Raw genomic sequence first — 45,318 nt, forward strand, 5'->3', positions numbered from 1 at the left:
GCTGACATCAACTAAATACTTTTTTCTTTTACCTGTTTTTTTCTTGAAAACACCAGGGTTTATTAAAGTTACCCCTTTCTCAATCTTTTGTTTCTGTCATTAAAAAATAACCGCTTGACATATTACCAGATTGCTCTTCATATAAAAATAATTCTTCAACAGTCGTTCCAAAAACTCTGGCAATTTTTAGAGCTAAAATTACAGACGGAGAATAATCCCCCCGTTCAATCAAACTGATGGTTTGCCGGGACGCACCGACCAGCTTTCCCAGATCAGACTGATTCAAATTGTTTCGGGCACGATATTCCTTTAAGCGGTTTTCCAATCCCATACGTGTACCTCCTAAGCCTAAACTACAGCTGACATCTAAAATTGTCATACTGACAAATAAAGTTGTCAATACTAGTATAGCTCTGACAATGATTGTTGTCAATATCAGCTTTTAAATTTATTCAATGTTCAATCTGGGTTACTTTTGATATAATAGTTATATTTATTTAATTGAGTAGAATAAAGAAGAGAAAGAGAGCACAAATGAAAAGTATCTTAATCGACGGAAACAGTCTTTTTTACCGAACCTTTTATGCCATCCGGGAAATGTCAAATTCAAAGGGCGTACCAACAAATGCCTTATATGGCTTTGTTAACATATTAGTTAAAATTCAAGAGGAATACCAACCAAATTATTTGGGGGTTGCCTTTGACTTAAAAGGACCAACCTTTAGACATCTCGCCTATGATGACTATAAGGGCGGGCGTCAAAATATGCCCGAGCTGCTAGCAGAACAGTTTGCTATTTTAAAAGAGCTGCTCAGAAAGATGGATATTGCCATCGTCGAGCTGGAAGGTTTTGAGGCGGATGATCTCATTGGCACCCTAGCTAGCATCGGATCTGAAAAAGGGATTGAAACAGAAATTATCACCGGTGATCGGGATGCCTTTCAGTTAGTTGGGCCGAGAACGAAGGTATTGTATACAAAAAAAGGCATCTCCCAATTGGAAGAGGTGGATGAAGCCTGGGTCAAAGACCAGTACGGACTTACTCCCAAAGAGCTGATTGATTTAAAAGCTCTGATGGGGGATAAATCTGACAATATTCCAGGAATAGCAGGAATCGGCGAAAAGACGGCGATTAAGCTGGTTCAGCAGTATGGAAACCTGGAAACCATTTATGAATTGATCGACGAGCAAAAAGGCAAACAAAAGGAAAAAATAGTAGCAGGAAAAGAAGATGCCTTCATGAGCCGAATGCTAGGAACCATCAAATTGGATGTCCCCTGGCAAGGTGACTTTGAAGAACTAGCCTTTCATAATATCTTTACTCCTGAGAGTATTGCCTTACTTAAAGAATTGGAATTCAATACCCTGTTGTCAAAAATAGATGCTGCTGAAGCAGTGGAAACCATCCAAAAATCAGTCGACTTCGATTGGATCAAAACAGCCGCAGATATGGAACGTTTATTTAGTGATTTGAGAAACACCAAAGAAGTGATCATCTATTATCATCAAGAAACGACACAGATTTACTTGGCACTGGGAATCGACGACCGCTATTATTATCTAAACCCTGAGGCCGTTGACGGTTTGAAATTCTTTGAAAGATTTAAAAATCTGCCCAATATTTGCTCATTGGCAATTACCAGTCAGGACCTAAAGAACTTGATTCATATCTTTCATAAAAATGATATCAAAGAAGTCAAAGAAGCCTTTGATACCTATATTGCTACCTATCTTTTGAGCCCCGGAGATCAGCGCTATGATTTGAAATCGGCTGCCTATCAGTATCTTAATCGGGCCATTCGGGATGATGAGGAGATGTTCGGAAAAGGCAAAAAATTGGTGACGGCGAAAGGCCTTGATGAACAGCTGTTGGCCGATTATATGATCAAAAACTGCGAAACCATCAAAGACTTAAAAACCGTTCTGGAAGAAGAGCTCAATCAAACAAAAATGATGACCTTATTTAAAAACATGGAGATGCCTTTACTGGAAGTGATGGTGTCGATGGAGGAGCTGGGTTTTAAAATTGACTTAGAGCAGCTGGAAGTTTTATCCAGTGAATTTGAAAACAAGCTTGCCAGCCTCACCAATGACATCTATGAACTGGCTGAAACAGAAAGCTTTAACATTAATTCACCCAAACAACTAGGTGCTGTCCTTTTCGAACAATTAAAACTGCCGGTGGTGAAAAAGACTAAAACTGGCTATTCGACCAATATCGAAGTGCTCGAACAGCTCATTCATTTTCATCCAATTATTGAAAAAATTATTGAGTATCGGATGCTGTCTAAATTGGATTCAACCTATGGCCGGGGTCTGATGGCCTTTGTTGATCCCAAAACCCATAAAATATATTCGACCTTTAATCAGACTGTAGCAGCAACCGGACGACTTAGCAGTTCCAATCCCAATTTACAGAATATTCCGGTAAAAACAGAAATGGGACGAGAAATCAGACGGGTATTTGTGCCATCGGCGACCGATCGAATGTTGGTCGATGCCGATTATTCTCAGATTGAACTTCGGGTTTTAGCCCATCTTTCTGGAGACGAGAATCTGATTGACGCCTTCAAAAAAGAACAGGATATCCATACCCGAACCGCCTCTGAGATTTTTAACGTTTCCTTAGATGCGGTCACCAGAACCCAGCGGGGCCAGGCCAAAGCGATCAATTTTGGATTAATCTACGGCAAGCAGGCCTTTAGTCTGGGAAAAGATCTGGGGATCTCCAGAAACGAAGCTCAGGACTATATTAATCGGTACTTTGCCCGTTATCCGAAGGTTCAGGACTATATGGAAAATGTCAAAAGGCAAGCCAAAGATGAGGGCTATGTCACCACCATCTGGGGAAGAAGACGTTATATTCCGGAAATGAACTCCAGAAACGCGATGTTAGTTCAGGCCGGCGAAAGAATGGCCTTGAATACGCCTATCCAGGGGAGTGCGGCGGATATTATTAAACTCGCGATGATCAAGGTGTATAATCGTTTAAGGACGGAAAATCTGGAAGCTAAACTGATCTTGCAAGTCCACGATGAATTGATCATCGATACCCCGAAAAATGAACAAGAGCAGGTCGTGAGACTGATTAAAGAAGAAATGGAAGCGGCGGCTAAGCTTTGTGTGCCACTGACTGTTGATGTGAATACCGGGATGTCCTGGTATGATGTGAAATAGCAGGAGCAGGTTATGAGAGTAATAGGCTTAACCGGTGGGATTGCTTCAGGTAAGTCGACCGTCACAGATATCTTAAAAAAACGTTTCAATTATATTGTCATTGACGCTGATCAATTAGCCCGACAGGCAGTCGAGCTGGGAAGTCCTGGTTTAGATAAAGTTGCAGCAGTTTTTGGACAGAAAGTTCTTAACGAAAATGGTGAACTAAACCGCAGCTTAATGGGCGAGCTAATCGCTAACGATCAACAGACCAGAAAGATACTTAACAGCATCGTTCACCCGGAAATAAAAAAACTGTATGATCAGCAGATTCAGTATTATGAATCGGTTGGTGTGCCCGCGGTTTTTTTTGACTGCCCGCTGCTTTTTGAAAGCAACCTTCAAAATACAGTGGATGAGACCATTCTGGTGGTAGCCGATAAGGAGATTCGGATTAGACGGATAATGGAAAGAGATCAGCTGTCCCGAGAACAGGCTATAAAGCGTATCGAGATGCAAATGTCAGATGAGGAAAAAATCGCACTGGCAGATACGATCATTGAGAATAATGGCAGTCTTGATGATCTGTTGATTATGATAAATATCTATTTTTCAAATCGAAAGCTCTGGACAGACTAAATACCAACAGCAGAGTGGACAAGCAAATAAAGTTTTGCAAAACAAAAAAAATAGTTGATATTTTTACTTCATTCCATTATAATAAGAAACAGGGTCAAAACACCTGTTTCTTATGCGAGGATGGTGGAACGGCAGACACGCAGGTTTGAGGGATCTGTTGCAGCAATGCAGTGAGGGTTCAAATCCCTTTTCTCGCACCAATATTAAATAAAAAAGTCGATTGCACAAGCAATCGGCTTTTCTTATTTATAAGGCAGAAGCAGCTAAAATGGCCAAAAACTGTGTTTAATTCTAGAAATTAAGTTAAAAATTAGGATTAATTGTTATGATTATCAAGTTAATATAACAGATTTTTAAAAGACAGAAATTAATCGAGGTGAAGAATGAAAAGGAAAATAATATCAGGAATTTTAGCGATTGTATTATCGATGGTAATGATGAGTCCCGTACTGGCCGATTCAAAAAGTGCTAGTGTTGCCATTGGAGCCGATAATACCGAAGCACAACTCAAAACAGTTTATGGTTATTTCAATATCAAAAGAGGTGATGTTGAAGAAATCGTTGTAACCAATGCGGATGAGCGAGAATATTTAGAAGGTTTGGTTTCCCTTGATAAAATTGGAACCCTGGCCCTATCGAGTGTGTATGTTCAGGAAAAATCATCGGGAGGAATTGATCTGGAATCCCACAACATTGATTGGGTAACCGACAAGATGTATGAATCCGCATTGGGAACTGCCGGCATCAAAAATGCGAAGGTCATTGTAGCGGCTTACACACCAGTGTCGGGAACAGGCGCATTAACCGGTATTTACAAAGCCTATGAGGCGGCAACCGACACCAGTCTTGATGAAGCTGCAAAAACAACCGCGGTTGAAGAGGTCGTTGTTGTTGGTGAACTTCAAGATGCCATTGGTGATGATGCCGTCAATATCATCAATAGTTTAAAAGGTGAGATTGCCCAAACAAAAACCATGAGTGATGATGAAATTCGGGAATTGATTATTGTGACAGCCGAAAAATATGATACGGTTTTGGATGATCAGCAAATTGAAGAGATATTGAGCCTTGTTAACAAATTTAATGAGCTGAATATGGATCCGGATACATTCCTTAAGCTAGTTGAAGCTGGCCAGAGCACCCAGGGATTTTTTCAGAAAGTATCGACTTTTTTCGAGGAAATCGGAAATTTTTTCAGTAATCTTTTCTAGGCATATTTAGATAGAGATCAAAAGATGTATAATGTTCAAATGTTTCAAAAAATATGACGCCATGATAGTCCAACCGACTATGATGGCGTTTTATTTTGGTTTAAGCATCAAACGTTTGCAAAAATTTTATTGACAAAAATTGAGTAAAAAGATATCATCGTATTTAAGGAAACAAACTTTAATCCAGATAAAACTAACTTTTTAGTTTATAATTATAAATAAATCAACTATTTGACCATTTTGCCATTCAAAGAAGAGTGGTTTTCTAATGGTTACTGTGGAAGGACTATCATGAGATTTGTGCCAATATTTTGCTTGCGAGAAGGAATGATCAGTGCCTCAGATTTATTTGGGGAACTAGGAGAGCTGATTCTTGCGAGAAAAACTGTTTTAGATGAAATAATAATTAAAAAAATCCGTCAGTATAAATGTAATGGTCTTTATATCGAAGAGGAACAGGGAATTAACATACCGATCGTCAATACGATTAACAGCAGCTTGAGAACGAAGACAGTCAACGGAATCAAAGAGATATTTATTTGCAAAGAAAATAACCTGCCGGTTCCACAAGAGCAGTTTGCGGAAATGGAAAATCAGGTTGAGACCATTGTAGACGTGATTTTAAAAAACAAAGAAATGATGCTGAATATGGTCGATTTGAAAGTCTTTGATGACTATACCTATTTTCATTCGGTGAATGTTGCCGTATTATCGATCGGTCTGGGGACGGCGATGGGTCTTGATAAAACGGATTTATGCAATCTTGGGTTTGGAGCCTTGCTTCATGATATTGGAAAGGTTTTTGTACCTAAAGAGATTTTGCATAAACAGGGACCTTTGACGGACATTGAGTTTTCAGAAATGAAAAAGCACTCTTACCTCGGCTTTGAATACCTAACTAAGGAATATGTTGGCAGTGTCGGTGCCCAGGCGGGAATACTAGATCATCATGAAAAATTCTCGGGTGGTGGTTACCCCAATAATGCCAAGGGAGATAAGATTTCCTTATATGGCAGAATTATATCGATTGCCGATGTTTATGATGCCCTAACATCCGATCGACCTTATCGCAAGGGGTTGCTACCTTCAGAAGCCGTTGAATACATCATGGGAGGTTCTGGAAACCTGTTTGATCCGGATCTGGTTAATCTGCTTGTCAGGAAAATCGCACCATATCCGATCGGAACCCCGGTTAAATTAAGTAATGGCTTAGCTGGTGTGGTGACTGACAATTTTGAAAGTTTTTGCATGCGTCCCAATATTCGGATTTTTAAAAATGGCGACTATGAAGTCAAACCCTTTGATATCTGCCTGGCCGATCGGAGAGCCCTTAATATTACGATTGTTGATTATACCAGGCCGTGAGATTAATTTCTGGAGGTAATTTGTTTTGAGAATTATTTTATTAGGAACACCCGGAGGCGGAAAGGGAACCCAAGCAAAACTAATTTGTGATCATTTTGCGATACCCCATATTTCCACAGGAGCTATTTTCCGAGAAAAAGTTAAAGAAGGCACCGCGTTAAGTCGCGAAATCAGCAGCTATACCGGTACCGGTCAGCTTGTCCCTGACCCGATAACAATTTCGCTTGTGGAAGAACGATTAACAAAAGATGATTGCAAAAATGGGTTTTTACTGGATGGATTTCCCCGTGATAAAAAGCAAGCGGAAGCCCTCGACCGAATCATGAATAAAAAAAACAAACAAATCGATTTCGTTTTTCTAATCGATGTTCCCAAAGAAATGATCGTCGATCGTATTTTAGGTAGACGGGTCTGCCCTAAGTGCGCTGAAAGTTATCATATTAAATACAATCCACCTAAGGCGCCGGGACACTGTGATGTTTGCGGAACCGCATTGATTCACCGGGCTGATGATCAGGAACAAATAATCCTAGACCGATTGGCTATATATAATCAAACAACACAGCCGATCCTGGAGTTCTATGAAACAAAAGGAATTCTTCATAAAATAAAGGGTGATGGCGGGATCCAGGAAATATTTTCCCAGCTCAACGAGATAATCGAAAAAGTGCAAAAAAAGCTTAATAGGAAATAAGCCCTCAGGAGCATTGATTTTCGGATCAGATTAAGTAGCGCGTTTGATAAACAGATCTAAAAGTGTCATAAACGGCTTGTTTAAAAATTTAAAATATGATAAAAAAGAGCGCTCCTAAGTTTTAGAGACGCTCTTTTTTAATTTGTTGGAGACAGGAGGGGCGGAATAACCAATTAGTTAATTATTTACCTTCCCAAAATGCTTCGGCTTCTTTTTCCATTTTTTCAAGACGGGTATAATAATCAGGAAACTCATTTAAATGAGCCAGGGCAATTTTGCCGGTGATGAAAGGGTCATCGCCGGTTACGTTTGTGCGGGAATTGTCAGTGCCATGCTCAAGCTCAACATCCATTCCCATTCGAAACTGCTCTATATCAAATTTACTCCAACTTATTCCAAGCATTCTACCCGTTTCTTTTGCCTGTTCGGCTGTAAATACTTTTTTTGCTGACATAAAATCACCTCTTCTACAAATTTTTTAATATGACGATTTTGGTTTGATTCTTAATGACATAATACCCAATGACTTAATACCCATTATAATAAATAAACAACCCATAATAGGCAAGAATAAAAAATTTGTCAATTAAATGAGGAAGGCGTTTCGTTTCGAAGTTTACTAAAAGGGTAAATAGATAACAATAAAGCTAAACAATAATTCAAAAAATGGAGGAGAAAAATGGGATTTCAAAAAGTTGCTGAAATAAAGGAGTTTGAAAAAACTGAGAAAAAACTGGTCGAAGTAGGAGACAAAAAGATTTTACTGACAAAGGTGGATGGCGCTTATTATGCAGTATCCAATAAATGTCCGCATATGGGCGGATCGCTATTTAAAGGCAGCTTAGAGGATGGGGTCATCACCTGTCCAAGGCATGGCGCAAAATATGATGCCAAGACAGGTAAGGGTTTAGGAAAACCGAAGATCTTATTTATCGAATTCAAAATGGAAAATAATCGTAGCTATCCGGTTAAGGTTGAAGACGGAAAGATACTAATTGATATTGATAGTTGAATAAACACAAAAATAAAAAATCCCAGATGCACAGAAGACATTAGCAGCACCTGGGATTTTTTTGAGCTGAGGTTCGTTTTTATTGGTAGGACTTTGAATTATTCATTTACTTGCTTGGATTCCAGTAGCGGAAGGGCTGCATCCAGATCTTCTTCGACGTGGTTTTCAACCAACTTTTCAAGAATGATCTGAGGATCCATTTCCAGAATCGTTCGTTCAGAGCCGTCAGTTAAACAAATAATACCGGTGATTGCCGAAGAGATTTCAACCGGTTGAATGTCATTAGTATTAATTTCAAGTACGCTTACCAGTTTTTCAACCTGTATCGCAATCATTTCTTCTTCAGATAGCTGAAGCATCAATAGGTGGAAGGCGTTGAGGCTGGGTTGGTCTTTATCAAAAAGTGCCAGGGCATCGACAACCGCATAATAGTGATCGTTAAATTCTACAGCCCCCCGGATTACCGCGTTGGTTCCTGGGACGGAAATCATTTTGCTCGCTTCTAATGCTTCAACAACGTAGGATTGCTCCAAACCATAGACCTGTCCATTGATGACAAAGGTCGCCAGTTTTTTATGTTCATTCGTCATAGAAAAAGCAAAATCGGACTGTTCGATCTCTTTATCATTATTCTTATTGATCGTAATTTCGGCATAGTCGGCCATTTTTTCAAAAACAAAGGCAAGGACATCATTATGATATCCGTCTGAGTTTTTATACTCCCGATAACAGGATGAGCAGGCACAGCCAATTGAATAATAACTATTTTCATAAACTAAGATTTCGGAACGGGTTTTGGCGTTTGGTACGGTAAACAGGTCATCTGGTAAATCTAGAATTGTACCAACTTGATAGGCATCATTGGTCGATGACAGGATCGTTTTTTTACGGTCGGTAAATACCGCAAAGGTGCTGTTGTCTGAATGAAGCGACTCTTCCAGGATGGTCTTAAATTGATCTTCACTGTCAAATACGATCCCAATTCCGCCGACGGTTCGGTTGTGATTGTGATAATCAGTAATTGAGGCACCATAGATGTAGGTATGGCGATGATCGTATAGCTCGGTCTTATCAAATGGCGAAACAAAGTATTTTTCTGGTTTCGTGTTTGCTAATATTTCATTGATATAGGAGTCAGTCAGGGTTTTACCAATATCTTCGCTGCGATTAGGGTTGGAAACGGCAATAATGGTACCAGTTTTATCAAAAACAAATAAATTGCTGTAAACCGTGTAAAGATCATTGATATAGATTAGAATATCAGTTAATTGTTTTTTGTCTGCTGTTGTGATGTTTTCTTTAGCCAGAATTCTTCGAATGGTCGAATCCAATGCCCACCAACGGCAATCATTGGCGCGTTCGTAGAGATTTCGATCCATGATATCGACAGAAAGCGAAGCCAAAAAGCTGGTGTCGACTAGGCTGGTTGACACGACGGTTGAAAATAGATTGGAAACCGAGCTTTGGAACAAACTGCTGGTATTGGTGCCAATTCGCCCGATTGCGCGTAAGATCGGTTTTAAACGGGAATACTCGGCGTCAATACTGTCATCTCTGGCAATGATCTGACCATTATAGACAATCCGCTTAAGTGAGCCATTGATCGTTTGGGTTTTATTGATAATTTCATTGAGTTCAGTGGAAAACGAATCAGCCTGGTGCATCAGGCCTGTCGTGACCGAGGAGTCAATGCTCTTGAGATTTCGGTTATCCCGAAACGCAAGGTTGAGGGGGATCATGACGTGTCCCTTCCAACCAAGTCCATAATATTTCTGATACCCTTGGGTAGCAATTGTTTTCGAAATATAATCCGAACCGCGATAATAGACAACACCGTTGACACCAGATTCGACTGGTTCAACAAGGGTGCCCACAGGCACATGATTCTCATCACTGCTGGCGATAACGATATTCGCTCCATCAATGATGGTCATAACGGAGCCATCGTAATCATTGGTTAGCTTTTCGAAAATCTGAGCCATTTCATTTTCGAATCGAAAGCATAAACAGATTAGACCAATAGCCTGGGATGTGCCTTCGCGACAGATCCGACTGGAAAAGATGTGGGAATTTTTATCGCCGAATTGTAGTTTTGAATTTTTGAAATATTCTACGAAACTTTGTTCGCCGTCCATTGTTTTGATCAGATTAGGTCCTTTAATCTGTTTTCCCAGAATTTCATTCTGTTCATCGAGATTGGCTAACACCCGATAATTATTGTCCAGCACGATAATATCTTCATAAACAGAATATTTGGCGACGTACTCGCGCATTCGGGCTAAGATCACATTGCGGTCGCTTTCGCTCCGGTCATTATTTTGGACAAAGCGGCGAATGTCATCATCGGTCGCCAGGAAACCGATGTCAGCAGTTCGTTCAAATAGGTTGCGAATCAGAATATCAATGGCAACCTGAGTTTTTGAAATAATTTTTTGCTCCATTTTTTTTAGTTTTTCAGAAACAAGGGTGTCAATCAGTTCTTCTTGTAAATCGATAAAACCGCTTTGAATTTTTGTCATATTAGGGAGAACACTTTTGGATTGGATGGGACAATTAATCTCGGAAAGCAGTTTAATATTATCCCACTGGTCATTCAGATCAGAAATGCTCTTATTACATTCCTGGACGTCGGGCATGTAATTTAAAAAATCTTTTTGGTTGTAGATAATCATCTTTTATCTCCTCACTTAATAAAAAAGATGCTTAACGGTAAAGTCATCCCAAGCTAAGCATCATTGCTATAAACATAGTCTTAGGTAAATGTAACATTATTTTTGTTTTTTGGCAAGATAATATAGAAAGAATAGCGGAACAAAATGCCGTTTCAGTAAGCAACCTGCAGGCGACAATGCGTGGGCTTATAAATCAATATTACCGTCAAACATCAGTGTTTCCAAAAATTCCAAATCTTCCTGGTTAGGGAGGTTTTTGCTGGAAAGTCGCGTGTCAAAAACCATGATATATTTATTCTCCGGATCGAATTTCGGCCAGACAATCTGCCCCTTGTATTCTGCTTTAAAATTAGGATTGCCATACTTAATAAAATTGACCCATGATTGTTGCATGACCCAGGACAAATTGCTGATCTTGGTGGCGCGTCGCTGTCCGATGCCGTTGCCAAATACAAAGAGCAACTCCATGCCATGAGCGGTATTAAGTCCAACGATTTTCAGGATCGCCGGATCAAAATCAAAATTGTAGAAATAGACATCTTGCTCCAATTGCGCATATTGCTTTGCGATCATCACCATGCCAATTAAAAAAGCAGCATAAGTATAAATTTCTAAAGCCCGGTCAAGAGGGGGATGGTCATCATCGACAAAAAAATGATCCAGTGCACTAGGTGCATTTTGAGAACCAAAGATATGATAACAGAGCATCTGATAAATACCCAGATTGGTGTGGCCTTTAATAAATAAGGAGGATTCATCGGTGTTATAACCAGCGAGGATTTTAACCTTGTTAACCTCGCCGTTTTTCAATGCCTTGACCGGGTCTTTGGGGAGCACTACTCCATCGAAGACTGGCCAAAAACCGAACGCTTTAGGAACTGTTGATTGATCTGATTTGACCATCGAAAGGGCGGCAAAAATGTCTCCGGGTAGCGCTCTCAGTTGATCTAAACCATCTAAAGAATCGGCAATGCCATATAAATCGCATAAGAGCTTTCCATTAGCCATCGTTTTTTGTAAATTCCCCCGATTAAGGGCAGAAAAAGCTGAAATAGAAAAAATTGATCCGCTTTCAATTACTGCCTGATGAAAAAGACCTTTGGCCAGCGGTGAAAGCATTAGTGCAGTGACACAATAGGCTCCGGCGGACTGACCGCCGACCGTCACTTGATCAGGATCACCGCCAAAGCTTTCAATGTTAGTCTGAATCCATTGCAGGGCTTGGATTTGATCCAGTATTCCGTAATTTCCAGTGGTTCCGGCTTCCTCAAGCAATCCTTGGGTTGCAAGAAATCCCAGAGCCCCCAACCGATAATTAATGGTGATCACCACCACCCCTTCCTGAGCCATTCGGCCGCCGTCATAAACCATTTCTGAACCAGAACCGGAAGAAAAAGCGCCGCCGTGGATAAAAACATAAACCGGAAAACGCTCTTCTGGGGTCAGCGCTGGCGTCCAGACGTTTAGAAATAGGCAGTCCTCGCTTTTGCCATCCATTTGATAGGTGCCAGGAGAATCAAGGGTAATGCCACCCATTTGAAGCGAGGAATCGCCGTATTTTGAGCAGTCGCGGACATCTTCCCAGGGCGGCATCGGTTCGGGTGCTCTAAATCGCCGCTTGCCAATCGGAGGCATGGCGTAGGGAATTCCTTTATAACAGGAAATACCCCTTCGGAAGTGCCCTTGAACAGGTCCGCAGTGAGGCTTGAGGATGGGTCGTTTTGGCAGATCCGTTTTATCGGTGGTAAAAAATGGCATGATGGTCTCCTTTTACTGTATAAGTTAGGTTGTGAAAAAAATATCGCAATGATCGTGAGTTGCTGTTCTGATTTAGTATTGAACCGGACTTTGAGTGTAATCGCGATGATAAGAATAATCATTTTCGTAAAATTGATTATGATAGTCGGTCGCTCGGCAATCGTAGTATAACATTTTTTGTTGGGTCGGGGTTAATGAAAAGTGACTCTTTTTTAAATTCGTTAAAATAGGTAATTGATCACGATCCTTAATCGCTTTTAGGATGGCTTTACCCTTTTCATTAAAACCCAGTACCCGTAGGTACGGAACAAAGGAGTCAGATTGAAAAGCGCTTAAGACTTCCTTGTCCAGCTCCAGGAGCCGATTAGATAAGATCCGACACACCCGGGTTTTAGGAATGCGCTTCGAGATAATCGCGTTGATACATTCGTCGAGCGTTGTGGCCATTTTCAGAGCATCTCTGATCTTATGCTCAAGACCTTCACTGACATAGGGGGTGTTTTTCAAATGACCCACGTCATGGGAAAGGATCTGCAGCCGCAGGGCGTTGAGAAAATAGTCGTCGCCGTTGGGATTATAATTCTTTTTAAAGGGCAGAATCAGATCTTCACTTAAATAGGGAAGTTTGTTATCCAGTGCTTTAAGAATAGCGGACTCTGATGCTGGGTTGGCAAGGGCATCACATAGTATCTTTCGAATCCCGCTGGCACTGAGAAAGTTTGAAGGCAATAGACTATGATAAGCTGCTCCCTGACGTTTTACTGTCATTGACAGGGTGTCGCTTTGGGTTTTATGGAGGGCTTTTAGATACTCAAGGGCGAGAATGTTGTTGGGTGTTTTTAAGAGATCACCAGCGTCATCACCTAAATAGGAACGAATTGCCAGTTCTCTGGCTTTAGGGAAGGAAACCCCAGATGATAACGCCTTTTTAAGGAAGCTTTTGAATGCTGTTGGTTCCTTAACCAGTATCTTAGCTAGATTGTTTAAAGGACCGATATGGCCAAATTCGGAACCAAAGGAGAGCACGTCAATGACACCAGTCGCATTAAAAATTTTAACCCCGCCAGACGCAAAGGCTTCGGCACTTTGGCAAGCGTAACCAAAGGGCAGCTCGCAGACCAGATCAGCACCGGCAGACAGTGCCAGCCGGGTGCGTTCCCATTTGTTTAGTAGTGCAAATTCGCCCCGTTGGGTCAGGCTGCCGCTCATTAAAACCAAGACATGGTCGCACTGGCTTACGTTTTTTGAGGTTTCAATTTGCCAGGCATGTCCCAAGTGGAATGGATTATACTCAGCGATAATACCCAGAACTTTCATACTGGTCTCCTTCTTGTTAAAAAAATAGCAATAAAACAAAAAAAACGTGCATTCTCTTGTTATAACTGTTATTATATAAAACATATGAAATCTTATCAATGAAAAACTAAGGAGAGTAATTTTTATGAATGTTCTTGTTATTAACTGTGGTAGTTCTTCATTAAAATATCAATTGCTTGATATGACCACTGAAGAAGTTTTGGCAAAGGGTTTAGTCGAAAGAATCGGTATTGATGGATCTGTTTTGATTCATGAAGCGCCCGGTCAAGACAAGGTAAAATTGGAACAACCAATGAAGACGCATAAAGAAGCCTTGAATCTTGTCATGGCAGCTTTAGTCGATCCCGCTCATGGGGTAGTGAAATCGCTGGACGAAATTGCAGCGGTCGGACATCGAGCCGTTCATGGTGCTGAAACCTTCTCTGATTCAGTCGTTATAAATGATGACGTTATCAAAAAATTGGAAGAATGCTCGGAACTGGCACCACTTCACAATCCTGCAAATCTAATTGGGATCAATGCTTGTCGGGAATTACTGCCAAATATACCAATGGTCGCAGTATTTGATACCGCCTTCCATCAAACATTGCCTGGGGAAGCCTACATGTACCCACTTCCATATGAGTTATATGAAAAATTCAAAATCAGAAAATACGGCTTCCACGGAACATCCCATAAATTTGTCAGCCAGGCGGCGGCAGATTTATTGGGCAAGAAAATTGAAGATCTAAAACTGATTTCTTGTCATTTGGGTAACGGAGCCAGTCTCTGTGCCATTAAATATGGCAAATCAGTCGATACTTCAATGGGATTAACCCCACTGGCCGGATTGCAGATGGGAACACGTTGTGGCGATATTGATCCTGCAATTGTCCCTTTTCTTGTTAACAAAGGCTACACAATTGATGAAGTGGACACCCTGATGAACAAAAAATCTGGTGTTCTAGGAGTATCTGGGATCAGTTCAGATTTCCGTGATGTAGAAAGCGCAGCAAACGGTGGTAATAAACGAGCGCAACTGGCTCTGGATATCTACCACTATCGCGTTCGTACTACCATTGGTGCTTATGTTGCGGCAATGGACGGTGTTGATGGTATTATTTTCACCGCTGGCTTAGGCGAAAACTCGACTACTTCGCGGGCGGCAATTTGCGGCGGTTTAAAATACTTGGGTATTACTTTAGATCCAGTAGCAAATAGCAAACGCGGGGAAGCAACAATTATTTCTGACAAAGACTCCAAAACAACCGTCATGGTTATTCCAACCAATGAAGAATTAATGATTGCAAGAGACACCTTGGCTTTAGCTAAATAATGTAAAGTATTTCACTTGACAAAACGGGCAATCGTCTATATAATGATGATTGCCCGTTTGGAGTGATAAAATGAATTTTGAAATCAATAAGCTATTGCAGGAAAAAATAATCCCTTTTGAATTTGTTGTAAAAAATACGGATTTAAGTGATATAGAGGGAGAACTGGATGAACATGAAGCCTTAGTATGTGGAACAATCGAGAAAATATCGAAAGGTAATTTTTTGGTGAACTTCACTATTGAGATGACGATGATCTTTCCCTGTGCGCGTTGCCTAGAACCAACCCCAATCAATTGTCTTTATGACTATACGGATACGGTAACGGTTGAAGATGATGAAGCAATACTTGATTTATTGCCCATTGTTGAAGAATGCATTTATATTAATGAACCTTTCCGTGTTCTGTGCAGTGAAGATTGTGCGGGTTTGTGTCCAAAATGTGGCAATAATTTAAATCACGAGCAATGTGAATGTGACAAATTTGGTGATTATGATCCGCGATTTGAAGCGTTGAAAAATTTGTTGTAAGTGAAATGACTTTACTATTAGGAGGTGTGAGTGATGGCTGTACCAAAGAGAAAAACTTCTAAGTCCAGAAGAGACAAAAGAAGAACACATTACAAATTAAATATTCCAGGAATGAGTACTTGTCCAAAATGTGGTGAAATTAAATTGCCTCATCGAGTTTGCAAGTCTTGTGGCACATACAAAGACGTTAGCGTTATCAGCTTTAACGAATAAACAGAGTCTAGACTCTGTTTTTTCTCTATCTGGGATTATTTTATGCCCGGATATTTTTATCGATAGTATTTACTGAATAGCTTTTTTCTGGGATAATAGACAGACATAAAAGGAGGACTTTATTTTGAATATATTTTTAGACGCCATGGGCGGTGATCATGCCCCCTATGAAATCGTCAAGGGTGCCATTGATGCCGTTACAGAGTACGACGTCAAGTTGACCCTGGTGGGTCGTAGCCAGGCCATTTTAGAAGAACTTTCAAAATATGAGTACCCCAAAGACAAGATTGAAATTCTGCATGCTGAAACGGTTATTGAAAATACCGAAGAGCCGGCCATGGCGATTCGGCGAAAGCCGGATTCATCATTGGTGGTAGCCTTGGATGAAATGAAGAACCGCGAAAATGCAGTGCTTATTTCAGCCGGCAGCACCGGGGCGCTTTTATCCGGTGGGCTACTAAAACTCGGCCGGATCAAGGGGATAAAACGCCCAGCGCTGGCAGCGACGCTGCCTAAAAGTGACGGTGTATTTGTGCTGATAGACACCGGTGCCAATGTCGATTGCAAACCAGAATATCTGGAGCAGTTTGCCCAACTGGGAAAAATTTATTCAGAAAATGTTTTAGGTAAAACAAATCCGGGGATCGGACTAATCAATATCGGTGCTGAAGCAAAAAAAGGCAATAGTCTTGTAAAAGCCGCCTATGAGCTTTTAGAAGCTGGTGAATTTAATTTTTTGGGCAATGTAGAAGCACGCGATATTCCCGAAACAAAGGCTGATGTGTTAGTCTGTGATGGATTTACAGGTAATATTGTGTTGAAATTAACCGAAGGTATTGCGGGGTATCTGCTCAAGGGAATCAAGACTTCAATTATGAGCAACACCAAGGGCAAAATTGGAGGAATGCTGATTAAAGATAATTTAAGAAACTTTAGGAAACAATTTGACTATGCCGAATACGGTGGCGCACCCTTTTTAGGTGTCAAAGGCGGTATCATTAAAGCGCACGGCAGCAGTGACGCCTTTGCCATCAAGAACGCGGTGAGACAGAGTATCAAGTTTATAGAAAATGATGTGTTACAAAAAATAACCGATAATGCAAAAAACAGGGAGGCTTAAGTCATGGATGAACGATTTTTAAAAGTTACGGCTATTATTTCAGAACAGCTTGATGTTGATATTGAAAAAATTACCCTTGAAACCTCACTCATTGATGATCTGGAGGCAGATTCATTGGATGTGGTCGAGTTGATTATGGCGTTCGAAGATGAATTTGGAACAAAGATCGACGAAAGTGCATTAGAAAATATTTTAACCGTTGAAGATATCATCAACGCAATTTCCTAAGCGGATTAAAAGGGTGTCGCTGTGAAACACCGGCACCCTTTTTTTACAAATTAGGAAATTTAGGACAGATATTTGTTCGGTTTAGTACTGAGGTGTTTGGTTCTTTTGTTAGGAAAATAGCGGGAAACGCCGAGGCGAACTCTCGTAATCGATAAGGGGGGATATTAAGTGACAATCGAAGAAAAAATCGATTACCGTTTCAAAAAAAAGGATTTATTAAAAGTAGCATTAACGCATAGTTCACATTCAGGGAATTCGACTAATAATGAACGACTTGAATTCTTGGGGGATGCAGTACTGGAACTGATTATCAGTGAGTATTTATTTTTATCTCACAAATTATCCGAGGGTAAAATGACGAAAATCCGTTCCAATATTGTATGTGCCGAGTCCCTTTCCAAGGCAGCCTATGAGCTTCAATTAGGAGATTATATCTTCTTGGGAAAGGGTGAAATTGTGACTGGGGGACGACAGCGAAAATCAAATCTAGCCAATGCCTTTGAAGCCCTGATCGGGGCTGTTTTTTTAGACAGTAATTTTGAAACGACGCGAAAAGTTGTTTTAAAAGTGTTAGAAAGTAATATTTCTCTGGCTTTGTCGGGTGCCCTGGTTAAAGACTATAAAACGGAACTCCAGGAGTATATTCAAAAAAATAATGACAATGTCATTGAGTATCGCCTGGATCGTTCTGAAGGCCCGGAACATAATAAGACCTTTTATATTAAATTGATCTTTAATGGCGATTGTGTCAGTCATGGGATTGGCAAAAGCAAAAAAGAAGGGGAACAGGACGCGGCTAAAAACTATTTGCTTGAAACTAAAAAACTAAATTGAGGTGAGGGCTTGTATTTAAAAAAATTGCGATTATCGGGGTTTAAATCTTTTGCAGACCCTGTTAGCCTTGAGTTTTCAGAAGGTATCTCTGCAATTGTTGGCCCTAACGGTAGTGGAAAAAGTAATATCACCGATGCCATCAAATGGGTTTTGGGTGAACAAAGTATTAAATCTCTCCGCGGCAAAAAAATGGAAGATGTCATCTTCTCAGGAACAGAAAAAAAACAAGCCTCTGGTTATGCCGAGGTTGTTTTGATTTTAGATAACAAAGATGGTAGCTTGGAAAACTATCCCCAGGAAATAGCGATCTCACGAAAACTTTTTCGGTCCGGCGATAGTGATTATGCCATTAATAAAAAAAGCTGCAAACTAAGAGAGATCCACAGTATTTTTATGGATACCGGTTTGGGGAAAAACGGTTACTCGTTGATCAGCCAGGGGAGTATCGAGAACATTTTAGCCAGCAGTCCCACTGAGCTGCGGAATATTTTTGAAGAGGCAGTAGGGATTGTATCCTATAAAACTAAAAAAAATGAAGCCGAAAAAAAACTGGAGCAAACCCAGGGACATTTGGATCGGCTTCGAGATATCATGTCAGAAATAGAAAAACAGCTGGGGCCATTAAAGAATCAGTCGCGGAAAGCCAAAAGCTTTATGACCCTGCATCAGGAATTAAAGACCGTTGATCTGGTAATCTTTTATCGAAAAATGAGCAATGCCATCAAGGAATTGGAGGGCTTAAAAAAGAATCTTGACGACCAATTAAAAAGATGCGAACAGATTGAGACAATCATCTCGAAAAAGGATAAACTATATCAAAAGTTGACCATTGAGAATCGCGAGTTGGATCTTTTAGCCGATTCGGAAAAGAAAAATTTATCCGTGCTCAGAGCAGACTTCGATCAGGTTGCGCGGGAAGATATCCGCTGCAAAAGTCAGTTAGAAGCCAACGAAATAACTCAGGAGCGCTTAAAATCAGAAGCTGAGAACCTGGCATCACGAATGGACGCAACCCGTACGCGGATTAGCGGGCTGGAACATGAAAAGAGTGTTTTGGTAGAGAATCTGCTAACGAAAGAGGCGGCCTGGGGCGAATTGAAAAAAAAACTCATTCTTTTACAGCGGGAAGAACAGCAGGAAAAGGATCGAATCAGAGCTAGCCAGGATGCCATGCTAAGTCAGCAATCGCTTTGTGAAAAACTGGAAACGAAACGTTTAGAAATTAAAACCGCAATTCAGGAAGCAAAAACGGAGTCGTCTTTTATAAAAAAGTATCTGGATGAAACAGGAGCCAGTCAAAATCAAATTGCTTCAGATCTGGAGTATCAAAATATGGAGATGAGCAGTCTGTTGGCAGAGAAGCAACAGCGAGAAGACCACTATCAGAAACTGCAAAGTCAGTACAATAACGATTTGGATGAACAAAAGCAACTCCAGAATCAGATCCATCTGATTTCCAACAATTTAAAAGTTAATGCTTCTAAGGTGGAGTATTTAAAAAATATTCAAAAAAATTATCAGGATTATTTCCCGACCATTCGCAAACTGATGACTTCAGAAAAGTTGCTCGGCCCAGTGATCCATGAGGTTTACGGCCCGGTTGGCGAACTCATCTCTACCGATGTCAAATATCTTCAGGCCATTGATATTGCCTTAGGAGCTAAAAGTCAGAATATTGTCGTTGCCAGCGTTAAGGTTGCCAGCGATTGTATAAATCTGCTAAAGAAAGAGCGTCTTGGTCGGGCAACATTTTTACCCTTGGATAATATAAAATACAGTTTAGTTGATGAAAAAAGCCGGGCAATGCTTAAGAGTATTCCTGGGGTGGAGGGAATTGCCAGTGACTTGGTAAAAACCGATGCCGCTTATAAATCGGTCATTGAGAGCCTTTTGGGACGAATCATCGTTGCCAGGGATTTCGCTTCTGGAAAAGATATTCAAAAGAAAATGGCTTTTAAGTTTACAGTTGTAACCCTGGGAGGTGAAATCTTTTACCCCGGTGGAGCCATTGTCGGGGGACAAAGCAAGGATAACCGGCAGTCGCCACTGTCTAAAAAAATCGAGATCGAGAATCTCGAAAATGAAATTGATCAGCAAAAAAAGGCTCTGGATGCGATCAAGAACCAGGATCTGGTGGCGCAAAAATCATTGACCCAGATGAACGCGCAATTAAAAGACCTGGAAACAGGCTATAATCGTTGCAAGCAAGCACTGTGGGAGAAAAACAAAACAATTGAAGACCTGATCCGAAAGCAGCATGAAAGTAGCCAGTCGATTTCGGTTCAAGAGCGAAAACTTCAGGCACTCCGTCAAAAGCTGGAACAGTTAAATAAAGAGCTGACAGAAATTGAAGCATCATATAATCAGGCCAAAGAAGCCACAAAGGATCAGGAATCCGATGATCAGGCTGAGGCGATCAGACTGCAGCTGGACGAGCTGCGTTTAAAGATATCAGATAGTCAAATGATGATTACCCAGATCAAAGGCGAAATAGCCGGGTTTGATCAGCAAATTGCCTTGATGCAGGAACAATTGACGCACCAGACGGCCAGAAAAACCGCTTTGGAAGATGAAATGACGGGTTACCAAAATGACTCCCTCGAATTGATCCGGCTTCAAGAAAAACTTGAGGCAGATCATCAGCTGCTAAGCAAGAAAATAGAATCCCATCGAGATAAAAATAAACAAGCAGCAGACCTTCAAAAAACTAACGCGCAGCGGCTGGAAACCCTCCAGGAAGAAATAAAAAACGACAATCACCAATTGATTATTGACAATGACCGCAAAAACACCATTTCCACCCAATTAAACAGCTTACAGCTGCAGATGAACCATTGGGAAGAGAATATCTATAAGAGCTATGAAATCAACTATTTAATGGCTGAAGATGGCTACCGACAGTTAGCGGCAGATCACCAGCTTGATGAGCTGGATTTATCCGAAGAACGTCAGCGTAGCTTAAGAGAAAAAATTGGCGCGCTGGGGAACGTGAATCTTAACGCCATTGAGGAGTACGAAGAAATTCTCGCTCGCCATGATTTTATGAAAGCGCAAATGGATGATCTCAAAGCCGGAAAAAGTGAGCTATTAGATATTATCAATACGCTATATGACGCCATGACCGAGCAGTTTAAGGCTAACTTTATCAAACTTCAGGAGAATTTTACCCGGATCTTTAGTATCCTATTTGAAGGCGGCCGGGCTTATCTGGAGTTTACCGATCCCACTGGAGTGTTAGAAGGGGGGATTGAACTGGTGGCTCAACCGCCAGGAAAACGGCTGCGCCACATTTCGCTGCTTTCCGGAGGCGAAAAGTCAATGGTTGCCATTGCCCTACTGTTTTCATTTCTGGAAATTAATCCGTCCCCATTTTGTGTGATTGATGAGGTCGATGCGGCGCTTGATGATCATAACATTTACCGGTATATCACTTATCTTAAAAAAGTAGCACAACATAATCAGTTCATCACGATCACTCACCGACGAACGACCTTGGAAGTATGTGACAATCTCTATGGGGTGTCGATGTCCACGGATGGGGTATCGCAATTGGTATCGGTGCGACTGACAGACTACGCTTAAAATGATCACAGTGAATTGCATAAAGACGGCAAATTGCTTGCTCACTTTCGCAAGAACCCAAATAGTTAATTTTATAGGAGGCAATGATGGAATTAAGTTTATATGAACGGATGCGCAACAAACTGATCAAAACGGCTGACAATTTCAAGGAAAAAATTGAAAATGTCATGTATATGGGGAGCTTTGATGATGATTTCTTTGACGAACTGGAGGAAACCCTAATTCTTTCGGATTTGGGCGCGCAAACCTCGGTGAAAATCACTGAGTCGCTTCGGTCTAAGATTAAAGAAACGCGGTCAAAAAGCAAGGAAGAAGTGATCGGATTTCTAAAAGAAATTCTCGTCGAGATGGTTCAGGTAGAAGTAGAAAAGCCGCAGCTACCGACGATTATGCTGGTGGTCGGTGTCAATGGGGTGGGAAAAACCACCACCATTGCCAAGCTTTCTGAGCGCTATAAAAAAGAAGGGAAAAAAGTTGTTATTGCAGCGGCCGATACCTTTCGGGCGGCGGCGGTGGAACAACTCGATGAATGGGCCAGACGGGTTGGTGTGGATATTACTAAAAGCACCACCGGCGCCGATCCAAGCTCGGTGATTTTTGATGCAATTGGTGCAGCCAAGGCTCGTAAGGCCGATATTCTGATATGCGATACGGCCGGTCGTCTGCATAATAAGGTCAACCTGATGAAAGAACTAGAAAAGATCAGTCGGGTGATTAACCGCGAAGGTGAAGGGTTCTCGATTCATAATTTAATGGTCTTAGACGCTACCACCGGTCAAAATGCCATTAACCAGGCCAAGGTCTTTCATGAGTGTGTCGAAATCAAGGGGATTGTCCTGACGAAGCTCGATGGAACCGCCAAAGGCGGTATTGCCATTTCGATTATTGATGAAATGCAGATACCGATTGAATATGTCGGAATCGGCGAAAAATCAGAGGATCTGATCGATTTTGATCCACAGAAATTTGTCGATCTTCTCTTTGAGTAATGGTTCTAATAATTTTTGAAGAAATGTCCCGAATAAGGCGAATAAAAGCTTGACTTTTTTGCTGCCAGGACTTACAATAATGAAGTCGTCAAGTAAATTTCCTTTACGACGATATCGAAGGTGTATATGGAAAAAAAAGTAGGGGAACAGTATTTATTTGATTTTTATGGTGAACTGCTAACCGCTAAACAGAAGCAGATTTTAGAGTATTACTACGATGATGACTATAGCCTGGCAGAGATTGCCGAGGTAATGGCAGTTACCCGTCAGGGTATTTTTGATGTCATTAAGCGCTCTAAAGCCATGATGGAAGCCTATGAAGAAAAACTGGGACTCATCGCCAAGTTTTTAAAATCTCAAATTCTTCTGGAAGAAATAGAGAAAGATTTACGAGCTTGTGCTGATCGGGAAAAAGACGAACAGCTTAAATCTGAGTTGATGCTGGTGGTTGAAAAACTGAAAAATGTCAGTGAAGAAAACTAGAGGTGACAGATGATCTTTGAAGGATTAAATGAAAAATTTCAAAACATATTTTCCCAACTTAAACGCAAAGGAAAATTAAACGAAAAAGACATTCAGGAAGTCAATCGGGAAATTAAAATGGCTCTTTTAGAAGCCGATGTCAATTTCAAGGTTGTTAAGCAGTTTACCAAAAATATTGGTGAGCGCGCCATCGGGCAAGAGGTGCTTAGTAGCCTGACCCCGGGACAGCAGTTTATCAAGATTGTAAAAGATGAAATGACCACCCTGCTGGGCGGCGAAATTGAGCGGATGGACTTTGTTCAGGGTCGCCAGAATGTTTACATGATGGTGGGTCTTCAGGGGGCTGGTAAAACAACCACAGCGGCTAAGCTGGCCAACCTCTTGCGCAAAGAAAAAAAATTCAAACCCTTGTTGGTTGCCTGTGACGTCTATCGTCCAGCAGCAATTAAGCAGCTGGAAATTCTCGGGGATGAATTAAAGATTGATGTTTATTCCGAACATGATATAAAAGATCCGGTTGGCATTGCCACGCGGGGACTTAAAAAATCAGTAGAAGGTCATTATGATCTGGTGATCATCGATACCGCCGGTCGATTGCAAATCGATGAAGCGCTGATGGATGAACTGGTCAATATCAAAGAAGCCATTAATCCAACCGAAATTCTACTAACAGTCGATGGGATGACCGGCCAGGAATCGGTCAATGTCGCCAATGAATTTAATCGCCTGCTTGATATATCAGGGGTAATCCTGACCAAGCTGGATGGCGATACCCGCGGTGGGGCGGCCTTATCGATCACCTATACGATTGGCAAAGCGATCAAATATATCGGCACTGGTGAAAAACTGACCGATATTGAACTATTTTATCCAGACCGGATGGCATCGCGGATTTTGGGAATGGGGGATGTATTATCCTTTATTGACAAAGCCCAAAGTATGATGGATGATGAAAAAGCCAAAGAGCTGGAAGAAAAGTTTAGAAATCAGGATTTTGATCTCAATGACTTTTTGGATCAGATCAGGCAGATCGAAAGCATGGGCTCGATTAGCAGCTTGCTTGAAATGATGCCGGGAGCCAGTAAAAAAGCAATGAAGAATGTCGATTTATCGGGTGCGGATACCAAGAAAACCGAGGCCATCATCTTATCGATGACCAAGGAAGAACGCCATAAACCCGGGATCATCAATGCCAGCCGACGAAGACGAATCGCGTTGGGAAGCGGCACCATGGTAGCGGATGTTAACCGTTTGTTAAAGGGCTTTGAACAATCCAAAAAAATGATGAAGCAAATGTCAAATCCGAACATGGCTAAAAAAGGACGGATGAAGCTTCCGTTTATGTAAAATCAGTGTTATCAAGGACGTTATGTCATTAGATAAAGAAGTTAAGAAAGGGGGAACGAACATGGCAGTTAAAATCAGATTAAAAAGAATGGGTAAAAAGAAAAAACCTTTTTATAGAATCGTTGTTGCAGATGCACGCGCACCACGTGATGGTAAGTTCATCGAAGAAATTGGATACTACAACCCTTGTGTTGACCCTGCGCTCGTAAAAGTAGATGCAGATAAAGCAAGAACATGGTTGGCCAATGGCGCAAAACCAACGGACACCGTTAAGTATTTGTTAAAAAGAGAAAACGTAATCGAGTAGTACCAGGAGGTAAATGATGAAAGAACTTGTGGAAATTATTGCAAAGGCTCTTGTTGAACACCCCGATGCGGTATCTGTCTCAGAAGTTGAAGGCGAACAATCCATTGTGTTGGAATTAAAAGTTGCTGACGACGATATGGGCAAGGTCATTGGAAAACAGGGGCGTATCGCAAAAGCAATTCGTACCGTCATAAAAGCCGCTGCCACGAAAGAAGACAAACGTGTCATGTTGGAAATCATCCAATAAAGGCATTGGGCTGTGTATACAGCTCTTTTTTTTCGTGTCTTTTTAGGGCAAAAAACAGGAGATAATAATGGAAAATAATAATCGTTTAATCATCATTGGCCGCATTCTTGGTGTCCATGGAATCAAGGGCGAAATAAAAGTACAGCCCCTCACCGACGATCCGGGGCGTTTTTATGATCTGGATGCGATCACCCTGATCGATGGAAAAACTGAAGTAGACTATAAGATTAGCAATTGCCGCCTTCATAAAAATAATGTCCTGCTGTTTATTGAAGGGATCACTAGCCGCAATGAAGCTGAAATGCTGACTGGCAGACAAGTTGGGATTCCGAAAGAACTGGCGGTTGAATTGGCTGAAGATGAATTTTTTATCGAAGAATTGCTGGGCTTGCCGGTTTATAATGACGGACAACTGTTAGGAAAAATTACCGATGTGATGCAAGCCGGAGGGGTGGATGTTTATACCATCACGGCAGGCAAGAAAGTCTACTGCGTACCGGCCCGAAAGCTCTATTTCAATGAAATCAATGTTAAGGCCGGTCGGATTGACGCCAGCATCCCCCAGGAAATATTAGATTTATGAGATTTTATTTTTTAACCTTATTTCCGGAAATCTTTGAAACGTATTTTCAAACCGGGATGATCGGTCGCGGTGTCAAGGCGGGCCTGATTGATTATAGCGTGATCAATATTCGCGATTTCTCTGGCAATAAACATCATAAGGTCGATGATACTCCTTATGGCGGTGGCGCCGGAATGGTGATGACAGCTCCGCCAATTGTTGCAGCCTTAAAAAGCATTCCCGATTTTAACACCTATCCAGTCATTTATTTAACGCCGGGGGGTAAACCCTTTGAGCAAAAAGATGGGCTGAAGCTTTCTAATTATCCGGGGATCATTTTCATTTGTGGTCATTATGAAGGGATCGACCAGCGGGTAATTGATGGTTATGTGGATCTGGAATTTTCGGCGGGGGACTATGTCTTAACCGGTGGGGAATTACCGGCTTTGACCCTTGCTGATGCCATTTCCCGGCACATTCCCGGTTTTTTGGGAAATGGGGACAGTTTGGCGGAAGAATCGTTTGAACGTCATTTGCTGGAGTATCCTCATTATACCAAGCCCCGGGAATTCGAAGGTCAAGAAGTACCTGAAATCCTCCTATCAGGCAATCATGCTGAGATCAATAAGTGGCGTTTAAGCCAGGCGGAAGCACGGACGCGGTTAATACGACCAGATTTATTTGAAAAATATGAAAGTGCAAGAAAAGAAAAATAAAACTTGCATAAAGAAAAAACAAAGTGTATAATATGTCAGTATGTTATCAAGAGAGACGGTCCTCTGTACGAGATGCATGAACGTCGCAAATCGAATTTTAAGGAGAAAGTAATGGACATTATTAAAAAGATTCAATTAGAAAATATGAAGGCAGAACCACCAAAGTTTAGCGTTGGTGATACTGTAAAAGTTCATGTTAAAGTAATCGAAGGTAAAAAAGAGCGAATTCAGATTTTTGAAGGCATCGTGCTGAAAAAACAAAATGGCGGTGTTGGTGAAACCTTTACTGTGCGTAAAATCTCTTCAGGCTTTGGGGTTGAACGAACCTTCCTGATCCACTCACCAAAAATCGAAAAAGTTGATGTGGTCCGACGAGGTAAGGTGCGTCGAGCTAAACTTAACTATCTTCGTGATCGCGTTGGTAAAGCAGCAAAAGTCAAAGAAAAAAGAGCGTAATTCAGAGGCTGGCAAGCCTCTTTTTTTAATTAGCTGGTGTTTTTAATAAATAATTCGTTGTTTAGCAAGGAAGTGAAGAAATGAAAGAAGATCGCGAATCTAAGGGTAATTTGGAACTTAAAGAATGGATACAATCCGCAGTGATTGCCATTGTTCTTGCTTTTATCATAAAAATGTTTTTATTCGACTTTGTCATGGTTCAGGGAAGCTCGATGTATCCCACCTTGGTAGAGGGAGATCGGCTGATTGTCAATAAGATCGGCTACACGATCGGCGAGCCGGATTACGGTGAGATCGTGATCCTCAGCTACAGTGACAGTGTCGAGTATGTCAAACGGGTGATTGGCAAAGGTGGTGATACCATTGAGATTAAGGATAGGGTTGTTTACCGCAACGGCGAACCCTTATCTGAAGATTATATCAACACCGAAGCATACGAAGATTTTTCAGAAGTCACCGTACCAATCGGGACTTATTTTGTCATGGGCGATAACCGGGCTAATAGTTCTGATAGTCGTTATCCGAGTCTGGGTTTTGTCGAAAGTGATGCTATTGATGGAAAAGTCATTTTTCGAATTTGGCCGCTTTCGGAAATTGGACTGGTATAAAATGTCAGAAGAGAAAATTGAATATATCCAATGGTATCCAGGCCACATGGCCAAAGCCAATCGAGAAATCAAAGAAAAACTCAAACTCATCAATGTGGTGATCGAAGTGGTCGACGCCAGGCTGCCACTGTCAAGCAAAAATCCCGAGATTAACCAGTATACCTGGAACAAGCAGCATATCTTGCTGCTGAATAAGTCGGATCTAGCTGATCCGGAAGTCAGCCTTGACTGGATCGACTGGTTTAAAAAAAATACCGATATTCAGAAGATTGTACTATTTGATGCCTTCGACCGGCGGATGAAAACTGACCTGGTCAGAACCATTCATGAATTGAATATCAAAGAAAAAGCTCAGGTAAAATGCCTGGTTTGCGGGATCCCCAACGTCGGCAAATCGACGGTTATTAATAGCCTGATCGGCAAAAGGAAAACCCAGATTGGCAATAAGCCAGGCGTTACCAAGGGTCAACAATGGCTCAGTACCCCAGATCACCTAATGCTGCTGGATACCCCAGGAATATTATGGCCAAAATTTGAAGACCCGCTGGTCGGGCTACATTTAGCCTGGTTAGGCTCGATCAAAGATACCATTTATGAAAAAGAAAATATTGCGGCCGATTTGTTAAAATACTTGTTGGTGTATTATCCTGATGAATTGGAAGCGATTTACAAGATCGAGGTTGCAGGAAAAAATCTTCCCGAGGTCTTCGATGCCATTGCAAAAAGCCGGGGTCTGCTGATTAAAGGTGGCGAATATGATTATGCCCGAACCAGTGCGCTAATTCTTAATGACTTTAAAAATGGTCGGATTGGCCGGATTACCTTAGAACGACCCTAGCATTAGCTTTTTATAAATAGCTTTTTATAAATAGCGTTTTATTAAAAGCAATTTATAGATAGCAGTTTATAAAAAGCATTCTATGAATAATTGAAACAATCAACTTCTGTTTGGCAGAAAGCTGGTTGTTTTTTTTATTTTCGATCTGTAGTATAATGACAATAGAGAATAGTGACTAATAAACATCGAGGTAATTATGAATACATTTGAAAATATGACAGTTGCTGGGATAAAGGAATACGTCTCACAAAAGCAAATGCAATTATATCCGGATCTGATCCCGATGCTAAAGAAAGATCACCGCGTTGCCGTTAAGAAAATTGGCCAAGCTTTGGAAAAGAAAGTCGCTGCAAGAGATAAAGAAATCGATCGAATCATAAAGATGAAGTCAATCGAAGCGGGCTACTACAATAAAGGTATTAAAAGAATTGGTGGCATCGATGAGGTTGGACGCGGTCCCTTAGCCGGCCCAGTGGTGACCTGTGTGATTATCTTAAAACCTGATTCCAGCCGCTTATATGTCAACGATTCAAAAAAAGTTTCAAAAAAAATTCGGGAAAGTTTATGCGAGCAGCTACTTGAAGATGCCTTGGATTATGCTATTGGCCAGGTCGACAATGATGTGATCGATAATTTAAATATTCTAAACGCCACCAAAAAAGCGATGATGGATTCATTAGCCACCCTATCAATAAAACCAGACCTACTGTTGATCGATGCCCTGCATATTGATTCCCAAATTCCCCAAAAATCAATTATCCATGGTGATGCTAGCAGTTACGCGATTGCGGCGGCAAGCATTGTTGCCAAGGTTTACCGGGATAATTTGATGCAGCTTTATCACGAGCAGTATCCGGAGTATGGTTTTGATCACAATATGGGTTATGGTACTGCCGAACATATCAAAGCCCTTCACAAGTATGGACCAACACCAATCCATCGTCGTAGTTTCATTCAGAATTTAGGTTTGTCATGAAGACTCATAATGTAAAAAAGGGCAAGGCCGGAGAAGCATTGGCAATGGCATTTTTAAAAAATGCTGGTCATCACATTCGTGAAACGAATTACAAAAAACCTTCCGGTGAAATTGATCTAATTAGTCTGGATGGCGAGACTCTGGTTTTTAGCGAAGTAAAGTATCGAAGAAACCTCGATTATGGCTATCCCCGCGAAGCAGTCAGCCGGACAAAGCAAAAACGGATTGCCAAAACAGCACTTTGGTATTTAAAAGAAAAACAACTTGATGATGTTAATGTCCGCTTTGATGTCATCGAAATATACTATTTAGCGGATGGGGAGCTAGTGATTAACCATTTCGAAAACGCATTCTCAATTTAATCATCATTTCTTTAATTAGAATTGAACAGCATTAAAAAATGAAAATAAAACAGAAATAAAACAGGGCTGAAGTCAAAATTTGACAACAGTCCTGTTTTGATTGTGAAAATACTATTGGCCGTCATCCACCGAGATCAGAAAAACCTTTTCAGAATAGGTGCCCTTAGCTTGTTTATTCTGAATTTTCAAATAATCAATGTGAAGTGGCTCGTACTCGAATGTTTCCACAATTGCATCCAGTAATTCGTAGATATCCGAAAGTTCATCTTCCGAGGGTCGCTTCAAAAAAATTTGAGCCTTTTCAAGAAGCTTTTCCTTTAATGCATCTCGAACTTCTGATTCACCTAAGATTTTGTACTCACAGGTACGTCCGCTGTCTTTAATGATTTCAGGAATCTTATCCCGAACAATTTTGTTGTACTCAACTTTCATAATCTATCACCTCAAGCATATTATACCCAATGGCTTGTGCTAAAAACAAGAGGAATAAGATATTTTTAAGAAAACCTCAAAAAGTCGTAAACGAGTGGTGGTATAATGAATGCTAGGGAAATAATCAAGAGTCATTTTGGGATAGTTTGAGTAATAAAGGGCGAATGGGGTATCTTGACTATAATATTTATGGACAGTATCGATTAGCTAGATGATTTAATTATTTTAAAGAACGAGATAATGCTTGTGTTTTTCCTGTAAAAATACTATATTTAGAATAGTTATATTTTGCAGTTGCTATCACTGTAATTGTTAACACATAAAAAAATGAATGGAACAGATCAGAAAAGTGACAATGTTAAGGGAGGTTGGCATAAAATGGCGAGTAAGATATTTTTGGCGTCACCGCACATGAGTGACGAAGGATACGAAATGGGATTTATTCAGGAGGCATTTAGGGCAAATTGGATCGCACCCCTTGGTCCAAATGTCAATGAATTTGAAAAGGAATTTGCATTAAAAGTTGGCTCAAAAAATGCCGCTGCCTTAAACACTGGAACAGCAGCGATTCATCTGGCCTTACGAGCTATTGGTGTTGGCGCAGGCGATGTTGTCTTTTGTTCATCACTAACATTCTCAGCGACTGCTAATCCGATTATCTATGAAAAAGCAGTGCCGGTATTTATTGATAGTGACAATGAAACCTGGAACATGTGCCCAGAAGCTTTGGAGCGGGCATTTAAAAAATATCCCAATGTCAAGGCTGTCATCGTGGTTCATCTTTATGGGCTGTCGGCGGATATTGATAAACTGATCGAGATTTGCCAAAGATATAATGTCCCGATCATTGAAGATGCAGCCGAATCTCTGGGGACCGTCTACAAGGGCAAACAAACCGGAACCTTTGGTGAGTATGGGGCTTTTAGTTTTAATGGGAACAAAATAATTACGACCTCAGGTGGCGGGATGCTGGTTTCAAACAATGATGAAAGAATCAGTAAAGTGAGGTTCTGGGCGACCCAGTCCAGAGATCCGGCCAGACATTACCAGCATAGTGAGTTAGGTTTCAATTATCGAATGAGTAATATCTCAGCCGGAATTGGCCGTGGCCAATTAATGGTGTTAGATCAGAGAATTGCCCAGAAGAAACACATTTTTGAGTATTATCAGCAAGAATTAGGTCTTTTGTCGGGGCTTTCCTTTATGCCCATTAATGATTGGAACGAACCGAATTATTGGCTAAGCTGCATAATCTTAAGCGGCTCGGTGCAACCAGTCGATGTTATGGATGCTTTAGAGCAAGAAAATATCGAATCAAGACCAATCTGGAAACCCATGCATAAACAACCTTTTTTTGAAAAGTATGATTATTTTGGAGAACAAGTGTCTGAAAAATTATTTTCAACCGGCATCTGTTTACCTTCTGATACAAAGATGACCGATGTCGATCTGGATAGAATATGTATGATCATCAAAGGATTGTGGAAATAAATGATTTACCAAAAATTTCTAAAAAGACCGATGGACTTTTGTCTGTCTTTAATTGCAATTATTGTATTATCCCCGTTATTCGTTGTTTTAGCGATTATGGTTAGAAAAAAGCTAGGCAGTCCAGTTTTATTTAAACAGGAAAGACCCGGATTAAATGAAAAAATATTTGTGATGTATAAATTTAGAACAATGACAGATCACAAAGATAATAATGGAGATTTACTACCTGATGAACAACGCTTGACGAAGTTTGGAAATTTTTTAAGATCGACAAGTCTGGATGAACTGCCAGAGCTTTTAAATGTCCTGCGCGGCGATATGGCTGTGATTGGTCCCAGGCCACTGCTGATTAAATATCTGCCGCTTTATAATGCCCAACAAAAGCGCCGACATCAGGTCAGGCCAGGCTTGTCGGGGTTGGCACAGGTTAATGGCAGAAATGCAATCAGCTGGGAAGAAAAGTTTGAATTAGATATCCGCTATGTCAACAGTATTAGCTTTATCGGCGACATAAAGATTATTTTCAAGACCTTTAAAAAGGTTTTCAAAAGGGAAGGTATTAACAATAAAATAGATGGAACCATGGAAGAATTCAGAGGCTCGAAATAATGACACTGCAAAAAATCTTCTTTTTTGCAGTGCAGGAAGAAGAAGCGAATTATTAAAAAACTGTAGCACCTCTTTAAATGAAAAGGTTAAGCTTATCGCAACTGATTGCAGCAAATTTGCGCCGGCACTTTATTTTGCAGATAAACGCTATATTGTCCCCAGGATAGATGATCCTTTATATCTGGAGGTGCTTTTAAATATATGTAATATCGAAAAAATTGATGCCATTACGACATTGATTGATCCAGAAATTCAGATTTTATCCGATAACCGAAAGAAGTTTGAGGACATCGGCGTAGAAGTTTTAGCACCCGACATCGATACCGCCAATTTATGTTTTGATAAATTCAAACTCTTTCAGCATGCTGTCAAGCATAATATCGCTACGATTCCTACATATGGTAACATCGAAGAATTTAACAATGCATTTGTTAATAATGCAATCGAATTCCCAGTATTTGTAAAACCAAGGTTCGGTAGTGGAAGTGTGGGGGCAAGAAAGGTTGAAAGCCTTGAAAAGTTAACAGCATTATTGGCAGATGATGAGAGTCTGATTATTCAGAAGTATATGACAGGACTGGATATTGATGCAGATGTTTATATTGATACAATTTCAAAGGAAGCAGTTCGCATTTTTGCCAAGAAAAAGCTTGAGAGTACGATCGGTGGGGCAAGCAAAACTGTTTCATTTAAGGATAGCAATCTTGTTCGTTTGATTCAGAAGATAATGAGCACGCTGAATTTTAATGGACCCATTGATATTGATTTTTTTTACACCGACGGAATCTATTATCTGTCTGAAATCAATCCCCGCTTCGGTGGGGCATACCTGCATGCATTTGGGGCTGGCGTTGATTTCTTTAAATGTATCGCAAATAATCTTAATGGCATCAGTAATAAAGCGGATTATTATAGCTATGATGATAATATTGTCATGATGATGTATGACAGCATTATCATCAGAAAGGAGAATGAGCTTGGTTAACAGTTTACAAGACATTGAAACACCAGTTTTTGTCCTCGATAAGTTAAAGCTTGATGAAAATATCAGCCAATTACAAGAAGCCTTAAATCGCTATTGGCCCAATTATGTGATCGGCTATTCGTTTAAAACGAATGCCTTGCCGTGGTTACTCAATTATCTAAGAGACTGTGATTTTTACGCAGAAGTTGCCTCATCAGATGAGTATGAGCTAGCTAAATCAACAGGGTTTTCGCACCGTCAAATTATTTACAATGGTCCGGTTAAAAGCGAAGCGACATTTACGGATGCATTGCTAAATGGAGTCATCGTAAACATTGACTCGCAGCTGGAACTGCGCTGGCTTAATAACTTACTAGAAACGACCAGCCAACAATTCAAAGTTGGGTTAAGGGTGAACTTTGCTATTGAAGATGTTTGTCCTGATGATATTGGTTACCAGGAAGACGGTACGCGTTTCGGGTTTAGTCTGGAAAGCGGAGAATTGTATCGAATAATGGATCAATTGATTGCAACTGGGCGCATTCACGTTGCCGGCTTACACCTGCATTGCACAAGCCATACTCGCAGTGTCGCAGTCTATCGGGCGCTCGCGAAAATAGCTTGTCAAATTAGTAATGATACTGGCTTAAGCTTTGATTTTGTTGATATTGGCGGTGGTTTTTTTGGTGGCGTTCCAGGTAAACCGACGTTTAATGACTATCTAGAGGCCATTCATCAAGAATTGTCAAAGAATTATGATGTTAACACCACAAGGCTGGTTTTAGAGCCCGGTTCGGCGATCATCGGTTCGCCTATTTCTTTTTTGACCAGTGTGATTGATGTAAAAGATACCCCCAAAAGCCGTTTTGTCACCATTGATGGGAGTCGAGTCAACATTGATCCGCTGATGAGAAAAGCTACTTATTCATATGATCTTTCAATCGCAAAAACAGCTCGAGTAATCCACCCAAAACAGATCATATGTGGGTTTACATGCATGGATCTCGATCGATTGATGGTATTAACGGATTCCCAGGCACTAAATATTGATGACCGGATCATTTTTAATATGGTTGGTTCTTATACGATGAGTTTAAATCCGTTATTCGTCAATTTTTTTCCAGCTGTTTACGTCAAAGATGGTGACCGTTTAATGCCAGCTCGTCAGGCAATGTCAGTTGGCGAGTATCTGCAAATCGGCAACTCCGGCAGATAATTTTACACAGCAATCTTCACAAATTCCGAATAAGCTAAAGAAAGGCTATCAATATGAAAGACAGACTGATCATTATTGGAGCCAGCGGCCATGGGAAAGTAGTCGCTGATATTGCCTTGCAGATGAATCGATGGAAAACGATCACCTTCTTTGATGATAATGAATCGCTAGTATCTGCATTCGGGCTGAATGTTTCTGGCACATCGACCCAAGCAATTGCCCATACAAAGGATGCCGATGTTTTTGTCGCAATTGGCAACAACGCCTTTCGTGAACGTTTTCATGCCCAGATCGAAGCAAAGGGATCAAGACTGCCAGTACTTATTCACCCCCATGCAATTATTGCTCCAGATGTAAAAATAGGGGATGGGTCAGTGATTATGGCGGGTGTTGTCATTAATGCTTCCAGCAAACTAGGTAAGGGGTGTATCATTAATACCAGCGCTACCGTCGATCATGATAATATTATTGAAGATTTTGTTCACGTGTCACCTGGAGTAAATTTAGCAGGGGGTGTGACAATCGGTAAAAGATCTTGGATTGGCATTGGCAGTATTATCAGCCATAACTTATCGGTAACTGATAATTGTATGATTGGCGCAGGGGCTGTGGTTGTTAAGGATATTACCGAACCGGGAACCTATGTCGGCGTCCCGGCGAAACGGATCAAATAATTGGCAAAGAAAAAATTTCAAATCATATAATGCGAATCAATATCCGAATAAACAACAAATAATTTCAAGGAGGTGGGGATAATGAAGCGTGCTTTAATGATGGCCTCGGTCGCCTCAATGATCAGTTCATTTAATCGCGATAATATAAAGATTCTTGAAGATCAGGGCTTTCAAGTGGATATTGCCTGTAATTTCGAATATGGTGATGACTCCAGTCGTGATCGCGGGATTGCCTATCGCAAAGAAGTAGAAGCTAAGGGGAACCAGACCTATCAGCTTCCGATATCGAGAAGTATCTTAAATGTCAATGAAATTATCGCGGCCTATCGGTTAATGAAAAAACTGTGTATCAGCAATCGCTATGAGATCGTTCATTGCCATTCGCCAATTGGTGGGGTGGTTGCCAGATTGGCATGCAGAAAAGCCAGGAAGACTGGCACGAAGGTGATCTACACCGCACATGGCTTTCATTTTTATACGGGAGCACCAAAAAAGAATTGGCTGCTCTATTATTCAGTTGAAAGATGGGTCTCAAGATTCACGGATCTAATCATTACCATCAATAGCGAGGATTATAAAAGAGCGCAAACTTTTAAAGCCAGAGAAGTTGTCTATATTCCGGGAATTGGTGTCGACACCGATAAGTTTAGAAAGGTCGATGCTGATCGTAACAAGATCAGAAAAGAACTGGGGATAGATGACGATACGGTAGTATTACTGTCGATCGGGGATTTAATAACAAGAAAGAATCATGAAACGGCACTGCGAGCCGTTGCAAAGCTTACGCATCAGAATTATCAATATATGATTTGTGGGGAAGGAAAACTTGGCAGCTATTTAAAAACATTGGCTAAACAACTGGATATCGAAAATAAGGTACAATTTCTTGGATACCGGAGTGATATTCCTGACATATGCAAGGCATCAGATGTTTTTATTTTTCCATCTTACCAGGAAGGCTTGCCGGTGGCGATGATGGAAGCGATGTCAGCCGGATTGCCAATTGTCTGTTCATCGATTCGCGGGAATACGGACTTAATTGCCAATAATGCAGGCGGATTTCTACATCCTCCCCAAGATCTGGTCGGCTTTTCAAGTAGTATAGATCAACTAATCATCAATAGCGACTTACGAAAAGAAATGGGTCATCGCAATTCAGAAGAAGCCTATCAATATGATAAAAAGAATGTCAATGTCATCATGGCAAAAATATACGCTGGCATCGAATAATAAGGTTTATTCAGGCTAGGATACAATTTATCCTAATTTAGCGTAAGCTAGCGGGCAGAGATGAGGTAAGCAAAAATGAAAATACTACACATTTTAAATACCGGTAAGCTATCCGGAGCCGAAAATGTAGCGGCCGATATTTGCATGATGTTTAAGAACGACTATCAAATGGCCTATTGTTCGCCAGATGGTTTAATCCGGCAAGCTCTAGAAGACAGAGATATTACATATCTTCCAATTGATAGTTTAACTATCAAAGCATTGAACCGCGTGATCTCTGAATATCAACCGGATTTGATTGATGCTCATGATGTCAGAGCTACCGTCCTTGCTGCAACAATCGCTGACAAAGGGATTCCCTTTATCTCCCATTTACATGTTAATAACGATGATATGAAAAAACTAACGATCAAGTCATTTTTATATATGATCGCAGCAAGAAAAGCAAAAAAAATTATTGCGGTGTCAGAAAGCTGTATAAATGATTACTTTTTTAAACCGGTTATCAAAAATAAAACAATTGTCTTGAAGAATATTATTTATTCACAAAGACTAAATGCCTTAATTGACAAGGATAGCCAGGAATACTGTTTTGATTTTATTTTTTTAGGAAGGCTCACCGATCAAAAAAATCCGCAACGCATCGCAGCAGTAGCTTCTTCAGTGCTAAAACAACTGCCTTACGCCAGATTTGGGGTGATTGGCGAAGGCGAGTTAAAAGAAGAGATGCTAGAAATCTTTGAAAAAGAAGGTGTTACAAAGCAGGTCTTTTTTACAGGCAATTTATCATACCCCTATAAAGCAATCAAACAAGCCAACTGCATGCTGTTTTGTTCCAGATTTGAAGGTACCCCGATTTCAGCTCTGGAGGCGATGTATTTTGGTGTGCCAATCGTTTCAACTCCAACAGATGGTTTGATCGAATTGATTGACAATAATATAACTGGGTATCTATCCGATGATGACGATTGTTTAGTGAGCGCGATTATTAAGCTTATTGAAAACAAAGAAATAAGAAAAGAAATGTCAGAGAAACAAATCGAAAAATTCAATCGTATTAATAATGAAGACAATTATAAAATAATTTTAAGTGGCGTCTATGCAAATGCCATAAAAGCAGAATGAAGAAAGTTAGTGTTCACAAATGCGAATGATTGATCAGGATCAATCGATATCAACTGTAATAGCTTGATGTAAAAGTGATACAATTAAGAGAGGACAAATAATGAAGTTGCAAACTGAAAAAATCAGTGATTTTAAATATATACTTATCGCTTTGTTTCCGATTTTATCTCTTTACGAATTTTTACCACTATTTGATATTGGTAATTTTATATTGATGGCAATTATTACTAGCGGCGTGATCAAAAGAAATCTGGTGATTCGCATTAACATTGAAATACTGGTCACCATGTTGATCCTGATTATTCTCAATTTAATTGTTGGGGCATTGAAATACCCAGATATTACAAACACAATTAATAATTCTGGGGGAATGCTTGTCTTTATGATATTGGCCAGTGTTTTGTGCTGTCCCGGCTATCTGGATAAGGAAAAGCTTTATCGAGCCTGTGGTTTAGTGGCTCTGATAGCAACTGCTTTTCTACTTTATCAGGCTATTGCATATAATATTTTTGACGTGATTATTAGAGGTAATATCCCATTTTTAAGGGCGATTGAATTATCAGGTTTTGAGTCGATTGAATATGGCCGGCCAACATCGTTTTTTTATGAGCCGGCGCATTATTGTATTTATGTTGCGCCAATCTATGCGATGGCAATAATAAAAAAAGATTATTGGCTGGCAATGGTCCTCTTTGCAGGCGGGGTTCTATCAACCAGTACCACCGGTATTATTCTGTTACTGATTATTCCAGTAATTATTAATATTAAAAAGGCAAAAATACTGGTCTACATGATCGTCTTTTCGATCATGGGGATTGCCTTGTTCGTCTATTTGCCAGACCTATTTCGTGAATATTTAAGTAAATTAAGCCTGCCCAGTTTAGTGGAAAATATCAGAATATTAGGAACACTGAGCTTATTCCAATATTTTTCATTACCGGAATGGATTTTTGGAGTCGGTATAAATCGACTAGCAGAATTTCTTTATATGAACGGCGAAACTTATGGTAGAAATTATGCAAATTCTTTCATCTTTCAGGTTTTTTCATTTGGACTGCTTGGATCAATATTGTGGGTAAATCTTTTTGTGATGATGTACCGAAAAATCAGTTCGAATTATCGAGTGATGTGGTATATATTAATGTTTGTTTTGGTAAGTGATCAGATTTTGTTTAATCGTAACTTGCTTTATCTGCTGATCTGGGTTTATATTGTGTCTCGTGAATCAGAGTTGCATGTTTATGAATCGTCGGTGATGCTCAAAGGTGTTGTTTAAATGGAAAAACTGAGGGTGATGACCATGAGAGAAGCATTAATAAGTGTGATTATGCCAGTCTACAATGCCGAAAAACGGTTGGAAATGTCGATTAACAGTGTTTTGAATCAAACCTATCAGCAGCTTGAATTAATTCTGATTGATGACGGTTCAACGGATTCATCAGCGATGATTTGCGATCAATACGCCAGAGCAGATAAAAGAGTAATGGTCGTTCATCAAGAAAATGCCCGGGTGAGTGCAGCCCGGAATCGCGGGATTCAACTAGCGACCGGGGAGTATCTGTCTTTTATCGACGCAGATGATACTATTGATCCAGAAACTTACGCTGTGGTGATGAAACAATTTACCGATCGCTCAATTGATATGGTGATCTATGGAATGCAGTTCGACTATTACAAAAATCAGAAGCTACAGAAAAGACATATTAAAAGCATTGAAAAGAACTACTGTTTTAATGTTAAAAATATAAACGCACATTTTTCTTATTTGTCTGATCAAAACTACTTTTTATCATCCTGTAACAAGGTCATCAAATCCACCATCATCAAAGATAATCAGATTGTCTTTGAAAAGGAAATGTCGATATTGGAGGATTTTAAATTTGTCTTAGACGTTCTGGAAAAATCAAAAAAAGTCTGTGTTCTGGATGGAGCGTGGTATCATTATTATCATGATTTGAATGCTTCGCAACTTAAACGGCGGCCAGCTATTGATTATATCCGGAATTTTCAGATATTAGATAAACGGCTCAGAGAATTCTCGCAAAAATTTGAAATGGACAAGGGTAATGAACTCGAAAAAATCAATGGCATGATTTTGAGATATTATATCATCGCCATCGAAAAACGTTTTACCAGTAATGATCGTTTAAAAGAAAAATACATCAAGATGAAAGAGATTATTACATTAAATGAATTTCAAACTGCATTAAAAAATGCTGCTGTCTCGGGAAAAAGGCTAATAATCGTTGTTCATTTACTTAAGAAAAAGAGTTTTATAATTTTGTTTTGGTTATTTCTTGCAAATGGTTATTTAGGTAAAATGTTCCGTTGAAAAGTAGCGATAATTCTAATGCACTAGATGCAATCAATAAGGCTAGCAGCTAAATTGCGAATCAATCCAATTAGTAAACAATCACAGAAAATGGTGGACTTATGTCAAGAACAGCGAATTCAATCAAGAATATAAAATATGCACTGATCGGTCAAATGTTGGCATTGTTGGTTACATTTGTTTCGCGAATCGTCTTTGTTACAGTATTAAGCGCGGAATACTTAGGAATCAATGGCCTGTTCACCAATATTTTGTCAATCTTATCATTGGCTGAATTGGGAATTGGTACAGCGATTGTCTACAGCATGTACAAACCGATAGCCGAAAACAATGTTGAAAAAATAAAATCGTTAATGAAATTATTTAAAAAAACTTATACACTTATCGGCCTGATTATTATCGCATTGGGAATAATGCTCGTCCCGTTCTTGCATTTTTTTATCAAAGATATTCCAGAAGTAGATTACATCAACCTTATTTTTATAATCTTTGTCGTTAATTCGGCGATATCCTATTTTTTTTCATATAAGCGTTTTTTGATTATCGCCAATGAAAAAAAATACATTGCTTCGCTCTACCGCTATGCAATTTTTATCGCGATGAGTATTTTTCAGATAATCATTTTATATACAACCCAAAACTACATTTTATTCTTATCTGTCGAATTGGTGGCGACCCTATCTGAAAACATTCTGGTTTCGCTCAGAGCCGATAAGATGTTTCCTTATTTGAAGGAAAAAAATATTCTACCATTGGAAGCTAAAGAAAAGATTGAGATCAAAAAAAATGTCCAGGCGTTGATCTACCATCGAATTGGTGGTGTTGTCGTTTTGGGTACCGATAATATCCTGATCTCGATGCTAATTGGGATTGTGGCAGTCGGGATTTACTCAAACTATTTACTGATTATTGCATCACTGACAATGATCTATGGATTAATATTTGAATCATTAACGGCCAGCATCGGTAATCTTGGGATAACCCAATCGGCAGAAAAGAATCGCAGTGTCTTTTCCAGCACAAATTTTGCCGCTTTCTGGATCTACGGATTTTCAGCGATTGCACTTTGGAATCTGGTGAATCCATTTATTTACCTCTGGTTGGGGGGAGAATACCTGTTTGATATGGAAATCGTGGCAATTTTGATTGTCAATTTCTACATGATGGGGATGAGAACAAGCGTCAGAGTCTTTAAAGATGCCCATGGCTTATATTGGTATGATCGCTATAAACCGCTGGCCGAATCGATTATTAACATTGTGGCATCGGTGATACTTGCAAATTATGTTGGCGTGGCGGGGATTTTTTTGGGAACAATGGTCAGCACCATCACTACCAGCTTTTGGGTGGAGCCATTTGTTTTGTACAAGTATGGGTTTGAATCCAGTTCGGCTGAGTATTTTAAACAATACCTTAAGTATGCAGTCATAACAATCGGAGCAGGGATGATCACCTGGTTTATCTGTCAATATGTTGTCGACACCGGAATTATCAGTTTTATGATTAGAGTCTTGATCTGCGGCGTCGTTCCCAATCTGTTATTCTTTTTGATCTTTAGAAAAAATAATGATTTCTCTTATATAATACAGGTAGCGAAAAGTCAATTAATCGACAGAGCAATTAAAATCTTTAAATAAAAAACTGAATGTGGCAATTTGTGATGATGCTCTATTAAGAATGATATAAAAACGTGCTTAGAAAATTTTATGATGCGGATTTTTAAAAATCCTGCTAAATATTTTGCTGCTTCAGTCGATCTTAAAGGTAAGAAGTACTGAGCAATAACTAAGCCAAGCAGAAGGAATGCACTAACATTACTGGTTCAATTACGAAACAGTCAATTTACTTAAATTTGACTGTATAAATTAGAATTAGTCATAATTGTATTGACTGGATCATTAAAGTGTGATATATTGAGCCTAACCACAGCAATGCAATATGCTAATATTCCAATATTGCATATCGTTCTAAACAAAATGACATTAAAAGGGTAGCAAAGCTGTAATCAACTAAATAAATCGTGGAATTACTTTCCGACGATAAAGGCAAACCGGTTGAAAAACCGGGACGCAAAACTAAAGGGCCTGTAAAATGGCAGCCAGTTACCGAAGGGGAAGTTTTTTGTAGTCAGAAATTATTTAAATGAAAGTCGAATAGATTTTTTCGGTCAAGATATAGTAGAAATTTAAAGAGTTGTTAGGAAGACGCTCAGTCAAAAAGGAGGGAGTCGGCAAGCAAGTACATAAATGGTAAAAGTTAAAACTGTTGAAGCAACTCTTCAACGATAAAGGCAAACCTATCGAAAGATAGGGACGCAAAGCTAGAGGGCCTCTAAAATGGCAGCCAGCTACCGAAAGAAGAGTTTTTTATTTAATGATTGTATCGATCCATCGATAAGGGCAAACCAACTGAAAAGTTGGGACGCAAAGCTAAGGGCCTTAACTGCAAAGAAAGGTAGCCGGCTACCGAAAGGAGCACCACCATGAAAAAGATATCCGTTTTATTAGTTACATTGATGTTATTACTAAGTTCAATGCCAGTATATGCAGCACCAGGAAATTCAGGCACAGCAAAAGCGAAAAATCCCAAAAGACCAGTTGCCGTAACAGAACCAGCACCAGTCGTAACAGAACCGGCACCAGTCGTAACAGAACCGGCACCAGTGGTGACAGAACCGGCACCAGTTGTGACCGAGCCAGCACCAGTCGTTCCAGAACCGGAACCAGTGGTCACCGAACCTACTCCAGTGGTGACTGAGCCGGTACCAGTGGTGACCGAGCCAACCCCAGAACCTCAGCAAAAATCAGTTAAAGATTATGGCGCTAAAGGGGATGGCGTAACAAACGACACAGCAGCAATTCAAAAAGCGCTTGATGAAAGCAGTGCGGTCTATATTCCGGATGGCACATATTTGATAAATGTTGATCAGACATTAAAACCAAAATCGAATCAAAGTATTACCTTAAGCCAAAATGCTATTTTAAAAGCTCTCCCCTCTTCAAATGGATACAATGCCGTGGTTCGGATGATTGGTGTAAGCAATGTCAGCATCACCGGCGGAAAGATTGTTGGCGAACGATATGAACACCAGGGAACCACAGGAGAATGGGGAATGGGAGTCCATGTCATTAATGGGTCAAGTAATATCTCAATTAGCAATATGACAATCAGCGATTGTTGGGGTGATGGTATTTTTCTTGGAGATTCCCCAGCAGTAACCGATATTACGATTGATAATGTCATTAGTGAGAACAATCGACGTCAGGGTTTATCAATTACCGATGCGAAACGGGTAGTCGTCAGTAATAGTATTTTTAGAAACACAAATGGTACCTTACCAGAAGCCGGCATTGACATTGAACCAGACCCAAATCAGATAGCTGAAGACATCCAGATTATCAATACCCAATGTTATGGTAACAAGGGTTCGGGCTTAGATTTAATGGGTATCACAGGAATCATCCAACGGGTTACGGTTACTGGTAGCACCATGACAGACAATGCCAGTATGGGAATTCGCCTTGTCAAAGCAAAAGATCTAACCTTTAGTGATAACACCGTCATTAATAATCTTTACGGGATTGAAATTGAGAGTGATGTTAATAACGCTTCTTTCAAAAATATGACCGTCTCAAAAAATAAGTATCGGGGAATCTCACTGGTAACATCAGGTCAGGCACAAGGGGTCGAAAATATTATCTTTGAGAACATGACGATTTCGAACAACAGTCAAAGCAGTCCAGGATCCAATGATGGCGTCAGAATTGATGCTTGGGACGCTAGCGGCTACATCAAGAATGTAAAATTCCTAAATTGTAAATTCATTGATGATCAAGTAAAGAAAACTCAAGCCTATGGAATGACTGTTGGTTTTAACAGCAAGGTAAGCGGAATTACTTATGACTCAAGCTGTGTATTATCAGGAAATATGTATGGTGGTCTCGTTGGTGACAGTGCCATTGTAAAAAAAGTATAAGTCAATAATTATCACAATAACTTCGAATTGCAAGGATAGTTGGATTCTCTAACTATCCTTTGTTATTAAGATTAAATTGGATTAAAATTAGATCGGATGTTTTAGAACCAATAGCATAACAAATAAGTTCACGATCAAGTAAGCTTAATTCTACGATAAAGGCAAACCAGTTGAAAAGCTGGGACGCAAAGCTAAAGGGCCTAGAAAATAAAGGCAGCCAGCTACCGAAAGGAATGTTAATGATGAACGCCAATAAAAGTTTAAATAAAGTAAAAATGTGTTTAAGAAGAACCGCAATTCTAATGAGTATGCTGATTCTTCTTGCTACAAACACATTTGCATCAGAGCTTGAAACGTCTTCGTCAAATTCTGTCGGCGCAACCTATCGAACGCATATCCAGAACGAAGGTTGGGCTCAGGGATGGATGAGTAACGCAGCGCTTTCCGGATCAGAAGGGAAGGGTTATCGTTTAGAGGGAATAGAAATTAAGCTAATCGGAAATAACCCAGCAGATCTCGGAATTGAATATCGTACGCATGTTCAAAATATCGGTTGGGAACAGAAATGGGCTGTTAATGGGGGCTTCTCAGGATCAGAAGGAAAAGGTCTGCGGCTGGAAGGTGTCCAGATCAGATTAACCGGAACAAGGGCAGCGGATTATTCAGTAAAATATCGAACCCATATCCAGAATGAGGGTTGGGCTCAGGGTTGGGTCTATGATGGGGCACTTTCAGGATCAGAAGGAAAGAGTCTCCGTTTGGAAGCGATCGAAATTGTTATCGAAACCAAGACTACCGCAACAACGCCTCCGCCGGCAGCGCCAGCACCTGAAGGAAAAAATGTCAGAGACTATGGTGCTACCGGGAACGGATCGACAAATGATACCGCAGCCATTCAAACAGCTTTAAATGAAAACACGACCGTTTATATTCCGGATGGCACCTATATGATTAATGTCGATCAGCCATTAAAACCAAGGTCAAATCAGACCATTACCCTCAGTTCAAATGCAGTGTTAAAAGCATTGCCATCGGCAAATGGCTATAACGCTGTTGTCAGAATGTCGGGTGTCAGCCAGGTGAATATCTCAGGCGGCAAAATAGTCGGTGAACGATATCAACACAAAGGTTCATCAGGTGAATGGGGAATGGGAATCCATGTTATTCAGGGATCAAATAACATTTCAATCAGTAATATGACAATCAGTGATTGCTGGGGCGATGGTATTTTTCTTGGAGATTCTCCCTATGTTAGTGATATCACCATCGACAATGTAATCTCTGACAATAATCGACGACAAGGGCTATCAATTACCGATGCCAAACGCGTGATTGTCAAAAATAGTGTTTTTAAAAATACCAATGGGACATTACCAGAAGCCGGCATCGATATCGAACCGGATGCCAATCAAACCGCAGAAGATATCAAGATTATCAACACCCAAATGGTCGGTAATCGCGGATCAGGACTTGATCTATGGGGAATCAACGGAGTGATTCAGAATGTTGAGGTTGTCGGCAGCACCATGCGCGATAATTCGAATATGGGGATTCGGCTGATCAAAGCCAGTCATTTAACCTTTGACAGTAATACTGTTATTCAGCAAATTATACGCTTCAAAATTTATCATTATCAGTCAAAATGAAAGAAGGTACCGGATAAAATATTCTGCAGCATAATGCGTCAGATTGTTTGATCCGGTACCTTCTTGTGTTATCATGAAAATATTATT

Annotated in this window: 43 protein-coding genes, 1 tRNA gene and 4 riboswitches; of the genes, 38 read left to right on the top strand and 6 right to left on the bottom strand. The window is 40.3% G+C overall.

Features of this window, described 5'->3' with window-relative positions; translation table 11 throughout:
* Positions 1-79 precede the first annotated feature (79 nt).
* Positions 80-331, bottom strand: a complete 252-nt coding sequence (locus tag QZ998_RS07075) for a helix-turn-helix transcriptional regulator (protein ID WP_296559215.1) — start codon at positions 329-331, stop codon at positions 80-82.
* Positions 332-534: 203 nt separating this feature from the next.
* Between QZ998_RS07075 and polA the strand changes: the two genes are divergently transcribed.
* The 6 genes from polA to QZ998_RS07105 all read left to right on the top strand — a co-directional run bounded on the left by polA (position 535) and on the right by QZ998_RS07105 (position 7,065).
* Positions 535-3,177: a DNA polymerase I gene (gene polA, locus QZ998_RS07080; RefSeq protein WP_296559216.1), complete on the top strand. Its 2,643-nt coding sequence runs from the start codon at positions 535-537 to the stop codon at positions 3,175-3,177.
* A gap of 12 nt (positions 3,178-3,189) precedes the next feature.
* A complete protein-coding gene (coaE, locus tag QZ998_RS07085; protein ID WP_296559217.1) occupies positions 3,190-3,795 on the top strand; it encodes a dephospho-CoA kinase in 606 nt (201 codons plus the stop codon).
* Between the two features lie 114 nt (positions 3,796-3,909).
* Positions 3,910-3,995: transfer RNA gene (locus QZ998_RS07090), tRNA-Leu, on the top strand.
* A gap of 183 nt (positions 3,996-4,178) precedes the next feature.
* Positions 4,179-5,006: a DUF1002 domain-containing protein gene (locus QZ998_RS07095; protein WP_296559219.1), complete on the top strand. Its 828-nt coding sequence runs from the start codon at positions 4,179-4,181 to the stop codon at positions 5,004-5,006.
* A gap of 315 nt (positions 5,007-5,321) precedes the next feature.
* Positions 5,322-6,371: an HD-GYP domain-containing protein gene (locus tag QZ998_RS07100; protein WP_296559221.1), complete on the top strand. Its 1,050-nt coding sequence runs from the start codon at positions 5,322-5,324 to the stop codon at positions 6,369-6,371.
* 25 nt (positions 6,372-6,396) lie between these two features.
* Positions 6,397-7,065, top strand: coding sequence for an adenylate kinase (locus QZ998_RS07105; protein WP_296559223.1), 669 nt, complete (start codon positions 6,397-6,399; stop codon positions 7,063-7,065).
* A gap of 181 nt (positions 7,066-7,246) precedes the next feature.
* On the opposite strand, the gene QZ998_RS07110 is transcribed toward QZ998_RS07105, so the two are convergent.
* Positions 7,247-7,519 (bottom strand): DUF5661 family protein, encoded by a 273-nt coding sequence (locus QZ998_RS07110; RefSeq protein WP_296559224.1) that lies wholly within the window; start codon positions 7,517-7,519, stop codon positions 7,247-7,249.
* Positions 7,520-7,744: 225 nt separating this feature from the next.
* On the opposite strand from QZ998_RS07110, the gene QZ998_RS07115 reads away from it, so the two are divergent.
* Positions 7,745-8,077, top strand: a complete 333-nt coding sequence (locus QZ998_RS07115; protein WP_296559226.1) for a Rieske 2Fe-2S domain-containing protein — start codon at positions 7,745-7,747, stop codon at positions 8,075-8,077.
* Positions 8,078-8,175: 98 nt separating this feature from the next.
* Here QZ998_RS07115 and QZ998_RS07120 read toward each other — a convergent pair whose 3' ends face one another.
* From QZ998_RS07120 to QZ998_RS07130, 3 genes are all read right to left on the bottom strand, one after another.
* Positions 8,176-10,749 carry a chemotaxis protein CheW gene (locus QZ998_RS07120; protein ID WP_296559229.1) on the bottom strand — a complete coding sequence of 858 codons (2,574 nt, stop codon included), beginning with the start codon at positions 10,747-10,749 and terminating at the stop codon, positions 8,176-8,178.
* Positions 10,750-10,935: 186 nt separating this feature from the next.
* Complete coding sequence (locus QZ998_RS07125) at positions 10,936-12,507, bottom strand: carboxylesterase family protein (protein ID WP_296559231.1); 1,572 nt, start codon at positions 12,505-12,507, stop codon at positions 10,936-10,938.
* Positions 12,508-12,579: 72 nt separating this feature from the next.
* Entirely contained in the window at positions 12,580-13,824 is a 1,245-nt protein-coding gene (locus QZ998_RS07130) for a nucleotidyltransferase family protein (RefSeq protein ID WP_296559233.1), read from the bottom strand.
* Positions 13,825-13,948: 124 nt separating this feature from the next.
* On the opposite strand from QZ998_RS07130, the gene QZ998_RS07135 reads away from it, so the two are divergent.
* The 19 genes from QZ998_RS07135 (at position 13,949) to QZ998_RS07225 (ending at position 29,536) form a co-directional block, all read left to right on the top strand.
* Positions 13,949-15,139, top strand: coding sequence for an acetate kinase (locus QZ998_RS07135; protein WP_296559234.1), 1,191 nt, complete (start codon positions 13,949-13,951; stop codon positions 15,137-15,139).
* 70 nt (positions 15,140-15,209) lie between these two features.
* Positions 15,210-15,668, top strand: coding sequence for a DUF177 domain-containing protein (locus tag QZ998_RS07140; protein ID WP_296559236.1), 459 nt, complete (start codon positions 15,210-15,212; stop codon positions 15,666-15,668).
* Between the two features lie 33 nt (positions 15,669-15,701).
* Positions 15,702-15,881: a 50S ribosomal protein L32 gene (gene rpmF / locus QZ998_RS07145; RefSeq protein WP_084504954.1), complete on the top strand. Its 180-nt coding sequence runs from the start codon at positions 15,702-15,704 to the stop codon at positions 15,879-15,881.
* A 124-nt stretch (positions 15,882-16,005) separates the two neighbouring features.
* Positions 16,006-17,001 (top strand): phosphate acyltransferase PlsX, encoded by a 996-nt coding sequence (gene plsX, locus QZ998_RS07150; protein ID WP_296559243.1) that lies wholly within the window; start codon positions 16,006-16,008, stop codon positions 16,999-17,001.
* 3 nt (positions 17,002-17,004) lie between these two features.
* The gene (acpP, locus tag QZ998_RS07155) at positions 17,005-17,229 is read left to right on the top strand and encodes an acyl carrier protein (protein WP_296559244.1); all 225 of its coding nucleotides are present in this window, start codon (positions 17,005-17,007) and stop codon (positions 17,227-17,229) included.
* A gap of 168 nt (positions 17,230-17,397) precedes the next feature.
* Positions 17,398-18,063, top strand: a complete 666-nt coding sequence (gene rnc, locus QZ998_RS07160; protein ID WP_296559246.1) for a ribonuclease III — start codon at positions 17,398-17,400, stop codon at positions 18,061-18,063.
* A gap of 9 nt (positions 18,064-18,072) precedes the next feature.
* On the top strand, positions 18,073-21,645 hold the full coding sequence (gene smc, locus QZ998_RS07165; protein ID WP_296559252.1) for a chromosome segregation protein SMC: 3,573 nt from the start codon (positions 18,073-18,075) through the stop codon (positions 21,643-21,645).
* Between the two features lie 86 nt (positions 21,646-21,731).
* Complete coding sequence (gene ftsY / locus QZ998_RS07170) at positions 21,732-22,634, top strand: signal recognition particle-docking protein FtsY (RefSeq protein ID WP_366512406.1); 903 nt, start codon at positions 21,732-21,734, stop codon at positions 22,632-22,634.
* 126 nt (positions 22,635-22,760) lie between these two features.
* Positions 22,761-23,117: a YlxM family DNA-binding protein gene (gene ylxM / locus QZ998_RS07175; RefSeq protein ID WP_296559254.1), complete on the top strand. Its 357-nt coding sequence runs from the start codon at positions 22,761-22,763 to the stop codon at positions 23,115-23,117.
* Positions 23,118-23,126: 9 nt separating this feature from the next.
* Positions 23,127-24,464 (top strand): signal recognition particle protein, encoded by a 1,338-nt coding sequence (gene ffh / locus QZ998_RS07180; RefSeq protein WP_296559256.1) that lies wholly within the window; start codon positions 23,127-23,129, stop codon positions 24,462-24,464.
* 61 nt (positions 24,465-24,525) lie between these two features.
* Positions 24,526-24,771, top strand: coding sequence for a 30S ribosomal protein S16 (rpsP, locus tag QZ998_RS07185; RefSeq protein ID WP_296559257.1), 246 nt, complete (start codon positions 24,526-24,528; stop codon positions 24,769-24,771).
* A 16-nt stretch (positions 24,772-24,787) separates the two neighbouring features.
* Positions 24,788-25,018, top strand: coding sequence for a KH domain-containing protein (locus QZ998_RS07190; protein ID WP_111886660.1), 231 nt, complete (start codon positions 24,788-24,790; stop codon positions 25,016-25,018).
* Between the two features lie 67 nt (positions 25,019-25,085).
* The gene (rimM, locus tag QZ998_RS07195; RefSeq protein WP_296559262.1) at positions 25,086-25,601 is read left to right on the top strand and encodes a ribosome maturation factor RimM; all 516 of its coding nucleotides are present in this window, start codon (positions 25,086-25,088) and stop codon (positions 25,599-25,601) included.
* Positions 25,598-26,296, top strand: coding sequence for a tRNA (guanosine(37)-N1)-methyltransferase TrmD (trmD, locus tag QZ998_RS07200; protein WP_296559263.1), 699 nt, complete (start codon positions 25,598-25,600; stop codon positions 26,294-26,296). Before rimM ends, trmD begins: the two co-directional genes overlap by 4 nt.
* A 111-nt stretch (positions 26,297-26,407) precedes the next feature.
* Positions 26,408-26,752, top strand: a complete 345-nt coding sequence (gene rplS / locus QZ998_RS07205; RefSeq protein WP_296559265.1) for a 50S ribosomal protein L19 — start codon at positions 26,408-26,410, stop codon at positions 26,750-26,752.
* A gap of 80 nt (positions 26,753-26,832) precedes the next feature.
* On the top strand, positions 26,833-27,360 hold the full coding sequence (gene lepB, locus QZ998_RS07210; RefSeq protein ID WP_296559267.1) for a signal peptidase I: 528 nt from the start codon (positions 26,833-26,835) through the stop codon (positions 27,358-27,360).
* Position 27,361: 1 nt separating this feature from the next.
* Positions 27,362-28,198, top strand: coding sequence for a ribosome biogenesis GTPase YlqF (gene ylqF, locus QZ998_RS07215; RefSeq protein ID WP_296559269.1), 837 nt, complete (start codon positions 27,362-27,364; stop codon positions 28,196-28,198).
* A gap of 196 nt (positions 28,199-28,394) precedes the next feature.
* Positions 28,395-29,174, top strand: a complete 780-nt coding sequence (locus tag QZ998_RS07220) for a ribonuclease HII (protein ID WP_296559271.1) — start codon at positions 28,395-28,397, stop codon at positions 29,172-29,174.
* Positions 29,171-29,536: a YraN family protein gene (locus QZ998_RS07225; protein ID WP_296559272.1), complete on the top strand. Its 366-nt coding sequence runs from the start codon at positions 29,171-29,173 to the stop codon at positions 29,534-29,536. The genes QZ998_RS07220 and QZ998_RS07225 overlap by 4 nt, the downstream gene beginning before the upstream one ends.
* 111 nt (positions 29,537-29,647) lie before the next feature.
* On the opposite strand, the gene QZ998_RS07230 is transcribed toward QZ998_RS07225, so the two are convergent.
* Positions 29,648-29,968 carry a nucleoside triphosphate pyrophosphohydrolase gene (locus QZ998_RS07230; RefSeq protein ID WP_296559274.1) on the bottom strand — a complete coding sequence of 107 codons (321 nt, stop codon included), beginning with the start codon at positions 29,966-29,968 and terminating at the stop codon, positions 29,648-29,650.
* Positions 29,969-30,346: 378 nt separating this feature from the next.
* On the opposite strand from QZ998_RS07230, the gene QZ998_RS07235 reads away from it, so the two are divergent.
* From QZ998_RS07235 to QZ998_RS07290, 12 genes are all read left to right on the top strand, one after another.
* Positions 30,347-31,459, top strand: coding sequence for a DegT/DnrJ/EryC1/StrS family aminotransferase (locus QZ998_RS07235; RefSeq protein WP_296559276.1), 1,113 nt, complete (start codon positions 30,347-30,349; stop codon positions 31,457-31,459).
* Entirely contained in the window at positions 31,460-32,068 is a 609-nt protein-coding gene (locus QZ998_RS07240; protein WP_296559277.1) for a sugar transferase, read from the top strand.
* Positions 32,034-33,053 carry an ATP-grasp domain-containing protein gene (locus QZ998_RS07245; protein ID WP_296559279.1) on the top strand — a complete coding sequence of 340 codons (1,020 nt, stop codon included), beginning with the start codon at positions 32,034-32,036 and terminating at the stop codon, positions 33,051-33,053. The genes QZ998_RS07240 and QZ998_RS07245 overlap by 35 nt, the downstream gene beginning before the upstream one ends.
* Positions 33,013-34,248 carry a pyridoxal-dependent decarboxylase gene (locus QZ998_RS07250; protein WP_296559281.1) on the top strand — a complete coding sequence of 412 codons (1,236 nt, stop codon included), beginning with the start codon at positions 33,013-33,015 and terminating at the stop codon, positions 34,246-34,248. Before QZ998_RS07245 ends, QZ998_RS07250 begins: the two co-directional genes overlap by 41 nt.
* 53 nt (positions 34,249-34,301) lie before the next feature.
* Complete coding sequence (locus QZ998_RS07255; RefSeq protein ID WP_296559283.1) at positions 34,302-34,922, top strand: acetyltransferase; 621 nt, start codon at positions 34,302-34,304, stop codon at positions 34,920-34,922.
* An 81-nt stretch (positions 34,923-35,003) separates the two neighbouring features.
* Entirely contained in the window at positions 35,004-36,152 is a 1,149-nt protein-coding gene (locus tag QZ998_RS07260; RefSeq protein ID WP_296559285.1) for a glycosyltransferase family 4 protein, read from the top strand.
* Between the two features lie 147 nt (positions 36,153-36,299).
* Positions 36,300-37,277, top strand: coding sequence for a glycosyltransferase (locus tag QZ998_RS07265; protein WP_296559287.1), 978 nt, complete (start codon positions 36,300-36,302; stop codon positions 37,275-37,277).
* A 100-nt stretch (positions 37,278-37,377) separates the two neighbouring features.
* Positions 37,378-38,553 carry a hypothetical protein gene (locus tag QZ998_RS07270; protein ID WP_296559289.1) on the top strand — a complete coding sequence of 392 codons (1,176 nt, stop codon included), beginning with the start codon at positions 37,378-37,380 and terminating at the stop codon, positions 38,551-38,553.
* Positions 38,554-39,609 (top strand): glycosyltransferase, encoded by a 1,056-nt coding sequence (locus QZ998_RS07275; RefSeq protein WP_296559291.1) that lies wholly within the window; start codon positions 38,554-38,556, stop codon positions 39,607-39,609.
* Between the two features lie 101 nt (positions 39,610-39,710).
* Positions 39,711-41,246, top strand: a complete 1,536-nt coding sequence (locus QZ998_RS07280; protein WP_296559293.1) for a hypothetical protein — start codon at positions 39,711-39,713, stop codon at positions 41,244-41,246.
* Between the two features lie 397 nt (positions 41,247-41,643).
* A riboswitch (cyclic di-GMP riboswitch) is annotated at positions 41,644-41,719 on the top strand.
* Between the two features lie 169 nt (positions 41,720-41,888).
* Positions 41,889-41,964: riboswitch (cyclic di-GMP riboswitch) on the top strand.
* A 33-nt stretch (positions 41,965-41,997) separates the two neighbouring features.
* Positions 41,998-42,079, top strand: a riboswitch (cyclic di-GMP riboswitch).
* A 12-nt stretch (positions 42,080-42,091) separates the two neighbouring features.
* Positions 42,092-43,585 carry a right-handed parallel beta-helix repeat-containing protein gene (locus QZ998_RS07285; protein WP_296559295.1) on the top strand — a complete coding sequence of 498 codons (1,494 nt, stop codon included), beginning with the start codon at positions 42,092-42,094 and terminating at the stop codon, positions 43,583-43,585.
* Positions 43,586-43,735: 150 nt separating this feature from the next.
* Positions 43,736-43,814: riboswitch (cyclic di-GMP riboswitch) on the top strand.
* A 13-nt stretch (positions 43,815-43,827) separates the two neighbouring features.
* Entirely contained in the window at positions 43,828-45,231 is a 1,404-nt protein-coding gene (locus QZ998_RS07290) for a right-handed parallel beta-helix repeat-containing protein (RefSeq protein ID WP_296559297.1), read from the top strand.
* The last annotated feature ends 87 nt before the right edge of the window (positions 45,232-45,318 follow it).

The sequence above is a fragment of the uncultured Acetobacterium sp. genome, assembly GCF_927416815.1.
Taxonomy (GTDB): domain Bacteria; phylum Bacillota; class Clostridia; order Eubacteriales; family Eubacteriaceae; genus Acetobacterium.

Excerpts from the sequence above, each read along its gene's own strand:
- QZ998_RS07285 (WP_296559295.1), top strand. The coding sequence starts at position 42,092 with ATGAAAAAGATATCCGTTTTATTAGTTACATTGATGTTATTACTAAGT.
- lepB (WP_296559267.1), top strand. The coding sequence starts at position 26,833 with ATGAAAGAAGATCGCGAATCTAAGGGTAATTTGGAACTTAAAGAATGG.
- QZ998_RS07255 (WP_296559283.1), top strand. The coding sequence starts at position 34,302 with ATGAAAGACAGACTGATCATTATTGGAGCCAGCGGCCATGGGAAAGTA.
- QZ998_RS07250 (WP_296559281.1), top strand. The coding sequence starts at position 33,013 with ATGACAGCATTATCATCAGAAAGGAGAATGAGCTTGGTTAACAGTTTA.
- QZ998_RS07190 (WP_111886660.1), top strand. The coding sequence starts at position 24,788 with ATGAAAGAACTTGTGGAAATTATTGCAAAGGCTCTTGTTGAACACCCC.
- ylxM (WP_296559254.1), top strand. The coding sequence starts at position 22,761 with ATGGAAAAAAAAGTAGGGGAACAGTATTTATTTGATTTTTATGGTGAA.
- QZ998_RS07095 (WP_296559219.1), top strand. The coding sequence starts at position 4,179 with ATGAAAAGGAAAATAATATCAGGAATTTTAGCGATTGTATTATCGATG.
- QZ998_RS07245 (WP_296559279.1), top strand. The coding sequence starts at position 32,034 with ATGGAACCATGGAAGAATTCAGAGGCTCGAAATAATGACACTGCAAAA.
- QZ998_RS07280 (WP_296559293.1), top strand. The coding sequence starts at position 39,711 with ATGTCAAGAACAGCGAATTCAATCAAGAATATAAAATATGCACTGATC.
- QZ998_RS07225 (WP_296559272.1), top strand. The coding sequence starts at position 29,171 with ATGAAGACTCATAATGTAAAAAAGGGCAAGGCCGGAGAAGCATTGGCA.
- QZ998_RS07120 (WP_296559229.1), bottom strand. The coding sequence starts at position 10,749 with ATGATTATCTACAACCAAAAAGATTTTTTAAATTACATGCCCGACGTC.
- QZ998_RS07130 (WP_296559233.1), bottom strand. The coding sequence starts at position 13,824 with ATGAAAGTTCTGGGTATTATCGCTGAGTATAATCCATTCCACTTGGGA.
- QZ998_RS07270 (WP_296559289.1), top strand. The coding sequence starts at position 37,378 with ATGAAGTTGCAAACTGAAAAAATCAGTGATTTTAAATATATACTTATC.
- trmD (WP_296559263.1), top strand. The coding sequence starts at position 25,598 with ATGAGATTTTATTTTTTAACCTTATTTCCGGAAATCTTTGAAACGTAT.
- QZ998_RS07265 (WP_296559287.1), top strand. The coding sequence starts at position 36,300 with ATGTTTAAGAACGACTATCAAATGGCCTATTGTTCGCCAGATGGTTTA.
- ffh (WP_296559256.1), top strand. The coding sequence starts at position 23,127 with ATGATCTTTGAAGGATTAAATGAAAAATTTCAAAACATATTTTCCCAA.
- QZ998_RS07075 (WP_296559215.1), bottom strand. The coding sequence starts at position 331 with ATGGGATTGGAAAACCGCTTAAAGGAATATCGTGCCCGAAACAATTTG.
- rimM (WP_296559262.1), top strand. The coding sequence starts at position 25,086 with ATGGAAAATAATAATCGTTTAATCATCATTGGCCGCATTCTTGGTGTC.
- QZ998_RS07140 (WP_296559236.1), top strand. The coding sequence starts at position 15,210 with ATGAATTTTGAAATCAATAAGCTATTGCAGGAAAAAATAATCCCTTTT.
- QZ998_RS07275 (WP_296559291.1), top strand. The coding sequence starts at position 38,554 with ATGGAAAAACTGAGGGTGATGACCATGAGAGAAGCATTAATAAGTGTG.
- QZ998_RS07235 (WP_296559276.1), top strand. The coding sequence starts at position 30,347 with ATGGCGAGTAAGATATTTTTGGCGTCACCGCACATGAGTGACGAAGGA.
- QZ998_RS07135 (WP_296559234.1), top strand. The coding sequence starts at position 13,949 with ATGAATGTTCTTGTTATTAACTGTGGTAGTTCTTCATTAAAATATCAA.
- QZ998_RS07125 (WP_296559231.1), bottom strand. The coding sequence starts at position 12,507 with ATGCCATTTTTTACCACCGATAAAACGGATCTGCCAAAACGACCCATC.
- QZ998_RS07240 (WP_296559277.1), top strand. The coding sequence starts at position 31,460 with ATGATTTACCAAAAATTTCTAAAAAGACCGATGGACTTTTGTCTGTCT.
- rpmF (WP_084504954.1), top strand. The coding sequence starts at position 15,702 with ATGGCTGTACCAAAGAGAAAAACTTCTAAGTCCAGAAGAGACAAAAGA.
- QZ998_RS07220 (WP_296559271.1), top strand. The coding sequence starts at position 28,395 with ATGAATACATTTGAAAATATGACAGTTGCTGGGATAAAGGAATACGTC.
- acpP (WP_296559244.1), top strand. The coding sequence starts at position 17,005 with ATGGATGAACGATTTTTAAAAGTTACGGCTATTATTTCAGAACAGCTT.
- QZ998_RS07260 (WP_296559285.1), top strand. The coding sequence starts at position 35,004 with ATGAAGCGTGCTTTAATGATGGCCTCGGTCGCCTCAATGATCAGTTCA.
- QZ998_RS07110 (WP_296559224.1), bottom strand. The coding sequence starts at position 7,519 with ATGTCAGCAAAAAAAGTATTTACAGCCGAACAGGCAAAAGAAACGGGT.
- QZ998_RS07115 (WP_296559226.1), top strand. The coding sequence starts at position 7,745 with ATGGGATTTCAAAAAGTTGCTGAAATAAAGGAGTTTGAAAAAACTGAG.
- ylqF (WP_296559269.1), top strand. The coding sequence starts at position 27,362 with ATGTCAGAAGAGAAAATTGAATATATCCAATGGTATCCAGGCCACATG.
- ftsY (WP_366512406.1), top strand. The coding sequence starts at position 21,732 with ATGGAATTAAGTTTATATGAACGGATGCGCAACAAACTGATCAAAACG.
- polA (WP_296559216.1), top strand. The coding sequence starts at position 535 with ATGAAAAGTATCTTAATCGACGGAAACAGTCTTTTTTACCGAACCTTT.
- coaE (WP_296559217.1), top strand. The coding sequence starts at position 3,190 with ATGAGAGTAATAGGCTTAACCGGTGGGATTGCTTCAGGTAAGTCGACC.
- QZ998_RS07290 (WP_296559297.1), top strand. The coding sequence starts at position 43,828 with ATGAACGCCAATAAAAGTTTAAATAAAGTAAAAATGTGTTTAAGAAGA.
- rpsP (WP_296559257.1), top strand. The coding sequence starts at position 24,526 with ATGGCAGTTAAAATCAGATTAAAAAGAATGGGTAAAAAGAAAAAACCT.
- QZ998_RS07230 (WP_296559274.1), bottom strand. The coding sequence starts at position 29,968 with ATGAAAGTTGAGTACAACAAAATTGTTCGGGATAAGATTCCTGAAATC.
- rplS (WP_296559265.1), top strand. The coding sequence starts at position 26,408 with ATGGACATTATTAAAAAGATTCAATTAGAAAATATGAAGGCAGAACCA.